Genomic DNA, 57,671 nt, shown 5'->3' on the forward strand with positions numbered 1-57,671 from the left:
TTCAATCATCTTCTTCACATATATTTTCTGGTCAAATTCCTCCACCGCGTAACTTTGCCCCTTGTCTGCAATCTTTCTCATTTCATTTCTATGTTCAACCGCAAACGCAATCTGATCCGCCAGCTCCACAGCGTTCCCCGGTTCATACAGTAATCCTGTAACCTTATCTTTTATAATCTCCGGTGAAGCGCCGGCATTGGCCGCAATCGTCAGATTCCCTGAAATCATACTTTCTATAGTCGTCCTTCCCAAGCCCTCCGCACGGGAACAAACCACACAGATATCGCTCTGTTTTCTAATCTCTCGCAATTTTGTATGATCTTCAAGCTCTCCAACAAACTCAACATTATTCAGGCAATGTTCTTCCACATATCTATGCAAAGAGGATGCATAATCTTTATTTCCATTCCAATATCCGTCCCTGCCTACAATTCTCAAATAAAAATCTCCCGGTCTGTTTTCGTTTAATATTTCTATTGCTTTTATAATATCCTTCTGCCCCTTTTGTGGATTAATGATGCCAACAATCAGCAGATTCGTACATTGATTCTCTAATATTGTTTTTTTCTCATAATAGTTTTCAGCATCTACGCTGTCAGGGACTAGTGCAAATGAAGCATCCGGTACAAAATCTTGATAGACCCTTTTTACATAATCAGAGATTACAATCACTTCTGATGCGCTCCTGATCATATTTTTTATTCTACTAGGATGATAGAACTCCATTCCTAATCCATCCCAAATGTTTTCCCTGATATGGCAAATATAGGGAACTTGGGCTTTGTATGCCGCTTCCATTCCTATGGCAGTCGGCAGACTGTTATTATGTAGAATATCGATTCTTTTTCTTTTCAGATAAAAAGCAATACAATACTTAGAATATATATTTATTATCTTTTTTATCAACGTTTTCAAAGCTGAATCCGCCTTGACTGACGACTTGAACGGCAGAAGCTTATATTCTGCATCAACCGATTTTAAAGCGTCCTCCATACTTCCGTGACGGTTCATGAGCACAAAACATTCATGGCCATTTTTTTGTAACATCTTCAATAGCTCAAATAAGGATCTGTTTGCGCCGCCTGCCTTATTTACTGTTGACAAAACAAAACAAATCTTCATTTATTATTTTTTCCGGACAATGCAGGATATATTTTCAATAACCAATAAGCCATATAATTCGTTTTTCTCATCATACTAACAAAAATTCCCATCTTCTGGCATCTGGCAGCCCCTTTATAAATGTCTGGAAACTCCCTTCTTATTTTTTGATCATATCTTTTAATGGTTCTTCGATTATGGTCTGACAATGGCAGTAACAGATATGTCTGGATTGCTATTACATGGAATCTCGCCACACGTCTTAATATATACCTATAATTTTCGCTGTTTCTCTGTGTTTCACAAAACTCATAGGTTTTTCTGCAGATACGAAGCATCTCATCTTTGTGCCTGATTCTTGATTCAACGCTCATGCTTTGCCCATCTCTGCCGACCCTGTAACAATACACTGGCAAATCTATAAACAATGCTTTCTTTGCTGCTGAGAACGGAACAATCGCGTATAATTGATCTGTATAGAGACTATGGGATGGAAGAATAAGATTGGTTCTTCTAAGCAATTCTGTTTTAAACGTAATACACCACATTCCAACTGGCTTTCGAGGTACAAAATCTTTCATCAGACACTCATATCCATTATGCATATGATGACGCTTTATCAGCCTCAAATTCTTTTCATCACATCCATAAGCATAATGAGTAAATACAACATCTGCATCAGATGTTCTCAGCGCCTTAATCAAATATTTCAAATGATTGGCGTCAAACCAGTCGTCACCGTCAAGAAGCTTAAAGTATTTTCCCGTTGCATGGGCCATACTATAATTGACGGTTGTACCATAACCACCGTTTTCTTTGTGAACCACATGAAAAGTTTCCGGATATTGTTCTTCATACTTTTTTGCTATTTCAGCCGTTTGATCGGTTCCGCCGTCATCCACAATAAATACTTCCAGCAAATCCATAATCTCAGGAATAATCATCGATTCAATATTTTGCTGGATATATTTTTCAACATTGTATGCAGCTACCGAAACTGTTAAAATTTTATTGCTCATCAGTATCACCACCCAAATAATTTAGGAAAAGTTCTCTGTACTTTTCTTTGACAATTCTAATATCCATGACTTCTTCGGCCGTTTTCCTGGCATTTTCTCTATACTTTCTAACCAATTCTTTATCCTGATAAAGCCTGAATATTTTTTCCGCTAAATCTGAAGCGTCATTATTTTCAACATATACTCCTACGTCATATGTACAAATCAGCCTCTTCAAATCTCCATCATCCCCCCCAATCCCTACTAACGCCTCGCCGCATGCCATAAAACTAAATGCCTTACTTGGGTATGCAATCATTGAATTTTCCGCATTTTGAGCTACGATTGCCACATCGCCGCATGCCATAGAAAAGACATATTTTTCCACTGACTGAAAAGGAAACAAGCGTACATTTTTATTCGGATATCTTGCAACATACTTTTCCACAAGCTGCCTTTTTACTCCCTGCCCGACGAAAACAAATAAAATATCCTCTATCTTTTCCAATTTTCTGGCGGCCTTCAATACAATCTCTATATTATGTCCAATCCCCATTGTACCTGAGTACAAAACAACAAATTTCTCGGTCAATCCATTTTCTATACAAAATATATTTTCTTCTTTTTTCAATGGTTTAAGCAACCGGGTATCAACCCCAAACGGCATTGCTTTTATTCTGATCGGACATTGTACGCTTTGCTCAATCAACTCCGCTTCTGCCGGTCCGTTTGCAAGCATTAAATCGTACTTTTTGTAATTTAGATGATTCCAACGCCTCCATAATTTACATACAATATGTGAAAGATAATGGTCGATGCTGCATTCAATCGCCTGTGGATAGATATCCCAATGTGTAAAGATAACGGGCGCTTGAAAATCCTTTTTTAATCTTAATCCAATCCATATATTAATCGGCGGATTTGACGATACAAAAATCAAATCGTATTTTCTGCCTTTTTTATTCTTTCTTCTCCATCTCTGCATGAAAAGAAAGAAATTCATCCAACTGATAAACCGAGTCTTTAGGGATTCTGCATGATAATCCGGAGCTTTCCATATATCATTTTTTACTTTATTAGCCGTTATGATATCAATCTGCGCAATTCCTTCCAAAGCCTGTTCCATGACATCATAAAATTGCTTCTGGATTTCCTGGGATACAATAAGTATTTTTTTCATCTTAATCCAAACTCTCTTTCAAAATCTTTACTGTATGGGATAATCCTGTCTCTGCACAAAAGGCGCTTTTCCATCCTAACCTAAGCAATTTTGTGCTGTCTAATGATGAAGCTTCCATTGGATTAAATCCCTTCTTTTCTCTCATACCAGCCTCTCCCTGTACTAACTTAACGCCGCCGGCCTCAGACAGAAGCTCTGCCATCTGTCTGATACTTATGATGGAGTTCGGATCAGATATATTGTAAGCGCAAAGGTTCTCTCCTCTTAACAGTACTTTTAATATAGCCGAAGCACAATCCAGGCAGTAGCAGTAACTCCGAAGCTGAGAACCCTTACTTTTCAAAACAATATCTTTTCCCTGTGCCGCTGCAAAAGCAAATGAAGACGATACCCTGTTATCCTCCTGTGATGCGGTAGGTCCGTAAATGTGGCCGGGACGTACAATCACAGCCTCCATTCCATATTCAACGGCATAACTTACACATAAGGTTTCCGTTGCTTTTTTACTGAGTGAATAGGAATTCCTGGGATTCAAAATATCAATATATCCATAATCATTCTCCTGATAAGGGAATTTTTCATTCTTTGTTCCGTAAACTTCACTGCTGGAGAGATACAATACTCTCTTTGTTCCCCACTCTTTCGTTTGATTAAGCAGACAATACATCCCAGAAAAATTACTTAACATTGTTTCAACAGGTTCCTTCATAATCATATTCGGACAGGCATTCCCTGCCCCATGGATGATATAATCAACAGGCGATTTAAGCTTTATATCCTTTAATGCATCATAGTGGATATGTTCAAAATAATCTTTATCGCAGTATGGTTTAAAACGTCGGTCCAGCTTTTCAATATTTCTCCCTGCAGCCAAAATTTTAATTGGCTCATCATGTGTTTCGTTATAACGTATCAATATATCCACAACCGCTGAACAGATCAGCCCGTAAGCCCCTGTAATCATTACCGCTGTTCCGGAAAGCTCGTTTAACTCCTCCAGATACATGAATTCTCTGTCTATGTCCTGTATCCACTGTTCACTGTTATAAATACTCATGTCTTAATCCTTTAACCACTCTGAACGTTTCGCCGCTAACAATGCTTTAAAAATGTCAATATCCTCGACTGTCGTAAGCTTAATATTCTTCTCTGAACCGGCAGAAAAGTATACCTGTTGTCCCATCTCAATCATTAGCGTACAGGATGCCACCGAATTGGTAATCCCTGCTTTCAAAGCCTTTCTGTGAAGTTCGCATATCTGACCGAGATAAAATCCCTGGGGAGTCTGTGTTCTCTTAAGCCTGTCCCGCGGATAACTTTTATCCGCCATAACCCCATTTTCCGTCTGCATCATCGCTTCCGCACATGGAATCACCGTAATTGCATTACCGTACTGTATGGTTTTACTAATACAATCGGAAATAATCTCCGCCGACACCAACGGTCTGATTGCGTCATGAATCAATACAATATCATTCTCTTTAAACTGCTTCTCCAATTCATATACTCCGTTGCGGATAGATGCCTGTCCATTCTCACCGCCTGAAAACACATACTTTAATTTCGTTATATTAAACTGTTTTGCATAGGCCCAAAGCACTTGTTCCCATCCATCTATACAAACCACCGCAATCGAACCAATCTCCGGATGCTTTTCAAATGCTTCCAGCGTATATATGATAACCGGCTTTTCATTTACCGTAAGAAACTGCTTCGGTATATCCTGATGCATCCGATTGCCTGAACCTCCTGCTATTAAGAGTGCAATATTCGCCATTTACTGATTCACTCCATTCTTAATCAATTCATACCGAACCTCACTGTTTCTCTCATGTACAGGAGGCAAAGTCATATAATTTCCGTACCTTTTGGTCAAATATTTATCCGGCTCTGTCGGTCCATCAAAATACAGCCCTTCAAACAACATTTTCTTTGGCTTGGAAAACCAATTCTTATCATATGTAATCGCAGAGCATAAGGATACGTCCTCCCCAAAGTAATCGCAAATCGAATCACTCTTTCGTTTATACGACAATCCTTCTTCTAATCTTCGGATATCTCTTTCACGATTTTTCTTTCTGAAAAACAACAGCACCATTCCTGCGGCTGCTTTGCTTATGATTCCGTGATTCTGCGGTACTCCGCTCACAAGAATTTTATATAAATGCGAATGCCAAACCTTAAAGACAAGACCTGCTTTTGTCCTGGGGCAATCATAATAAGGGTATACATCTATATACGGATTCGTTTTCTCTAAAATTTTATTGCCCTTCTTTACATATAATTCTGCACTTCTATCTACAACATGCATACCAATACTTCCAAAAGAGCAATCGGTTTCTCTGCTTCTGACAAAATATCGTTTTCCAAATTCTGTCTGATACCTGGAAAGTTTTTTTGCATCTTCTATAGGCATTAACACATCTATATCATGATCCCACGGAATAAATCCCTGATGTCTGACCGAGCCAAGACAGGAACCATAGGCCAGATAATAACGCAACTGATGTCTGTGACATACTTCGTCTAATTTTATCAATATCTCTAATTGCAGTTTTTGAACTTCTGTCATTGATTTCTCCTATTTCCTATACAGGCCGTCTCTGTGAGCAACCCAAATCGTCTTCATTCCAAGCTGTCTCGCCGCCTGAAAATCTTTTGCAGGGTTATCTCCTACATAGACGAGCTGCTCATAGGGTATACGCCATCGATTCTGCATAATCCGAAAGGATATATCATTCGGTTTTCTAAACTGTAATCCTCCAAGCTCATCTGTAACAATGATATCATCCATCAAATCCTCAAGCCCTAATGCGGCAATCTTATTCCTCTGTCCTTCGGGGCGTCCATCTGTAATCATGCCTGTATTAATCCCGAAGTTTTTTAATTCCGTGATAAGCTCACACACTCCCTGATAAAGCTCTAGCTTTGGCTTATGGGCTCTATATATTTCCAAACATTGCGCCTTCAAATCTTCTCTGCCAATCTGCTTCAGGAATTCATCAATCGCATATAACCCCTTCTCAAAATAAGACCAGAGCTTTTTCTGTGCATCCTTTATTTCCAAAAAATCTGCCACAGCCTGAAAGCCGCTCCTCACATATTGTTTTTCAGGGTATAACGTATCGTCAAGGTCGAAGATCACTCCCTTAATTTTCCACCTGTCTATCCCTAAAGAGCTTACCGTCATACTTAAACCTGCACTCCCTTGCCGAATGAGCTTTGTCCCCCAAGCGCTTCCTTCATCGATACATACGCTCTGCTCGTAACGGCTATAGATTGCCCCGTCGGCTAACTCCATATCACAGCAAGCCTTTTCATGACTCAAAAGTTTTAATATTGTCTCTGCACTTCTTGCGCCTGCTTTCATACTCAAAGGAACACCGCCGCCAAATCTCGGATTAATCTCAATGTAATAGTTGCGGTCTGATTTCTCGTCACGAATCATCTGAACGGTCAGTGGTCCACAGGGCTTAAACGCCTCAGTCAATACTTTTGCTTCTCTGATGATTGTCCTGTCCATACAAATCTGCGTTTTCAGAACCTCCCCTGCCCTTACGGCTAATCGTCTTCTCGGAACAACACTGAGCATTCGTCCCTCAAAATCACAGAATATGTCTATTGTATATTCCTCTCCAGATACAAACGGCTGCACAATATAATTTTCAATCTGCTGCGCATAAACTGAAAGCTCTGTCACGTTTTCAACCTTAAAGGCATTGATACTGCTGCTTCCGTCCCTGGGCTTTATAAAAGCCGGAAAACCGCCCTTATATGCTTTCCAATCATCTACTGGCGCTGGTGAGTGCAGCCCACAGGCGTCAAAAAGTTTTGATGTTTTTCTTTTATCCCGACAGATACGAATCTTCTCTAAAGGACTCACCATAATTTTTGTCCCTGACGCTTCGATTTTCTCTTTATTTTCTGCAAGCACGAGAAGATCTGTATCAATCGTGGGAATCACTAAGTCTATTCTGTCTTTCCGACATATTTCTATAAGCTCTAAAATATAATGATCTTCCCGCATTCCGCAAATAATCCTTGAAAAATCGCAGTATGCCAGAGCCGGCGCCGTATTGCTGACATCTGCCCCATAAATTTTTAAATCTTTACCCAGACATAACGCTGCCTGACGGAAGGCCTGGAGAAGTTCAACACGCCGGCCTACTCCGGTAAATAAAATATGTAATTCTTTCATCTTTTACTCCTTTGCAGTTTCCTTTGAACTTCCTTGAAATATTTCCATTGTCGCTGATGCCTGGGGACTGATTCCTTCTTTTTTCAAAACGATTCCTACAGTCTCAAAAATAATCCTCCAATCCCTCAAAAACGTAATTCTATCCACATAATCTACATCCCATTCAAATTTTTCTTCCCAGGAAATGGCGTTTCTGCCATGGACTTGTGCAAGTCCTGTAAACCCTGGCAGAACTTCATGCCTACGCGCCTGACGCCGTGTATACCGTGAAAGATACTCTGGAAGAAGCGGTCTTGGCCCTACAACGGACATATCTCCTCTGAGAATATTAACCAGCTCAGGTAGTTCATCCAGAGACGAGGCACGAAGCCTTCTGCCAAAAGGAGTCAGCCTAATCTCATCTGGCAAAAGCTTCCCGAATTCATCACGCTCGTCTGTCATGGTACGGAATTTATAATTATTGAATATTTTCCCGTTTTTTCCTGGTCTTTTCTGTTTAAAAATCACGGGAGAACCCAGTTTTATGCGAACCATCAAAGCGGTTGCAAGAATAACCGGCGACAATAAAGTAAGCGCGCTTGCAGATAAAATAATATCCATGGGCCGCTTTATATATCTCTCATATAATCCGTAAGGAATATGCTTATTTTCCAGACACTTCCTATTATCTTTCCTTCGCTTCATCAATACCTCGACTTTTTCTCATGCAAATCTCATATAAAAATTCATATGTTTACTCAAAACATCTATGAATAATATCAATAATCCTCTCCTGCTCTTTTGCAGTCATCTTGTTATCACTGGGTAGACATAAACCCCGCCGGAAAATATCTGCGCTAACATCTGCTTTCTTACCTCTATCAGAGCCGCCAACGGTTATGAAACCATGATTCCGATAGATTGGCTGCATATGCATGGGCTTCCAGATGGGCCTACCCTCCCCCTGAAAATGCTCGATTGCCTCCAGAATCTCCGCAGGTGTGGATTTGCCAGCTTCTGTCTTCCACAATACCTCCCGTTCTCCCCGAACCTGAGTCGCCATGGCATCTTCGTCGATTAGCAATGCTGTCATCCAGTAATTAGGCTCGCTCTTTTCTTTATCAAATGGATTTATGCTTACCGGAAGATCAGAAAGCCCCTTTTTATACTGCTCATAAATTTTCTTTTTCTGCATAATATGTTCCTTAAGATAGGGTACCTGCCCCCTGACGACTCCGGCAATCACATTGCTCATACGGTAGTTATAGCCAATTTCCTCATGCTGATACCAGGGTGCGTCTTCCCTGCTTTGCGTAGACCACTTACGGCATTGTTTTGCGTCTGCCAGATTGTCGGTCAAAAACATTCCTCCTGAACTTCCGGTGATAATTTTATTTCCATTGAAGCTGACCGCGCTGAAATCACCAAAGCTGCCAGTCTGAATTCCCTGATAAGAAGCGCCCAGGCTTTCCGCCGCATCCTCTACCATCAGCGCCCCGTGTTTTTTGCAGATTTTTGCCAACTCCATCATCTTTCCGGGAACGCCGTACAGATGGACAAATACTACTAATTTTACATCCGGATAGAGACAGAACGCTTTTTCTAATGCCTCAGGATTCATATTCCAGGTATCGTACTCAGAGTCAATGAAAACCGGTTCGCCGCCTTCGTAGACGACAGGATTAACAGTAGCGTCAAAGGTCATATCCGAACAGAAAACACGTTTTCCTAATAATGCGCCGCCGCATCCCATACCGAAAGGCGTATGTATTCCTGTAGAGCTTTGATACAAATGCTCTGCCGCCAGCTTCACGGCAAGGTGGAGAGACGCTGTTCCTGAACTTAATGCAACCCCGTATTTTACGCCAACCTTCTCTGCCACAATTTCTTCAATCTCATTAATATTGTCACCTACCGTACTCATCCAGTTTGTGTTGAATGCTTCCTGCATGTATTTCAATTCATCGCCATGCATGGTTGGGGATGAAAGCCATATTTTTTCCTTAAAAGGCTCTATTCCGGTAAACCTTGGATCACTCTTAAAATCATGCATCTTACGTTACTTTATTCCCCTTTTCTTTCCTGCCACGGTTTCATACAATAATACGGTTTTTCTTGTCATTGCTTCTACCGTGAAATTTTCTTTTGCATATTGGTATGCTTCTTCTACGTTTTCATAAACTTTGTCTATTCCGTCCTCTGCAATTCGGTTCAATATATTTTTCAGGTCTATCGTATCGTCATGCCGAATCGGTATACAGAATCTTTGATCGTCAAATCCAGCAGTCCGTGTTCTTACTACAGGCTTTCTCAAAAGAAATGCCTCCGCAACCGATAAACCAAATCCCTCTTTTGTACTCGGAAGTATTAACAGATCTGCAGTGCCTAGAATCTCTCTTGTCTTACTCCATCCCACAAACCGGAACTCATCTTCCAGACCATAATTCTTAATTGCAGTTTTCATTTTCTTATAATAACTTCCTTCTCTGGTTCCGCTGCATAGGAATAAAAGCTTCTCTTTCGTTTTATCTGACAGCTCTGCTGCCGTCTTAACTACAAGCATATGGTTCTTGACTTCTTCTATTCTGGAATGTAGTGCCAATATGATCTTATCTTCCGGTATCTCCCATTTTCTTCGGAGTCTTTCTTTTTCTTCCTGCGACAGTTCGCCAAGCTCATCGCAATCTACGCCGTTATATATTGTCACAACTTTTTCCTTCTGAATTCCTAACTTCTCTATCATAAATCTACTGACTTCGGATGAAACGCCGATAGCCATGTCTCCCGTATCAGTCATGAGCCTATGAATAAAGTCCGATGGTATATCAGCCAAATGTAAGGTATATACAACCGGTATTTTGTGAAAGAAACGATAAAATTTCATATATAAACCTGCCATTCTATGATGGCAATGAACAATATCTATTTTCTTTTTCTTTATTATTTTTCGTATCATACGAATACTTTTTATAATTGTAATTGGTGAGAGAGAAAGTCTGTTAATCTTTACAAATTCTACCCCCCCCTGCGTTACTGCCGATATTCAAATCATTCGTAGCAGACACTACCACTACGTTGTGCCCTTGCCTAGCCAATTCTAAGGAAAGCATCCTTATATGATTCCCCACGCCAGACCTGGCAATAATTTTTGAAAATAACATGATATTCATTCTTTGTCCACCATCTCAATCCCCAGATAGACCACTGATTTACTCCCCATAAACTCCATCTCCACCTCTGCAATCCTCTTATGCAGATTTATTTTTCTGATCTGCCCCTTAAAATTCTTAAGGGGGCCAGACAAAATCTTAATCTGCTCTCCTTCTTCCACAGCAATCTGTGAAATCTCCACTTCTGAAATACCGCTATCCAATGTCTTGTTCTTAAGCTTCTTAATCATCTGCACATCTGTTTCTGACAGCGGTGTAAAATATTCCCCCCACCTTCCCAGTATCTTGGTCAATGCGGGAATCCCTTTCAATTCTTCATATAATGACTGAGGATGGTCTGTGATCATGAACACATATCCAGGAAATAATTTCTCCCTTACCTCATGCCATACTCCCTGATATTTTTTTCTGAGCCTGCGCATGGGAATAAAACAGCTTTCCACAATTTCCTTAGAAACCATCTTTTCAATCAGCAAAACCGTTCGATTTTCCTGTCCTGAAACTACTTGCATTACATACCACATACTTTTTCACGCCTCTATTCTGTCTGCTGTTTCACAGGTATAAATGATTTTGCTCAAAGCGGCTTCCTGTGCATAGCTTCGCCATCTATACCTGCATATATATCCATGCAGCCACAGCCATTTTCTATATGTCTGTCATTCATAAGCTCAAGTGCCAATGCTTCAAGAGCTACTCCTGATATCCCGTTAAACTCACTATCATATTTTTCCGGTTTAGTACCACGACCTTCATGAATATGCCAAAATAAACTCAAATAGGGTCTCCTTCCATCCGGATTCCAAACAATACATTTTCACACCGATTGAACAATGGTACCTCCGCCGTTACATACCTGTGTCTTAGCCGCTGTCTTATAATTCTTCCCACATAAGGCTTCAACGCCCCATTTGCGCTTTGAACACATCCTTTACCATCCACCTGTACGGTTGACAGTCCCATATCATGGCCAAGGTTTTTGCCGCATACATTTTCAAGAAAATAAAGGTCTGCTTCCTCAACGGGTACAAGACCATCCAATTGATTACCCACCAACTGTGGAAACTTCCTCGACTTCTTAAGTTCCTCTGCCAATTCCATAGAGAATTCTGTATAGATAAAAATGTACCCTGGAAACATATCCTTTCTGCTAAGCAGATAACTTCCCTGTGTGCGGAATAGCTGCTGCTTTTTCAGAATCCGGCAGCTTTGCCAGAGTGTATGGTCAATCCTTCTATCCAGAAGGCTGGCTGCCTCCTGTTCCTTGCCTTTGATTGTCCGCATGACATACCACCTTGGAGGTATACGGACTTCCATGCAATCTTCAATATATTTCTGATTCATACAATCCTCTCCGTTATCTCTAAGCCAGCAGAGATATAACAAAAACTTAATCCATTCTCGTGAATTTCATAATCCCCCGACTTTGTCACAAACTGCACTCTCGCCAATCTCTTGTGACGGTCAATCCTGCTGATTCGACTTTCCATGCCTTTTAGCGGCCCTTCTATAATCTTAGTTTCACCTCTACGGATGACTCCTCTGGACATTTCCAGATGATGTTTTACGCCGCACAACCTTTTTAGGAGCTGTTCTTCCTTTCTGCTCATTCGGATGAAAAGGTTCTCCTGCGGTGTAATAGCATTGCATTTTCCCAACTCCTTTAACAAGATTTCCTCATTATTACTTTCCAGAAATACGCTGCCTGGAAACAAGAGCTGACGTTCCAGATGCCATATGCCCTCATATTTCCTCATTCTGTCATAGGTTAGAACAAAAATGTCCTGTAATGCCTCTGGGGATAAATTTTTTCTGCATATTGTCAATATTTTTTGTTCTTCCTGCGTTTTACAGGTTATTAAGTACCAGATTCTAAATCCCTCTTTCGTTGAGTAAACTACTCTGCGAAAATTTTTAAAGGATATCTTTGGATAATGAAATGATTATTTAAGATAAATACAGAATTTTTGATAATAGATTTGAATAAATAGATTTTTCACTTAATTTCTTTCGTGATTTTGCACCAAATTTTTACAAAAATAAATTAAGTGTTGATTTATTAATTTTAGATGGTTATAATAATTATGCTGTTAAAGCAAAAAATCGCAGAGTAGTTTACTCTGCGATTTCTTTATCTTTCATATAAAATTTTTTCTCACAAGCTGACCTCATAAGCCGCATATTCCTTCTCAAAATGATACCCCAGCTTCTCCGCCAACGCCACCGACTGCCGATTCTGCGCGTCCCAACTGGGATACCATCCCCGCTTAAGGCACTCAAGAATCAACCTCGCCCCGCAAATACCGGCAAGTCCTCTCCTGCGGAAATCCTCCCTGGTATCAATCTGCACCTCTATCCCTCCTCTGTAACCAGAGTAAGAAGAAGCGCCGGAAACCATTTCGCCATCCTTTAGAATTACCGCACCAAGACCATACTTTTGATATTCATCAAAAGTGTCATACTGAGACACCCAATCCCTACACCATTTTATTTCTTTACATTTCCGGAATAAACTCTCGTCCATCAGCTCTAAAGTATATTCATCCGGCAGTTCTTCCACCACATCTTTAAGCGCCTTTTGGTCAAAGATATCCGGCTCCTTCTTAATCGCATAGCGAATTACTTTCTTCGCACGTTCTCCATAACATACCTTTATCAATTCCGCCCATTTATCATTCTGCGGAACCATAATCAAAAACTTACGCCCGCCTCTTCCTGGCCCATATAATACCAGCTCTTTATTAGGCTTTCCTGCAAAAAAACAGAAATCTCCCAACAGAGCCATGGCAGAAGCCGGCTTTTCCGGTGCGTCTGCATAGATTGTCCCCATTATGCCCTGCAGGCAGGACCAGATCATAGTTTCCTGCCATTCGCCAAACAATGGAGCTGATTTTTCGGTCTGTAATAATCTGTAAATCATTTTTACCTCACGATGATCATCCCTGCATCCTATTCTTTCAGCAGCATCAAATAGTTATCCTCTGTTTTACCGTCATTTTTCTAAAACATTATACCCGCTTTTCGGAACAATATCAATCGTAAAGAAATAATTTACTCTATCCCCATTGTTTCTAAAAGTTCAGCAGCCAAATATTGTACTAATATTTCCTCCACACCATTTTGTCTATAACTTTCGTATAACTCTGAATTAACTTCACAACCTTTGTGCTCACATTTTCATCCATATAATCCGGCGCCGGTGCTCCGCAATCCCCGTTAAGATTCATTCCTACCGCAGTTTCCACCGCTTGCAAAAGGGATTTCCCCTCAATCCCCGCCAGAACAAAGCAGGCTTTATCCAGGGCTTCTGGTCGTTCTGTGCTGGTGCGGATGCACACTGCCGGAAAACTTTTCCCGATACTTGTAAAAAAGCTGCTTTCTTCTGGTAATGTTCCTGAATCGGAAACCACCGCAAATGCATTCATCTGAAGTTGGTTATAATCGTGGAACCCTAAAGGCTCATGCCTTACCACCCGCCTGTCCAGAGTAAATCCTGTCTCCTCCAGACGTTTCCTGCTTCTTGGATGGCAGGAATACAGAATTGGCATGTTATAATTCTCTGCCATCTGATTGACTGCTGTAAACAGAGAGGTAAAATTCTTCTGCGTGTCGATATTCTCCTCTCGGTGGGCGGATAGCAGGATGTATTTCTTCGGTTCCAAGTTCAGACGATTCAGAATATCCGAACCCTCAATATTAGGCAAATTCTGGCGAAGCACCTCCGCCATAGGAGAACCTGTCACATATACCCTCTCTTTTGGCAGACCACATTCATGCAGGTATTTTCTCGCGTGTTCCGAGTAAGCCAGATTCACATCTGATATGATGTCCACAATGCGGCGGTTTGTCTCCTCCGGCAGACACTCATCCTTACACCGGTTTCCCGCCTCCATGTGGAAAATCGGGATGTGCAGGCGTTTTGCGGATATGGCGGACAGGCAGCTATTGGTGTCGCCCAAAATCAAAAGAGCGTCCGGACGAATGGTTTTCATTAGCTTATATGAGCAGTTAATGATATTACCAACAGTAGCGCCCAAATCTTCTCCCGCCGCGTCCATGTAGACGTCGGGGGCATCCAGCTTCAAATCATGGAAAAACACGCCGTTTAGGTTATAGTCATAATTCTGTCCGGTGTGGGCTAAGATACAGTCAAAATATCTCCTGCATTTCTGGATGACTGCGCTTAAGCGAATGATTTCCGGACGTGTTCCTACGATGATGAGAAGTTTTAATCTGCCGTTTTCCTGAAAATGTATTTCTGTGTAATCTGTTTTCATCTTCATTTTCTCCTCTTAAACCATTTCCACCAGCTCGGTAAAGGTATCCGGATGGCTGGCATCGAAGGGCTCGTTTGCCCACATCAGGGTTACAAGGTTCTCTGTCTTAGACAGATTTATGAGATTGTGGGTATATCCCGGAAGCATATGGACCGCCTCAAGCTTCTCCCCCGATACCTCAAACCTCCTGACTGGGTGGGGCTTCCCTTTCTCGTCTGTTCCTATTTTTCGTTCTTCTATTAATCCATGTCCGGAAACAACGATAAAAAACTCCCATTTACTGTGATGCCAGTGCTGCCCTTTTGTGACCCCCGGCTTATTGATATTTACAGAAAACTGGCCGCTGTCAGCCGTCTTTAACAACTCGGTGAAGCTGCCCCTGTCGTCGCAGTTCATTTTTAACGGAAATTTTGTCTTGCTTTCCGGTAAATAGGATAGATATGTGGAATACAGCTTCTTTGGGAAGGAATTGGAGGGAATAGGAGGCATAAGGAGAGACTGGGGCTGCTGCCGGAAGGTGTTCAGAAGCTCTGCGATTTCACCCAAAGCCGCTTTGTGAGTGACCGGCGCATAACAGTACCTCCTTCGGTCCGCTTCATCGGACTTTATTATCATATCCGCCGGTTCTCCTGTGTCATATTCACAGAGATGCTCGTTCCCCTCCAATGCGTCCAGCAGTTCTGTAATCAGATCGTCAATATATAATAATTCCAGTTGGGTGGAAGGGTCGTTCACCTGAATCGGCAAATCGTTTGCAATGTTGTGACAGAAGGTTGCCACCACAGAATTGTAATTGGGGCGGCACCATTTTCCAAAGAGATTGGGAAAACGGTAGACGAGAACCTTTGCCCCTGTCTCCTGAGCGTATTTAAAAAATAATTGTTCCCCTGCCAGCTTGGATTTCCCATAGTCTGAATCCCCATAGCGTCCGGTTAAGGATGCCTGAATGGAGGACGCCAGCATGACGGGACTGGTGTTATGGTGCTTCTTTAAGGTGTTAAGTAAAGTAGAAGCAAACCCAAAGTTTCCTGCCATAAATTCTTCGTTGTTTTTGGGACGGTTTACGCCTGCCAGGTTGAATACAAAGTCGGCGCTTTTACAGTAATCATCAAGCAGCGCCGGCTCTGTGGCAACGTCATATTCGTAGATATTTTCGACGATAAGCTTCGGCCTTGTACGGTCCTTCTTCTGTTGGATATTTCTTAAGGCTTCGGCCAGATTCTTTCCCACAAAGCCTCTGGCGCCGGTAATCAGTATGTTCATAATGCTCTTGCCTCCCATTTGGCGATTTCGTCGCGGATATATTGAAGGCTCAATAATTTCTCCTTGACCTGGTCGATATCTAACAGCTCTGTGTTGCTTGAATTGAACTCCCTCAATTTACTGCGCTCCTTATCGCCGTCTTTGAAATATTTGTCATAATTTAAATCCCGCTTATCGCAGGGAACCCGATAAAAATTCCCCATATCCACGGCATGGGCGCATTCCTCGTTTGTCAGCAGGGTTTCATACATCTTCTCGCCGTGGCGGATTCCGATAACCTTAATCTCATTTTCTGCATGGAAAAGCTGTCTCACCGCCTGAGCCAGTATTTCGATGGTACATGCGGGCGCTTTCTGAACCATGATGTCGCCGGAGGCGGCGTTTTGAAAAGCAAATACCACCAGCTCCACCGCCTCTGAAAGACTCATGATGAAACGGGTCATGGCCGGCTCGGTTACGGTTATGGCCTTTCCTTCTTTGATCTGGCTGATGAATAAGGGGATGACAGAGCCTCTTGAACACATGACGTTTCCGTAACGGGTACAGCAGATCTCTGTCTTTTCCGGAGAAACGGTTCGAGATTTTGCGACGATAACTTTTTCCATCATGGCCTTGGAGGTGCCCATGGCATTGACCGGATAGGCGGCTTTGTCTGTGGAAAGGCAGATGACCTTTCGGACGCCCTCCTCGATGGCGGCTGTCAGGACGTTTTCTGTGCCAAGTACATTGGTCTTTACAGCTTCTACCGGAAAGAATTCGCAGGAGGGGACTTGCTTTAAAGCCGCCGCATGGAAGATGTAGTCAACGCCGTGGATTGCGTTTTTGACGCTTCTAAGGTCGCGGACGTCGCCTATGTAGAATTTTAATTTGTCGCTGTATTGGGGATAATTTTGCTGATAAAAATGCCGCATATTGTCCTGCTTTAATTCGTCGCGGGAGAATATGCGGATTTCTTTGATGTCGGTTGTTAAGAAGCGGTCCAGGACTGCGTTGCCGAAAGAGCCTGTGCCGCCGGTGATTAATAATGTTTTGTTGTGAAACATAATACTATTCCTCTCATGTTATTCAGGTTCGTTCATATTTAAAAATCTCTCAAGACAGTAGATTTGCCATTTCTGATTACCGGTAAACCGATTCATATCCATATTCTTCTTAAATTCCGGTCTTACAGGTCCCTCCCACGTCTTAAAATACTCGTCAACCGGCCTTGGCATGGGTATTTTATCCGGAACCGGAATCTCCGGATATTTTTTTGTCATCAACTGACGGATTAAATATTTGGGTTCTCCATGGCGTACTCTGTAAAGATCCAACTCATCTGCCATTTTCAATCTGGCATATGGATCATAATATGGCATGCCTGCTACTTGAAAAGCATTCAGATAAGAACTTGACGATTCTATGGAGAATACCTCATCCATAAATTTCAAGAAGTCAATCCTGTCTCCATCCATCCGATATCTCTCAAACAAATACTGCATAGACACCGGCTCTGCAAGTACATCCTCCGGATGAGTAAAAATGTACCGGTCCATAAATTCGTCAAACGACCAATCCTTTGCAAGAAGTCCGTCCATACCGCCAAAAACCAAGTCGCTGCTCTCTCCAACAAACATCATTTCCACACCGTCTGCCTTTGCCTGCAATGCAGCCTGCAAAATCTGGGGTTCTATGGAATGTACCGGAGCCGCCTTTGCTGTCATCACCGGCTCAAGATGGGTAAGAACCGTATCCCAAGTGATATCTACATAATGGAGATTCAGTCCGTAATATCTCGCATAATATTCTGCCCTTTCCAATTCTTCCTTCTGGAATTTCCCTTTAAGGAAACGAAAAGTATAAGCGTCTGAACCTGTAAGATACGATGCGACAATGGCAGAATCCATACCTCCACTAAGAAGAATCCCTTTTTTCTTATCTGCAAATTTATTTATTTGTTTTCTGATTTCCCTGTCAATATCGTCTGCGGTATGTACAAGAACCCTCTGTTCATCCGGAATTGGGACGATGTTATTATGCCCCCCCCAAACAAATATCTTCGTAAAAATCAACGTCTTTACACTCTATAAAACGAAACGCCATATATGAACTCATACAAAATTTTTTATCAACAGCCATTACTTATTCCTCCCTATTCATTCTACTGTCCATCCTCGGACTGCTTTCAACGTCTCTGTAATTTTTGTTGAGGATACGCCTTTTGTATATGGAAAATAAATAATCTTAATCCCATGGTCAGTGAATTCTTCTTCATACTTCTTCCACTTTTCTGTACCATACCAGTCGTCCCCCACAAAGAGCATAGAAGCCCCCAGTTCCCTGCATACTTTTAGCTTATCCATATCATACTGAGGTACTGCTGCATCCACATATTTACAGCTTCTTACAATTTCAATCCGATCCTCAAAGGGAATCATCGGACGTTTTCCCTTGTATGTGACAAGCTCATCGACGGTAACTCCGACAACCAGTTTGTCACACATCCCTTTTGCATTTTTCAGAAGATTCAAATGACCAATATGAAAAAGATCATATACTCCGGTTGTATAACCAATTATCATTTCCTCTCCCCCTTATATTCACTATATGGTAACTGTGTACTTACAAATACCTGATGATGATCCTGTCTCTTATCCAAAGGAGGCAATGTCAGATAATCGCCAAATTGTCTGGATAAATATCCATCCCAATCCCCCGGACAGGCTATGGAAGTATTTTCAAACTGCTTTTCCTCTGTATTCCTGAAAAACGCAAAGGGAAAACACAGGTTGTCTGATATCTGATTATGCCATGTATACCCGGTAAGTTCAGATTGATACAACGGATATTTTCTCAGCAGCTTCATCCACTTTTGAGAATAGTAATTAAAAGGAATTCCAAACCGGAAAATCCACATGATCATCCACATTAATTTTCTTTTTACATTCTCCATCTCATGAAACGGATACCGCCTTACATAATTTAGGACTCCCAAACGATAAATTTTTTTGCAAAATTTCTTCTTTTTCTCTTTTTCTATTGGAATTCCGGCAATGGGCATAACATCAACATAAATCCCCTTATATGCATCCGGATAATCCACCTCTGCTTCCTCAATAAACGTAGTATCCCTGTCATGTATTTTCCAAAAAATATAACGATAATGCCGAACTTTATCGCCATTATAGATTCCCAGATGCAGGGGTAAATTCTTTTCCATGCAATCCCAAAATCTATCCCATTCTTCAATGGGAATTGCTATATCCATATCGTCGTCCCACGGAATGAACCCCTTATGTCTGACCGCACCGATACAGGTGCCGCCAATAGCATAATAAGGAATATGATTTTCGTCGCAAATGTTTTTTATCTGCTCAAATATCGTCAATATTCTTGATTGAATCTCATTCATTTTTCTAATCCTCCAAACGATTACCGGTTCCTTATTATCTTTTTTACCGTATCCACAAATAACATTGGATCAGCCCCTTTAAGTATTACTTGATTGATTCCTCGTATAGGCGCAAAGATATAACCCGTAATAAAATTTGTTGCGAATTGTGTAATTAATGATGCGATTGCAGCGCCGTTTACGCCAAAGGGTGGAATCAACAAAGTATTCAGCAGCACATTCGCCAACGCGCCAAACAAATTAATCTTCCATAAATGCTTCTGCTTTCCCTCTGCCAAAATCCAGATATTTCTGGCGGAACCCAGATATGAAAAAGTGGTATACCATACGACGATCTGCAATGCTGATATTGACTGTATAAATTGCCTGCCGTAAAGTATACTGACTATAAGAGGTGCAAATAATGTCATAACCACACTCTGTATTAGGGACAAATATATAATTACAGAAAACAGTCTCGCCAGATTTTTCTTATAGAGTTCCTCTGATTTTTTCCTACTTTCAAAGATGGTAGGCCGCATTGAATCAATAATTGCACCAAAGACAAACTGTGTCATTCCCGCGCAGGCTACGGCCGCCGAATAATACCCTGTGGCCTGATTCCCCATCATGGATTTCAACATAATACGGTCTGTCTGTGCAAAAACTGTAATCAGCAAATCTGACAGAATATAATACTTACCTATGCTTATCAGTTTTTTTGCCCGCCTTTTAAGATACCGCAGCTTTTGATTCCCCAATCTGTGATATACGATTAGAAGCCCTGCTGCAATCACAAGATAATCCAACGTATTTGCAACTGCAAACCAAAAGATACTTTTTCGATTAATCAATAAAATGATTTTGTACAGAGAAACCACTGTATAGGCAATCAGCGCTATAATCGAGCTATACTTTGCCAAAAGCTTTGCCTGAAACCAATAATTAATCATCTCAAAGCTTTGAAAAATCAGCGTAAAGCTATATAAAGTACATACGATTATGGTATCCCTCTCTCCTGCGTTTACACAACTGACGAAGGTGATTATGCCTATAATGCATACAATCGCAGAAATAAAACTTAAAGTAATCGAAGTGCCTAAAATTTCCCCCTCATACTCCTCAGAAGCCACAAATTCCTGTACAAGAACCCCATGGATTCCCAACCGCATGACCGGTATCACAAAGGTGACGATTGAATTTGCATAATTCAGCAGTCCAAAATTTGAAGGTCCCAGGTATCTTGCCATAATCATGGAAATAATCAAACCAAGTACAGCCTGTACAACCCTGCACATGATGATCCACGAAGCATTTTTGATTACCCTATTGTTCATCCTGTTTCCCTGCCAAGTAAACTGTCATATAAATCCACATATTCCTTAAATTTTGTATAGCGGTCAAATTGCCTTGCCCGTTTTATACATGCTTCTTCGCTAAACACACCATTTTCACATATATGTACAATTCTATCCACAAGCTCGTTATAGTCATCTGTTTCGACACAGTAACCGCTTCCAGTATCTAACATTTCAGCGCTTCCTCCCGTATGGAAGGTGATAACCGGCGTTCCGCAGGCAAGCGCCTCTATATTAACCGTCGGAAAATTATCCTCTCTTGTAGGATTTACAAAAACATTGGCGGCAGAATAAAGCCTAGCCAGTTCTTCCTGGTCTGCCGTCCTCGGTATCTTGACGATACGGTCTGGAATCTTATACGCAAGATTTTCATCTGCACCAACCAGCACAATCTTATAATCTAATCCCAGACGTTTTTCCAACTCTATAAAAACATCAAGCCCTTTTCTTTTCTCCCAATTAAATGAAACTCCTAAAACCAAATACTTACTCATGTTCCACCTCATACAGCCATTTCCTCGATTGCCGTCTTTAAAGCCTGAATATCGTCGCAGGCAACGACTACTCCGCAGGTGTCATCTATGCACTCTGGCGAGCCTCCTGTACGAAACGTGACCACCGGCGTTCCGCAGGCCAAAGCCTCTAAATTCACCATTCCAAGTGCTTCTTCTCTTGTCGGGTTCACAAAAATATTCGCAGCAGTATATATCTGAGCCAATTCCCGCTTATCCCTGGTTCGCTCTATTGTAAGAATATTCTCAGGGAGTGTTTTCCCCGTCTGGGCATCTATGCCAACCAATACGATTTTATATCTATTGTCTAACATTTTGCTCAGCTCGATAAATACATCCAGTCCTTTTCTTTTTTCCCAATTAAATGAAACTCCTAATAAGACTTTTACCCCCCCTATGCCGTAAGCGCTTCTAAAATCACTGGGCGTAGGTTTAAATACATCCAAGTCTATTCCATTGTAGATGACCTGAACCGGATATTCTTTGAGAAAAGACTCTTTTACCAAACCCGCAAGCCATTCTGACGGAGTAACAATCGTCAGATTCTCAACGCCGGTAAATGCTGCCTTTTTCATTTTCCAAAGAACATCTGATTTATCTACCCTCACCGAAGGATACTCTTCCTTTGGATATGGGCAGTCGTGACATCCTGTTTTCCAACGTTTGCATCCACTCATCTGGAAATACGGACAACGCCCTGTGAATGCCCAACAGTCATGGAGCGTCCAAACCACCTTAATGCGGTTCTTTTTTATGTAATCAAACAGCAGGCCGACATGAATATAGTTATTATGAAGATTATGAAGGTGGATAATATCCGGTTTGATCTTATCAACTTTTTTCAAAAAGGCTTTCGTTGAAAAATAGGCTTGGAATCCACGCATTCCCGTATATCGTGAATATAATTCATTCAATCTTCTTACATTATAGCTTTCGATCACGATATCCCTCTCCAACGCAATCCCGTTGTTCCTATCAGGCGCATAGGCTTGCCAGCAAGTATACCCACTCTGCTCGGCTGCTTTTGAAATGCCCCGCATAATATTTCCCGTACTGCCAAAATTACCGAGATTAATTGACAGAATTGTTTTCACAAGGAACACCCCCAATATGAATAAATTTATTTTCAGCCTCCACAGGAGCATAAGCTCGATCCACACCATAAAAAATCAAAATGTATGGGAAAATAGATGTAAATAGGTTTTCTCCTATATACAACATCACAAACATCACAAATATAGATAATTTCATAAACACTTTATTGCTTAGTCTGCCTCCGAACTTGTAAGTCCCCAAGGTAAACGGAATGCCAAAAAAGCAACCATGCGCAGCAAATTGGTATAGGAGTGTGTTTGTATTCTGATGCGTCCACCCATATATTGCACTTGACCGATAAGATCTTTGTATAAATTCATCTTCCATTATTTCCATACCGATTCCTGCAAAAGGATGATCTCTGATTATTTCCAGATTAATCAGAACTGACGCCAGACGAACCATTGTTGATCCATCTTTCATATTAAACAGTTTGCCAAACACAGACGTTCCCAAATTTGTATTGAAGACGATAAAGTATGCAGCTATGGAACCTATTATCAGAGCAATGAATACAACTATATTTTTTGTTACAGACCGACTATTATCCCTGCCAAACAGAGCATATGTTGCAATCATCCATCCAAACGCCAGAAATCCGGTAGTAGAAAATGTAAGGAACAGTGCAATTATATAAATGGCTATTCTCTTCTTGTTCTTTGCATTGTCAAGCATTAACTCCAACAAAATAGCCAGGTTCAAGTACATCTGAAATACTCCGGGTTCCCAAAAAATCCCACTGGTTCTAATATTCCATGTAGTTAAGGATCTTTCGTCTAACCCGGCAAACCCAATAGAATAATACCGTATTCCTGCTGTGTTGATAATTGATGGCAAGGCTCTGACAATAGCCGGTGAAATATAGGCAATCAGTGTAAGGAAAATTGCAGATACCGAGAAAAATGTCATACACTTTAGAAAAGCCTGTGTATAATCCTCAAGAGGATATGATATACATATAAACATGCTGGTTGTCATACACAAAACTTTAATCAAAATCCGGTTAAAATACTCGTGGTGATAAATTGATACTGCCAAAAAAGCTAGAATCATCACAAAATATAGAATCATGATTTTTTTATGCTCCGTATATTTTTTCCCGACCATAGAAAAAAATATACTTATAGCACAATAGCCGAGCATGAGGTATCTCGGTATGGCAACCATCAGTTCATTGGAATTGGTTCCAAATAGGTATGTGTCGTTTGAGAAAAACAATAAAACGAAAACTAATGCTATTATTTTAAATTCCTTTTTATCTATATTTATTGACATTATTTATCACCCATTAAGACTCTCTTGATTTGCTTTGCATTCCATTCTGGTGTATTATGTGTAAATGTTCTCCTTACATAATCCAGAGATAACCTCTTTCCATGATTATTTTTCATGAACTCGATTAATTTTTTTGCGTTTTCCTCAAACGGATCGCGCTCGTCTATAACAATATACAAACCATATCTTTCAAGATAATGAATCGATGCGTCATTCTCCTGATTTTTTATGTGGATAATAGGCTTTCCTGTCATGAAATAAGTTAATAGCTTGGATGGAAGCATATCAGAATATTTATTTCCAATGTTTAAAAGAAACTGAGCCTCTTCTATTTTTTCTTCAAGATCTTCCTTTGGTATATATCCAAACGACTTAATTCTCTTGTTGTTCGCTGCTCTTTCTTCGATTTCCTTAACGCTGTTCCCTTTCGCATAGAAATGAAGCTGTGCGTCAATCGATTCTGACACAACATCATATAATTCAAGAAAATACTTAGGCGAACGGTAAACATCATTGAGAAGCCCTGAGTATAGTATGAGCAAAGCTGATGAATCATGTTCCTGCCCTGACTTTACATCCCTTGATTCTATCAGTGGGAAATCTAAATAGGAAAACTTGTCCGCATATTTCTTGTATTTTTCTTCATCATATTTTCTCTTGTTGCACTCCATGTGAAAAATATGATCCGCTATTTCAAACACCTTTTCTTCCGCTATTTTCGACAAAAAGAAAAGATGTTTACCTATACCGTTATTTGCATCGACCTCATTAGCGATTGGGTCAAGCGCATAAATGTACAGCTTGGCCTTCGGATGTTTCTTTTTTATATAACATGCGGCATATACTGTCTCAAATGGCTTATGTGGAACAAAAAGGCAATCATAATCCTGAGCATCAAAAATTTCACATAATTCCTTCCTGCACGCTTTCTCAACATCCGGATTGTTTGACGGCCAGCATTTTATCCGGCGCAGCATATACAATGGATGACACTTCCAATTTTTCTCCGGTGTCTTTTCAACAATACCATCACACGCAATATCTATTTGAATATTCGGATATTTTTTCAGCCATTTGATTATCCTGGTTTCGCAAATAGGATTAGGAACAGTTGAATTGATTCCAAATCCGCTAACAAATAAAACTCTCATATTAATCACTCATGCATCTTCCTGACGTATATTTCTTCGAGCCGCTTTGCGGACTGCTTAATATCATACCCCGCATTTTTAACTTCTTTGAACAAATCTTTTCGTTCATACCTATCATTATAGCTGAGGATTTTTTCAGCCCATTTTTCCTGTGTTCCAGATAAAGGCAAATACTCCAAAAGCCCTGTGATTTTTGCCTCTTGTGTTATTGCGTCTGAGCATAGTGTTTTAAGTCCGGCTGCCTGAGCCTCAACCAAAACAATCGGCAGTCCTTCAAAGAGCGAGGACAAAACAAAACAATCCATTGCTTGGTAAAGCTCGTTTGTGCTCGAAGTTGTCCCATAAAATATCACGGATTTTTCAATTCCGAGGTTTTTGGTCTTTTCTTTTATCTTATTTTCAAGGGGACCGTCCCCGATAAGCAATAAAACGGCGTTTGGATTTTTCTTTAACACCTCGTTAAAAATATCAAGCAGAAATTCGTGGTTTTTCTGTATTGAAAAACGCCCTATATTACCTATGACAAATTTGTTATCAACTTTCAATTCGGAGCGTATCCTGTTTCTGACTTCTTCGTTATATGTGAATTTCTTTACGTCAATTCCGTTATTTATAACCTCAAATTTGTATTTCGGAGGGTACATCCATTCTCCGGCGGCTTTTGAGCAGGCTAAACGTATAACTTTTTTGCTGTTCAGCAAACACCTGCAAACCTTATGAAGAAAACGTTTCAGTTTCATTAACACACCCGAATTTACATCGGTTCCCGTACAGTGGGAGTGGATTATAATCTTTTTGCAGAACGGTTTTACAGCTAAGTAATATGTAAATGCAATAAATGCATCTTGAGCATGAATGTGGATGACATCATAATCATTGTTTTTTGCAATTTTCTTTGCATAACGCATGATTCCGAAAGTGTTTATAATTTTCCCGAAAATCTTTGGGGAAGTATACTTCGTGTATTTGTAATATTCCCCATGATTGCTGTTTATAGATTTTATGTACTCATCATTCCTTGAATAATCTCCAAGAAAATCAATTACTAATTCGGGGGAGGAAAAGTTATGATACCAATTCCAAACCATTACTTCAGTTCCCCCTCTTCCCAAATTACTTATAGGTAATTCAAGAACTTTAACCTTTTCCATTTTTCCTCCTGCTAAACCGATTTGTTCAAAATGTTTCTCCCATTTAAAAATTCCCTCCAGCAACGATCTTCCATTTCACCTGAGATAAATTCTGTCCCAAACTCAATATAGCTTTTGTCGTCCTCTGTCCTTTTCTTCAAATATTCCTCGAAACTCGAAATTACTTTTGCGGGTACTCCGGCTACCACGCTGTTGCCGGGAACATCCTTTGTGATTAAACTGCATGCTCCAATTATTACATTCGAGCCAATCCTCACATTGTAATTGATACTCGTACCCGCCCCGATAAAAACGTTGTCTCCAATCTCAATGCAGCCTGTTTTTTCATGATACTTACCCCCCTAGGTAAAGAGGACTCTCTGTTGTTTAACATTACATGAGTAATATCATGTGTATTGAAGTGAACATTAGATGCAATCTGTACGTTATTCCCCAGGCTGATTAACCTTGCATAAAGGGGAACAATCCTGTCCATAATCAGACAATTTTCTCCCATAGAATGGAATATTTTTTTATCTTTATAATATTGAGTTCTCTTTACAGCAGATAAAATTGTAAATAGCCTGAACGTGTGCCACATTCTCTCTCCATGCATACATCCTATCTCCTATACTCTCTCACCAGCGCAAACGCCTCTGCCGCTTCGGCTCCCATAGTGGTTCCTCTAAGCCTTGCCAGAGCCTCTACCGCCTCAATCGAACGGGGATCCGGATATTTTCCCACTTGTGACACGAAACATTCCATAGCCGCCATTTTCTTTTTGAGGTATTCGCTGATATCTACAAATGTATTGGGAATAAAACAGTTTGAAGAATGAGGGATATTCCATTCTGTTTCAGACAGCGTCTCATAAGAGTACACGTATCGAACAATATTTTCATGCTTCGGCCTCACCGAAACCATGACGGCTTCCGAAACAATCTGGTGATCCTTCTGCATATCGCCAAAGTGGGGAATATAGACAATCTCAGGTAAAATGCGCCGCACCAGATTATTAATCTTTCCATTAAGCTCGTACCTGGGGACAGTTTCCATCTGGACAGTCGGAAACTTAAGGAAAAATGTTTCTTTAATTCCCAACAATTGATGTGCTTTCATAATCTCAGGATAGATCATATGGGGCCATCCATTCTCTACTGCAATCCTGTTGTCGTAAACCGGCGGCTGTGCACTCGTAACAATACATACGTACACTTCATCTCCGTTTGCAGTATATCTCGCTATCGTCCCCCCTAAGCCCAACACTTCATCATCCGGATGAGGGGCAAATACTAATATCTTCATCTTCCGTCTTCCAATCCTTTTTCCAAACTTTCAAAATGTACCTTAATTCCCAATTCGCCTCTGTTCCTCGTCTCATCAAGATTCGTTCCGTCAAACGGCACCCTGGTATCGCTTGCCCTGAATTCGCTTCCACGGAAAACCGCTTTTATAATGGCTGATACCATCCTGATATCCGTGGCAAAACTGATATGCTCAATATACCAGATATCATTTTCAAACTGCTCGCGCCAAGTCCATGTCTTGCTGTCGCTTTTTACAATTCTCTCCAATGTAAGACCCGGCTTGACAGCCTGTCGCATGGCATGTCTTGGGCTGTAATACTGCATATACTCCGCCAGAAGGGGGCGAGGGCCTACAATGCTCATATCACCTTTCAGAACATTGAGCAGCCCCGGAAGCTCATCAATCGATGTCTTACGGAGGAAATGGCCGAATTTCGTAAGGCGCTTTTCCTCCGGCAGAAGATAACCGTCGTCCCCTCTTTCATTGGTCATACTCCTGAATTTATACATAGGAAAGATTTTCCCATCCTTTCCCGGACGCTTTGTACAATAAAGTACCGGTCTTCCATGGAACACCAGCTCCAGAATTCCCACAAGTAACAACACGGGCGATAACACAATCAATGCAGTTGCGCTTAAGAGTATATCCAACACTCTCTTTACAACAACAGAATAAAAAGATTTTTTTATCTTAGGCAAATCACTTCTCATAACTTCAAGTTCCTGCTTTCAGCATGTATTTTTTAAAAAATATCTGAGTCCGCCATGGTAATGTAGGATTTTTTTATATTGAGATCCTGATTCCAGACTGTCATCGCAAAAGGATGCTCTCCATAGACGAAGCCGCTTTCCACAAGGACATCCTCATAGTTCTCAGATGTAAGCCATAGCTTGACTACCTCGCAAGACCACTGGTACGCCAGATGAATACTGTATAAAAGCAACTGTTTCATGACATTTGGGGAATCCGCAATGATATCCACCACCTGAAGCTGCTTCACTTCATTTTCCACATAGATATCCACCACAATATATCCATGCTTTCCCTTTTCATCCACAAATTCAAATCCCCTATATTCATATTCCGGCTTCAAAAAAAAGCGCCAGTTTAGAAATGCACTTTTTCTGATTTTGATAAATTCATGCTCTTTTGACAGCTCTTTGCTAATCCCCTCATATTCGTCCGAAAAGGAAAAAAACTCTTTGATCTTGTCTGACGCTTCTGTCCTGACGGCCTGCGCCGTCCAAAAGCTCACATCTCCCACATAGCGGTGGTCCAGATATTTTACTGTAATCCCATAGGAGTTGTGATTGGGAAAACCGTAAATAATACTGATATCCCTGTTCTGTCTTGCACACTCTGTAAATAACTGCAAAGAGGCGCCAGGAAAATGTACGTCTGCCATCGTCGTCCCGCTGACTGCAGCCACCACCTCCTTGCCGTCTAAGACGGCGTAAGAAGGAGTCAGGGCGTTATATGCAACCAATGTATCCTCCTGCCACAGAGTCGTCGCCCTCTTTTGTAAGCAAGGGTTATCCTCCATCTGCCATTTCAGCATCCTGACAGATAACCTCCTGCCTCCGAATGCCTGCGAAAATAATGCCTGAACCTGCCCTAAGCTTTCTTGCTGATATTTTCCTACCTCATACTGGGGTAATCTCATATATTTTTTTAATTTCATATCTTCCTCATTCAAAGCGGAATATTTCCGTGTTTCCTATGCCTGCTCATCTCATTCTTATCCTTCAATGCAAAAAAGGATTCGCTAATCTTCTTCCTTGTTTCCTCCGGCAGAATGACCTCGTCTATGAAGCCCTTTGAAGCCGCAATGTATGGCGTCATAAAATGTTCTGTATATTCCTCCACCATCCTTTTCTCCTCTGCCTCTTTATCATCCGCCAACCCAATTCTTTTCTTGTGGAGAATCCCCACCGCGCCCTCAGCTCCCATAACCGCAATCTGCGCAATGGGCCATGCGAACACGACATCCGCGCCCATTCCTTTGCTGTTCATGGCTATATACGCTCCCCCAAAAGCTTTGCGCAGGATAAGCGTAATCTTTGGCACAGTCGCCTCCGCATAGGCATACAGAAGTTTTGCGCCTCTGCGGATGATACCGTTATGCTCCTGCTGGCTTCCCGGAAAGAAGCCCGGCACATCTACGAGCGTCAAAAGAGGAATGTTAAAGCAATCGCAAAACCTGATAAATCTTGCCCCCTTCTCCGACGAATCGATATCCAGAGAACCACCCATAATCTGAGGGTTATTCGCAACAATCCCAATCACACTTCCATCAAGCCTGGCAAATCCGACAATCAGATTCTGCGCAAAGGCTGCGTGAACCTCAAAAAAGCTGTCCTTGTCTATAAACGTATCCAAAACCCTTTTTACAGTGTAGACGATTCTCTGATTATCCGGTACAATATCTTCTAATTTATAACTGTTCTCAACCCCTCTGAAGGAAGGGTCAAAAGGCGGCTGCTCGCTGCAATTCTGGGGAAGATATGATAATAATTTCTTTACTCCCTCAAGGCAGCTCTTATCATCCGGATATGTAAAATGAAGGACACCGCTTTTTGTACTGTGAATACCTGCCCCTCCTAATTCGTCAGCCGTAATATTCTCGCCGATTGCAACCTTCACGACCTGGGGTCCGGTGATGAACATTTTTCCGGACTGCTCCGCCATAAACGTAAAATCTGTAATCGCCGGAGAATAGCAGGCGCCGCCCGCACAGGGACCGAGTATCACGGAAATCTGCGGAATAAGGCCAGAGGCTTGCGTGTTCCGATAGAACATACCGCTGTATCCGTCAAGAGAACAGATCCCTTCTTCAATACGCGCGCCGCCGGAATCATTGATACTGATGTAGGGCGCCCTCATTTTGATGGCCATATCCATAATCTGGCAGATTTTCTTTGAATGGTATTCCCCAAGAGTACCACCCATAACGGTAAAGTCCTCCACAGAAGCGTATACAATCCTTCCATTTACCATGCCATATCCAATGATTACGCCGTCTCCGGGTATCTTTTTTTTCAGACATGCCAAACTCATCACTGCGGGATTCTACTAATGTACCTATTTCCACGAAGGAATTCGCGTCAAAAAGGATTTCAATTCTCTCTCTTGCAGTCAACTTACCGGCTGCATGCTGCTTGTTAGCCCTTTCCCTGCCGCCCCCGTCAATGGCTTTCTGGCGTCTGGCTTTCAACTCCTCTGAATATTTTTTATTCCACATACTTAAAACATCCTATTCTTCAACAATTTCAATCAGTCCGGCCGACAGAGAATACAAAAATGCTACCCGTTTCCCGCCAAACGCCATAGCCGGAGACAGAGGCTTAGAAATCCTGAACCGTTTCTTCTTGAGCCGTTCTATGTCGCTTACAATATCTGTACTTTTATAACAGATATGATATGGCGTCGGTCCAACCTTCTCTAAATATATATCCACCGGCGACCCTTCACACACCGGCGCTACCAGCTCTACCCTGTATCCGTTCATCCCGCCAAACGCAATATAAATATTGCGCTCTGCATCCTGTACTGTTTCTTCAAACACGAATCCAATTTCTTCCATGGGCTTCTTTGCTTTATCAATATCTTTTACGGCATAGCCGATATGGTCAATCTTCATATTCATACTCCTGACTTCATTGTACGGAATAATCCTGTCTCATCCGGAAGGGAAGCGATATCCGCCTCGTACGTCTTGCTGTCGCCGATTTCGCTGATTCTCCCGCTTACAACAGACATTCCAAGCCTGTCGTAAAGGTCAAGTACCGGCGTGTTTTTTGCCGTCTTAACATAGGATGCCCTGACCCTTCGGATGCTTTTTCCCATTAACATCTCTTTTACTCTGAACAGAATCTCATCCTCTGCTTTTCTTCCCATTACGCGGCAGCTCATAAGAAACGTATCAATCTCGGCCGTATCTTCTTCATATTTTAAGATTAATACGGCCGCCAGGCCGTTATCGCCATATTTATCTGCCATGTGAACCGTAATAATATCCGAATTGGCGCCTGTCCCAAGCCTATGTACTTCTTCCTCGCTGTATCTCTTGGTTGTTACATTAAACTGGTTGGTTTTATTGATTAGCTGCGTCACCCTTTTTTCTTCCTCGGCTTTCATGATGTGGACATCCATCGTCATTTCCAATTTCCTCAGAAAATCTTCTACGGATATGGACGCTCCCATCTCTGCCTTTCTTTTTGCCTCTATACGGTACATTTGGGTTTTCTGACCGTCCTCCTTAGTGACCTCCAATGTAAGAAAATAATCTTCATACGCCTTTGCGACCACATCAGGAAGCAGAGATGTATCTTTTGGGAAATCCAACACAGCTACCTCCGGACATTCCTCCTTCATCCGTTCCCGTTCTGCCGGATTATCATCCAAAAATACAAAGGAATCCAGACCAATGTTAAGGTCTTTTGCAAGCTTAATGATATTCCTGCTCTTTTCCTCCCAGTTAATTGCCTCCGCAACAAAATCCTCATGCTGTAAGAGCATGTCAGGATGCAAAAAAACAGGTTCAACGTCTTCCCGGTTATTCTTGGACAGGATGGCGAGCATCACACCCTGCTCTTTCATCTTCTTGAGAAGTCTCTGTGTATCTTTATATCTTGCCCCTTCTTTATTGTCGGACAACTGGACGCCCTCCACGCCATCCTCCCCGATTACCCCTCCCCAAAGAGTATTGTCAAGGTCAACCGCGATACATTTCTTTTTTCTTCCTCTCGTGACAGTTACATATCGAAGGATCAATTCCTGTATGGCCGCAAGACCTTTTATAGAGTATGGCATGGAACCCATATACCACATCTTAGGCGAATAAAAATGACTCCGTCCGATATCCGTTACGTCATCCTTTACCGGCAGTATGTATATACTTCTGCCCTCCTGGTGTAATTTCTCTATCACCTTAATAAGCTGATTTTCAAAATACTGCCCCCGCCTTATTTCAGCGCCATAGATGCATCCTGTATCTGCGATATCAATCGAAGATATAAACACCGGCGTGCCGGAAAGTCTTTCTGTTATAGCGCGAAATGCGCCGCACCATTCGTCTATCATCCGGCGCCCTTTTTCCTCATGATTCCATATATTGGTATATGCATTGGCATGAAGTAAGACAACAACTGCTTCGGGCTTAAATGTATAGAGTCCTGATTCAGGAAAAATCATCTCCTGCTGCCAGGTATCATATCCCGCACAGAGATAAACCTCCAAATGCTTTTCTAACATTTTGGCAAGCAGTTCAACCGTTACATTTGATAAAAGAGCTAATCTCATTTTTTACTCCAATCTGTCATGATGCCTGTATATATGAATATAAATCCTTCAGGCTCTTTATCTTTGCCGCGTCGTCCAGAGGAATATCAACTTCATATTTTTCCTCGATTTCCATGATGAGCTTAAGATGCATGAGAGAATCCCATTTATAAAACTCGTTTAAAGACGTAGTCTCATCGATTTCTGACGGGTCTACTTCAAATACTTCTGCTGCAAAGTTTAAAAAATCCTGCATCGTCGTTCCCTCCTTATATTGCAATTTCCTACACCTTCCTGACCGCATGTCCTCCGTCTGCAGTTATAATCTGCCCGTTAATAAAACGCGCCTCGTCAGAGAGCAAAAAACAGATCAGGTTACTGGCATCCCTTACCTCTCCCATTCCAAGAGGATAGCTCTTTAGAAGCTTCCTAAGCCCCTCCTCTGAAAGCTTATCCATCCAGCCGGCAGCCATCTGTGTCTTAATGGGCGCAAAACACACCTCGTTGATTCGTATGCCCCTCTCCATAAGCTCTGCTGCAGCCGGAGCAAGATACCCTTCAATCGCGCCCTTGGCCGCGGCATATGCCGTATGCCCCATGGCGCCTTCATGGGCCGACTGGGAAGTAATCAGAACAATACTCGTTCCCTCTGCATGGTTCGCCTTTTTACTGAGCGCGCCAATCAACACCATCGGCACTAATGCGTGAAGCCGCCAAAGATTCTCCATATCGCTGATTTTAGTAAGGTGAAGCGGCGCCATCTTGTCGAACCCTGCACAGTGGACAAAGCCGCCCACAGGCCCTTGTTCCGCAGCTATATTCTTCATCAGTCCTGGTAAGAGCTCTGCCTCCATCAAGTCACATTCATAGAGGGACAGCTTTTTTGGATATTTTCTTTTTGTTTCTTTTATGTTTTCGCCAATCACTCGGTCTAGTCCTATCACCGACGAACCAGAATCCAAAAGTTTTTCTGCCACTCCTTTTCCTATACCGCCGGATATGCCGGTAATCAATACATTTTCCATATACTTATTCCTTTACGCACTTGCTGTAAAGATCTCCCACGGTCTGACACTCAAGAAATTCATCCACTGAAACCTTTACCCCGTATTCATCCTCCATCATAACAATCAACGAAAATCCGACGAGTGAGCTAAATTCTTCAATATCTTCCCGAAAAACCGTTTCCATACTGATATCCTCCGGCTCAACCTCAAATACCTCTGCTGCTAATTCAAGAAATTTCTTCATTTTGCTTTTCTCCCTTATTCTTCTTTCCTTCATATTGAAAAAATTCATAGTACGCCTCTGAATCCAAGGTTATGACGCCTGCGCTGGCTGAAAGCCCTCCGCCGAAACCGGAAATCAAAATCTTCTGCTCTGTGCGCTCATCCAACTGATTGGCTCCTTCTCTGGCAATTGTCACCGGTACGGTTGCCGACGCTGAATTACCTACCGCATCGCCTGACTGCCAGGTGTTCTCCCAGGCAAATTTAAGCTTCCTGGCAAGCTTCTTAATCATGTACATATTTGCCTGATGGGGCACAAAAAACTTAATACTCTGCGCGCTCTCCTCAATTTCTGCCAAAAACCTCTCAAGCCATTTGGAAACATCCATTGCTACGAATTTGAAAATCGCGAAGCCATCCATATAAATATCTATATTCCTGCGCCTTCCTCCATCCTCAAAATCATGATACTCAAAATCCTCAACCTTGGTGGGAGAAGCTGAACCTCCCCCTGGAATCATTAGGGCCTCCCTGCCTTTACCGTCCGTATAAAATGTAAATTTCCACTCCGTATCGTCAGCAGCCGGAGAAATGAGCGTAGCTGTTCCCGCGTCTGCCATGACGGGTACGGTTGACTTATCATACTTGGACATGTATGCGCTTTGAATATCGCCGTCCAGAAGAAGCACCTTCTTTCCGGAAGCATTCACGAACGTGGAGGCAATATATAATCCGTAAGCATATCCAGAACATGCAAGACTGATATCAAACGCCGGTATTTCTTTGGACAAGCCAAGCCTCTCCTGCACCAGAGAGGCGTTAAATGGCATGAGCCTGTCTGGCGTAAACGTTACAAATACGACGCCGCCAATCTCCTCTGATTTTGTCCCTGTCCCTTCCATCAGTTTTTTTGCGCATGCAATACACAAATCCGCTGAAGACGTGCCAGGATTGGCAAGATAACGTGTTCGTATTCCAGTGGATTCCATAATCAGTTTTGCTTCTTCTTTGTACAACTGGCGCAGACTTGTTTCATTATCAATTTTTCTCTCCGGTACACAGGCTGTCACACCGTCAATGTGTACGCCCTTTATATGAAATATTTGCATCAAAAACCTCCCAAACTTTCTATACCAACGCATTTCGGACGAAACGTAATCGTTTTGTTCATTTTCTTTAAAACATCCCCATATCCAACCTCATAAAGCTGTTCTACCCCTGCCTCTTTCATAGCCATGACAGTATCGTACCATCGCACCTGGCCGGTAATCTGCCCAAGCAGGTTTGCTTTTATCTCCTCTACATCCCTCGTGGGCTTTCCCGTCACATTGGAAATAACAAAACAGGTGGGCCGGCAAAAAGCTACTTCTGAGATAATCGGCTTCATCACCACTTCTGCCTCCTCCATTTGCGGACTGTGAAAAGCAGCGCTGACCTTAAGTTTTTTGATTTTAATATCTCCGCGTCCGCCAAGGGTTTCTTCAATGGCTTTTATTCCATCCGTTTCTCCTGATATTACAATCTGTGTTTTAGAATTAAGATTTGCCATGACCACTTGAGGCATCATATATTCCTTAAGCTCCTTCTCTGTAAGTCCCATGACTGCTGCCATCATTCCTTTTCCGTTCATCCGGCTCATGGCTGTTCCTCTCTGTGACACCAGTTTAAGCCCCTCCTCAAACGAAAATATTCCTGCCGCCAGCAATGCGTCATACTCACCGAGACTGTGCCCCGCAGTATAGTGAAACTCTAACCCCTCTGCTTTTACCTTTTCTAAATACATTGCTGAGCAGGTGTAAATAGCCGGCTGAGCATACCTGGTATCTGACAGCTTCTCCTGCGGTCCCTCGAACATAATCTCTTTTAAATCATAACCAAGGATATCGTTTGCCTTCTCCAACAGACGACGCGCTTCCGGTAATTTATCATATAATTCCTTTCCCATACCAACCACCTGGGAACCCTGTCCCGGAAATAATAATCCATTCATCCCTTTCCCTCCCCCTGAGATTGTACTCGTCCTAAAATCGTATTACCTTCGCCGGAACACCCATGACTGAAAGATGATCCTTTACATTACGGATAACCACCGACCCTGCGCCAACCCTTGAATGATTCCCTACTTTCTTTCCGGGAACCACTGTGCTGTTGCTGCCAAGATATGCACCATCCCCCAGGGTAACATGTCCTGAAACCACCGTACCCGACATAATTGACACATAATCGGCAACCTCGCAATCATGCCCCATGGTCACAGACAGATTCATAATGACCTGATCGCCTATGGCAGTATTGACACTGATATTGTTATTGGCGCATACAATGCATCCTTTTCCAATCTTTGAAGAAGCAGAAATATTGGCCGTTGGATGGATTAATGTCTCCCAACTGTCAAACTCAGGAAACATCTTTACTATCTGTCTTCTGATATCACTGTCCTGCATCGCGACGACCGCACAGGCATGATGATTCTTATTAAGCTCAATCAGCGAGCTTACAGGGCCAAGACATTCATAGCCATTCAACTGCTTTCCTATCTTATCTGTGTCGTCATCCAAAAAGCCCAGAATTATGTACGTTGGCGCTTTCTTATTGATATCCTCAATCAGCCATGCCACTTCTTTTCCAAAATCTCCGGCGCCAATCACTACGATTTCCTTCATATCATCACCTTTATCATTCTTCACTCTCTAATCAAAACAAGACCTGATCAACTCAATAATCCTGTCCTGTTCTTCTCTGGTCATCTTATTGTCACTGGTCAGGCACAACCCCCGATGGAAAATATCCCTTCCTACATCCAGAGGTTTTCCGTCTTCTTCCCTGGTGACAAATCCGTTCATTCTGTAAATGGGCTGCATATGCATAGGTTTCCAAATTGGCCTTCCCTCTGCATTGTACCTGCCAAGAACCTCTAATATCTCTGCCGGACAGCTTTTTTTTGCTTCGCTTGTATACAGCACCTCACAGTCGCTTCGGACTTGCTTACACATTGCGTCTTCATGAATCAGCAGACAAGACAGCCAGTAATTGGGCCGACTGTTTTCTTCATCATATGGGTTCATCGTAACAGGAAGTCCTTTTAAGCCTTCCTTGTACCTTTCATAAATCTCTTTCTTTCTGGCAATATGTTCTTCCAGATATGGAAACTGTCCTCTCACGATGCCTGCCACAACATTGCTCATACGGTAGTTGTACCCTAATTCCTCATGCTGGTACCATGGCGCATTTTCCCGCGATTGTGTTGACCATTTTCGTACTTTATCCGCAGCAGCCTTATCATCCGTCAGAAGCATACCTCCAGTAGAACCTGTGATAATTTTGTTGCCATTATAGGATATGGCGCTGTATGATCCGAAGGCGCCCGTCTGTACTCCTTTATAGGAAGCCCCCAAAGATTCCGCCGCATCTTCAATCACAATAGCCCCGTACCTTTCGCATATCTCCAAAATTTCATCCATTTTCGCGGGTACGCCATATAGATGGGCAATCACCACAACCTTTACATCAGGATACGTCAAAAAAGCCTTCTCCAATGCAGTAGGGTCCATATTCCATGTATCGTATTCCGTATCTATAAAGATTGGAATACCGCCCTCATATACGATTGGGTTTACGGTGGCGTCAAAAGTCATATCTGTACAGAAAACTTTGTCCCCTGGCCTTACGCCTGCCAGCTTCACAGCCATATGAAGCGCCGCTGTGCCGCAGGATAGTGCAACAGCATAATTACATCCCACCTTCTCACAAGCTATTTTCTCCAATTCATTAATATTTGTTCCTACCGTAGACATCCAGTTTGTCTCGTATGCTTCCTTCACATACTCGATTTCCTGACCGTGCATCGTCGGAGAAGAAAGCCATATCTTTGCTTCAAACGGTTTAAAATCATTGCTATTTCTAAACATCTTCTTCCTCCAGCTTAATCCCCAGATAAATCTTTCTCTTTTCTCCCATAAACTCCTGCTCTACACAGACATATCTCTTTCTAAGCCTCTGCCTGACAATACGGTTCATATACACTCCTACTGCTCCATTGGCTTTTATAATTGTCCCTTTATCATCTACCTCTACCAAAGACCTCTGTACCACGTGATTTTCATTCTGTACATTTTTGAGAAAGGTCTCCTCGTCTTCTGATACACTGAAGAAGGTGTCCTCCTGGTCGCTTAACAGCTTTGTAAGCTTCGGCACCCTCTTTAGCTCAAAAAAAAGTTTCTCAGGATTCTCTGTCACCACAAAAATATATGCCGGAAACAATGGACGCAAAAATATTTCATATCCTTTTTCCATCTTTCTGACACATTCTCTATTCATACAAAAGCACTCGTCATAATGCTCCTTTGGAATCATCTTTTCAATTAACTCAACCAGTTTTTCTTCGCCTCCGGTCTGAGTCTGAATCACATACCACATTTCTTCACCTCTTTTTTAAGAGTTTTACAGTATTTGCCCAGTAAGGCGTGTCTTTTGGGTATGCTTCGCCATATCCACAGCTCAAAAGCTCTGGACTCTCGCCTTTTCTATACCCAAAGGGCTTACCTTTTGGGGTAAAACTGCCCATTAGGACAAACCTTAATGGTTTCCCCCCAGTATATACCTTTATTACAGACTCCCACCAAATCATGGCACTAACCACAACCCAATTTTCTGAACCTGTTTTTATTGCTTCTTTCCTAGTTTTTCTCTACTATCTCAAGCCCTGCCAGAATACTTCCAGACACAGAACCCTCCGGCGGTTTCAACCTTGCCAGCCGCTTATGCCTGTCAATCCGGCAGATTCTTTCCTCCATTCCCTGCAAGGGACCTTCCGTAATCAGGGTGACCCCATCCCGTATAACGCCCTTCGACATACCAAGATGGCGCGCTTCTTTGCACAAAGAGGTTAAGAATAATTCCTCCTTCTTCTGGACATGGAGAATCGCATTTTTCTCTTGGAGGAGATTCGCCACTCCTTTATATTGCTGCCATTCTTCTGTCAGCGCTTCTTCGTTATCACTTTCCAGAAATATATAACCTGGAAACATCAACTGTTTTTCCACACGCCATTTTCCCTGGAACTTACGCATTCTGTCATAAGTGAAAATAAATGCGTCTTTTAACGCTGCCTTAGACATGTTTTGTTTGAAGGAGTTTAGAATCCTCCATTCATTTTGTTTTGGACAATAAAGTAGATACCAGATTTCAATCACTTCCTTCGCAGAGTAGAATACTCTGCGAAAATTTTGGGGTAAAATTTATAGATAATTAAATGAGTTTCAAAGATAAATACAGATTTTTCCTGATAATAAATTCAAATACATAGACTTTTTTGTTTGATTTTCTTTTGTGATTTGCAACAAATTTTTACAAAAGTAAATTAAGTGTTGATTTATTAGTTTTAGGTGGTTATAATAATTATGCTGTTAAAGCAAAAAATCGCAGAGTATTCTACTCTACGATTTTTTTAATCTTCGCTTTTCTGAAATTTTTAAAAATCCTGTCTACCTCTCCTCGCACCACTGAATATATTCATCGGCCCGTTTAATAAACCCGCTAAACTCCGGTACAGTAAAATCTAATTCTGAATGTCTAACCGGATATATAATCCCCTTATTAATCAACTGAGCTCTGGTCGGTGAAATCGTTTTCACTCTTTTATCCAGCTTCTTTGCAATATTAGAAATCGTGCATGGCAACTCATCACATTTCACCATTGCAAATATGAATTTTTTATCTCCATCTGAGCATCTCTCATATCTCACCTTAAAAAAGCCTGTGTCCAATGTATCAAAAAATACAGGAATATGCTCCTTGATATCATCAATATCTATGAAATCCCCATCTGTGCTGTGAAAAACAATCTTGCATAATTGCTGTATAAAAAACGGATAGCCATTTGTGACATTGACAATTTTGTCGATTGCACTGTCCGAATAGAACACGCCAAATTTTTTTGCCGGTTCTTCAATCGCTTTTTTAGCTTGTTCTCTCGTTAAGGACCCGATTTCTTTATATAAAAACAATCTCTCAGAATACGACTTTTCGTCCGAAAGCATTTTGTAGATTTTAGGCAGACCCGCGCCTATAATCATTATTGGATAGCCTAACTGATTCGTACGGTGTAAAGCAGCTATCAAAGAGCCTAACTCTTCAGACTTCATATACTGTATCTCATCTATAAAAAAGCAGATTGGAATTTCCGTTTTATATGCCGTCTCTCCTATTGTGACAAACACTTCTGTTAAACTTTGTGTCAAATTAGTAGAGCTGTACAATTCCTTTTCTTGCAAAGATAAAGAAAATGTATTATCATTCGGGTCAAAAGATATGACTAAAGCTTTTATGGCATCCAAGGGTTTTTGTATCAGATTCCTAAACCTCTCTTTAGCGCTCACTTTTCGCAGAAACGCCTGCGAACAGGCTGCAATCTGGGAAATGAAGTCGTTTCGTTCCTCCACTACAATATGCCTGCAAAAAATATCTTTATCTTCTGCTATTTTCTGTAATCGGTTAATCAGTACCGTTTTACCAGCGCCCCTCAGTCCGCTAAAAATAATGGATTGGGTTGGAATATTCATTGTAAGGGCAAGAAACATCTGTGTTATATTCTCTATATCTTCGTCACGTCCGGCAAGATACATCGGCATCAAGCCCGCGCCAGGTCTGTATGGATTCACCTTAAACATAGCTTTCCACCTCCAGCCTCATTATTGCATATATCTACATAACTGTCAATAAATATACGTCGAAATACGCATACTAACTCAATAGACTTTGCTAGACTTTTAAGTCATTCACAGCAAAAGGCGTTACCACCCTTTCCAGTAACGCCTCTTTACCTATCTCACTCTCACCGATCCCACTTATCCGCCAAATTCTGAATCTGCGTCTCAAACTTCGCCAACTCCTTATTGGCCAGCCCTTCGTTCTTATACACCACCTCAAGCAGCCTCTTTGCCGCTGCAACCACACGCTGGAACGCCTGTGCAGCACGGGTTCTCGCCGGCTTCTCCACCGCCTTTTTCGGAGCCTTCACCCCTTCTGTCAGAATCTCATTGTTCATCAAGTCAATGGTCCCGCCTGAATAGGGCGCAAACGCCGGATACCCTAGCCTCTCCTCCACCAGACTGGCAAAATTCTCCGTCACCTGATCCTCGCCGTGAACCACAATTACTCTCTCCGGCCTTTTCTCGAACCCATCAAGCCAATCTAAAAGACCGTTCATATCCGCATGGCCGCTGATGCCCTTAAGAGTTTCAATCTTCGCGTTCACCGTAATATTTTCCCCAAACAGCTTCACACTCTCAGCGCCCTCAATCAGCTTACGTCCCAGAGTCCCAACAGCCTGATAACCCACGAAACAGATGGTACACTCAGAACGCCACAGATTGTGCTTCAGATGGTGCCGAATCCGTCCTGCTTCACACATACCGGATGCAGACAGGATTACCTTAGGTTTCTCATCAAAATTAATCATACGAGACTCGTCGCTGGTAATGGTAGTCTTAAGTCCTGGAAATAAAAGAGGGTTAATCCCCTTTTCTACTAAAGCCATGGCCTCCTCGTCAAAACAGGACTTCACATTTTTGTTAAATACATTGGTCGCCCCAATCGCCAGCGGACTGTCCACATAGACCTCAAATCCAGGGAATTCCGGTAAAAGCTCCCTCTCCTTAATATCCCTGATAAAATATAGAATCTCCTGAGTGCGCCCTACCGCAAAGGAGGGAATGACCACATTTCCTCCCTTGGCAAAAGTCTCCCTTAAAATCCTGGTAAATTCACCGATATAATCCGGAAGCACATCCCCGTGAGTCCGGTCGCCGTAGGTGGACTCAATCACAATGTAGTCCGCCTCCTTCACCTTCTTTGGCTCTTTAATAATCGGCTGATTAGCATTTCCCACGTCGCCGGAGAAAACGATCTTCTTCGTGACTTTCTCCTCCGTAACCCAGACCTCAATGCTGGCCGAGCCTAAGAGATGCCCCATGTCATGAAACTGTACGTCAATCCCATCGCATAGGGTAATCCGCTGCTCATAATCGCAGGGCGCCAAAAGCTTGATGGCAGCGTCGGCATCCTCCATGGTATACAACGGCTCAAAAAGAGCCTCCCCGCTTCTCCTGCCTTTTCGATTCCTCCACTCAGCCTCAAATTCCTGAATGTGGGCGCTGTCACGGAGCATGATGTTACAAAGGTCCGATGTGGCAAATGTTGTAACAATCTCTCCCGCAAATCCCTGTCTGCACAGAAGGGGAATCTTGCCGGAGTGATCGATATGCGCATGTGTCAAAAGAACATAGTCAATCTCACTGGCAGGAACTGGCAGCTCCTGATTCTCATACAGGTCGGGTCCCTGCTCCAACCCACAGTCAATCAAAATATTCTTTCCGCATGCATTCAGGTAATGGCAGCTGCCGGTTACCTCGTGGGCCGCCCCAATAAACTCAAGTTTCATACCTCCAACCCCTTTTTCTTTTCATTATATCATTATTCGGGGTCTCTTTCTATGAATACTTTGCATCTTTTATGAATACTTTACCATCTCCCGTTTCAATCTCTGCATAATCTTCTTTTCAAGCCTTGATATGTAGGACTGGGAAATTCCAAGAATATCTGCCACCTCCTTCTGGGTTCGTTCCTCCCCGTCCGGCATCCCCAGACCAAACCGCATTTTGATAATCGTCCTTTCTCTCCCTGATAGACGGCTGATTGCCTTAATCAGCAGCTTCCTCTCAACTTCATTTTCCAAATCCTTATAAATCGTATCCTCCTCCGTCCCCAGAATGTCCGACAGAAGCAGCTCATTGCCGTCCCAATCCACATTTAACGGCTCGTCGATGGATACCTCCATCTTAGTCTTATTATTTCTGCGCAGATACATGAGAATCTCATTTTCAATACAGCGGGACGCATAGGTGGCAAGCTTAATATTCTTTTCTGGGTTAAATGTATTAATGGCCTTGATTAGTCCAATCGTTCCGATGGAAATCAAATCCTCCACCCCCACCCCTGTATTGTCAAATTTTTTCGCAATGTAAACCACAAGCCTTAAATTGTGCTCAATCAGTATTTTCCTGGCCGACTCGTCGTCCTCTGAACCTAAGTCGTTGATTGCCGCCGTCTCCTCGCTGGTATTCAGCGGGGCGGGCAGAATATCTGAGCCACCGATATAGTGGACGTCCTTCTTATCCGGAAAAAATAATGTCCGAAAATCCGGAACTACCTTCAGTTTAAATTGATGCGGTACTGCAACTCTTATTACCATAGTCTATCCCTCCTATTAAGACATCAGGATTCAAAATCATCTCATAACGGTCAGCCGTCAAATCTCCCTCACAGATGGCTGCCAGCGGTTTCTCAATCCATTCCTTTTCTTTTCTGCATACATACATCCCATCCAGCGTTACTAATGGCATTACACCTTCCGCTTTTCCGATAGAGTGATATGAAATATAACGTATTCCTGCTATGTCATTTTCTCCCCATAGTTTCTTGATTACATTTTTGTCAATAATGCTGACTGGCTTTCCCGTAATATCGTCCTTCAGACAGTTACCCGTATCAATCAATGCCTGTACGATAACCCTTTTTGCGCCCACTTGCAGCACCACCTGACACCTATACCTGCTCTGCCTTCCTAAGTACACCACCAAACTCCAGATACCAGATACGATATAGTAGCTGGCGACTGCCAGTGCCAAAAAGAGGCTTCCTAAGCGCACATACTGTTTGAGGAACCCGAAGACCCCGCCTAAAAGGAAGCCGCTGATATAGAGCAGAATCCACGCCCTAAAAAGCTCTTTAAATCCCTGGGTCTTAAGCCCTGTCTTGACCATTACTATATTTGCCAGTCCATGGAGTAGTATGAGTTTCACAGACGCATATGGAACAGGCAGGGCAACGGCAAGGCAGGTCAGAAGCGCCCCGAAAAGTGCCCCAAGACAAACTCTCCAGTATGCCTCGTTGTTTCCGAGCATCTTGCGCACCACCGCAAGCAGGATAAAGTCCATTGCAAAATTTTCCAGAAAAAACACGTCTATGTACAACTCATAATGCACACTCCACCTTCTTTCTTTGGATACGATCAGTGACACGAAATCGATTTATTACTTAAGCAAGATTAATTATACGAGCCACGGCAAAAAGATTTTGTCAGATGGTGGGACGAATCCCAATTTTCGTTCGACAGACCGAGTCCACCACAAGATGTAGTTTGATAGAAAATGAATTTGTGGGAATTCCTCGATTTGAGGCACAAGACTTTGTATCTTTTTTTGACATAAAAGAAAGAATTATAAGAGAATAAACTGCAAATTGCTGGAAATAATTGGAGATTTCTGTTATCTAATGGCAGATTTTGTCAAATACTCCCGAAAAGACAGACTTCCAAAAAAGTGACTCTATATCATTTATCTATAAAACCACAAAAAGACCCGAACACACTTCCATGTGTCCGAATCTTTTATGGAACTCTATTCATCTGCCAAAAAGGACAACACCCTTACTTCTTAAAGAAATCCGGTATCTTAATTGACTGCTCCTTCACCTTACTGGAGGGAGTCCTTGGTGTATCCAAAGAAGGCGCTGTTCCGCCTACAGGACGCCTGGGCATTGCTGAAGCACCGCTGTTCTTCATGCCCCCCATTCCAAAGTCCAGCCTTGGTGCAGCCGGTCCGCCCTGCTGCATAGACCTGTCATATCCGCCCTGCTGCATACCGCCCATACCGCCGGCCGGATGACCCATACCGCCGCCGTTCCTTGGCGTCTCAAGCCTTGATTTCAGCTTGGATGCGCTTCCTCCTACATTGTGGAGTCCGGTTGCGATTACGGTAATGGTAGCCTCATCTGTCCTGGCATCGTCATACATAGCACCGAAGATAATGTTCGCATCCTCACCTGCAAGTTCCTGCACATACTCAGCCGCGTCAGACGCGTCCATAAGTGTAATATCTCCGGATACATTAATAATAACGTGGGATGCACCTGCGATGGTCGTCTCAAGCAACGGACTTGATACAGCCTGCTTAACAGCCTCAAGGGCTTTGTCGTCGCCGCGGCCCTGTCCGATCCCGATATGTGCAATACCCTTGTCCGTCATTACTGTCTGAACATCCGCAAAGTCAAGGTTAATGAGAGCCGGTACATTAATCAGGTCGGTAATACCCTGGATACCTTGCTGCAATACCTCATCCGCCTTCTTAAGCGCCTCAGGCATGGTGGTACGCCTGTCCACCACCTCAAGTAGCTTATCGTTGGGAATTACAATCAGAGTGTCCACACTCTCTTTAAGCTTCTCGATTCCTGACAGCGCATTGTTCATACGCGTCTTGGACTCAAAACGGAAGGGCTTCGTCACTACGCCGACTGTCAGCGCCCCAAGCTCCTTGGCAATCCGCGCAACCACAGGCGTCGCGCCGGTTCCCGTACCGCCGCCCATACCGCAGGTTACGAACACCATGTCCGCCCCCTTAAGAGCAGAGGACACTTCCTCCGCGCTCTCCTCTGCAGCCTTCTCGCCAATCTCAGGCCTTGCACCTGCTCCAAGCCCCTTTGTAATCTTCTCACCAATCTGCATAAGCGTCGGCGCCTTACATAACTGGAGCGCCTGCTTATCTGTATTAATAGCAATAAACTCAACACCGGCAATCTGCTCATCGATCATTCGGTTCACAGCATTATTGCCGCCGCCGCCGACTCCAACAACAATTATCTTCGCCGCAGCTTCTGATTCATTCGTTTTAATTTCTAGCAAGGGTTTCTCCTCCTTTGTTATCCTTATTATATATTATACATCCCACACATAAAGCAAATGAAATGTGTTCTTTGCCATATATACTATATAATATAGACTTTTGTGCAAAATATCAATAGAATTCCTCTATTTTTCTCAATTTTATTCTCGCTTTTCTTTGAAAGACCCACATAATCCTGTGATTCTTCCATTCCCGTCTCAATCCGGCTCTAAAAAAATCATTCGGTAATTCCTGCAGCCTGTGCCTCCTGGGTTTGATTCGAGAGCTCCTGGGAGTCCTCTAAAGAATCCTCTAGCTCTCCCTCCACTTCAGCAGGAATATCCTGAGGAAGCGCACCCTCCTCGAAGGTAATAGTTCCCTGAACCTCAGAGTAATTTTCCAGATGAAGCGTCCCCTCCTTATCCCCAATCTTTTCAAGGATTGGCGCAATCTGCGCAATCTGCACAGCCGACACATTCTTTCCAAGACGAATCCGGATTCTCCCTACATAGAGGCAGATTACGTCCTCCTCGCACACAATCCGGTCCGGCTTAAGGTCATGTTTTGTAATCTCTCTGGAGGTCTCAAGAATCTGCTCAAAGATTTTGGTGTTCTTACTCCTAAGATGCTCATACAGCTTCACCTCTCCAAGTCCAATCCCTTCAATATAGGGAACCCCCTCAATCAGCGCAGACGATTCCAGCACCACCAGCCCCTCCTTATCGAAATAATCATAAAGCTCTCCATTCTGTATGTATCCCACAATGGGCTTTTCCTTTACCTCAATCTTAACGCTCCACGGGGCTTTCAGGCGCACCTTCATCTGCTCCAGACAAGGCAGCGTCTTCCCTTTTCCCAAAGCATATTTCCCCAAAATATACAATGCATTAACCGAAAAATCGTCATTCTGAACCGTTTCGATGATTTCCTTCTCAGTCACATAATCGTTTCCCTTAACCTCAATCTTCTGGACATAGAACAAAAGAAAGATGATTGCCGCAATAATCGCCAAACCAAGAAATAGAACGATAAACGCATATATCCTATGTGACTTTTTCTTCCTTCTTCTCCTGTTACCCATTTCTTATACTCCCCTATTTTACCCAGGATGATACGCTTAACACAAGCCCCATCTCCACCAGCAAAAACATGACCGAAGTTCCGCCATAGCTGATAAAGGGCAGCGTAATCCCCGTATTCGGTATGGTATTCGTAACCACCGCAATATTCAGGATTACCTGAATCATCATATGTCCCATAGCTCCCGTGGCGATTAGCGCACCGAACAAATCGGCTGCATGAGTCGCAATCACAAAAAATCTCCAGATTAAAATCAGAAACAGAATCAACACAAACCCTGCGCCAAACAAGCCCAGTTCCTCGCAGATAATAGAAAAAATCATGTCGTTCTGCGCCTCCGGAACAAAACCAAGCTTCTGGATACTCTCCCCAAGACCACGCCCAAACAAGCCGCCTGACCCGATGGCATACAACCCCTGCAGCGTCTGATAGCCCTTCTCATAGGCTTCCGGATTCCGCCAGATTGCAAGACGCTCTAAGCGATAACTCTCAAGCGCCAGGAACACGGCCATGAACCCCACGCCCAGAAGCCCCATGAAAATAAACTGTCCGTACTTAGGGCTTGCCACGAAAATCAATATAACGCCAATCCCCAGAATAATGATGGCTGTACTTAAATTGCTGGCCCCCACAAGGCCCACCACCGGAAGAATCATTAGCATAATCTTCAGCATGGTACGCATTTTCCCAATATCCTTCACATTCCTCGTCACCATCTGGGCAAGGAATAGAATCAACGCAACCTTGGCGAACTCCGACGGCTGAAAGGATAACGGTCCCAAAGACAGCCATCTTTTGGAACCGTTAATCTCATCACCTATGAACAAGACTGCCACTGATAAAAGGATCGCCGTCAGATATCCAAGAACGGCGAAATGCCGCCATACATGATAATCCATATTAGCAACCACGAACATTCCGGCGATTCCAAGCAATGTCGCAAAAACCTGCTTCTTTAAATAGTAAAACGAGTCATGGAACTTTACGTCCCCATTGTAGGCACTGGTACTGTAGAGGATTACAAGTCCCGTAATCACAAGCAGAAATAACGCGGTAAGAAGCGTATAATCAAACTCTCTGTTTTTAGACGGTGTCAATATATGCCACTCCTTATAAGGAATTTACAATCTCTTTGAACTTCTCTCCACGTACCTCAAAGTTCGGGAACATCCCCCAACTGGCGCATGCAGGCGACAGAAGGACTGCATCTCCCGCTTTTGCCGCTTGCGCTGCACCAAGCACAGCCTCCTCAAAGGTATCGGCAAACTGATAATCTTTGAAGCCGCAGGCAAGCGCGTCCCTGGCAATCTTCTCCTTCGTCTCTCCCACCAAAATCAATTTCTTTACTTTCCCGTCAAAACTGTTAATCCAATCTGTATACACAGAATCCTTGTCATATCCGCCGCCAATCAATACGGTAGGGCGGTTCATAGCCTGAATTCCCTTGATGGCAGCATCCGGATTCGTTCCCTTAGAATCGTTATAGAAGACAACTCCGTTCTTCTCCGTCACATACTCAATCCGATGCTCTACTCCCTTGAAAGCCAGCACGCTATTTCTGACTATCTCCTCAGGCACACCGTACACTAAAGCCATTGCCGCAGCCGCCATGACATTTTCATAGTTGTGGGTTCCCAGAAGCTTCAGCTCATCCACCCCACAGATACAACTCTTTCTGTCATTATGGTAAATAATATTGCCGTCCTCAAGATAGATACCCTTTTCTAGTTTACGCCGGCTGCTGAAATATAGAACCTGAGCCCGTATATTTTCACCAAATTCCCGTGTAAGAGGGTCCTCATAGTTCAGAATACAGTAATCCTCCTCCGTCTGGTTCCTGGCTATATTCTTCTTGGCATTTACATATGCCTCCATAGTGTGATGGCGGTTTAAGTGATCCGGAGTAAAATTTAAGATAGCGCTGACCCTGGGACGAAAATCTATGATAGTCTCCAACTGAAAGCTGCTCATCTCCGCAACCGTAACGGAAGCCTCATCCATCAAAGAAACAGCAGTTGTATAAGGATTGCCGATATTGCCCACCACAAAGGTCTTTCTATAATTCCCCATAATCTCGCCAAGTAAAGCTGTAGTGGTTGTCTTCCCATTGGTTCCCGTAATGGCAAGCACATCCCCCTTTCCTGCTTCATAAGCAAGCTCTACCTCTCCTGTAATCAGTATTCCCTGCTCCCTCATCCGATTCACAATGGGAAGGTCAGTCGGAACTCCCGGACTTAGGATTACAATATCCAGAGCACCGTATAATTCCTCAGGAAAAGCGCCGAGCACAATCTGCGCCTGGCTTCCTTCCCCCAGTTTACTGTGAAGCTCAGCCTCACTAAGCTTCTCGTTGCCGTCATAGAGCACTACCTCCGCCCCACAAGTCTCCAAAAGCTTTGCCGCTCCAATACCGCTGATTCCTGAGCCGAATACCAGAACCTTCTTCTTCGTTACTTCCATATTCCATGTCTCCTCCTACATAGCCATCAGCGCAATCAAACAGAGAAGGGCCGTAATAATGGAAAATACCGCTACCACTCTCGTCTCCGACCATCCGCACAGCTCGAAATGATGATGTATGGGCGCCATCTTAAAAATCCGCTTGCCGCCTGTTTTCTTAAAATATGTCACCTGTATCATAACCGACAACACTTCCACCAGATAAATAAGCCCCACAATAATAATGAAAATCGGCATCTGCAGCATGTAAGCTGTGGATGCGACAAATCCTCCCAGGGCAAGGGAGCCAGTGTCTCCCATAAATACGCTGGCAGGATATACATTAAATAAGAGGAAGCCAAGCAAAGCGCCCACCACAGCACAGGTAACCGGCTCGATGCCGCTTTTGGTCCCGATTGCCACCACCGTAAAAAATGTAGCCACCAACACGGTGACGCTGGAGGCCAGACCGTCCAGACCGTCTGTGAAATTTACGCCGTTCACAGTCCCGATTACTGCAAAAAACATAAGCGGAATCGCGAGCCAACCAATGTTCCAGTATCTTCCGCCAGAAAAAGGAATCAACATGGCCAGGGATACATCCGTAAACTTAATCATATAAAATGCGAATATTGCTGTCACCACAATCTGCAGAGCCATCTTCTGTTTTGGGAACAAGCCGTCCGAACGCTTCATCACCACTTTCAGATAATCGTCCAGAAATCCGATGATTCCAAAGCCAAGAGTCACAAATAGAATCGGAATGATCTTGGGATAATCCTTGATGTAAATGACCGACGTGACCACCACGCTTAAAAGAATGATGACGCCTCCCATGGTCGGCGTACCGGCTTTCTTGAGGTGAGACTTCACCCCCTCCTCCCTCTCCGTCTGGCCCATCTTTAATTTTCTGAGCACAGGGATGATTAACGGCCCCATCACCACACTCAGCGCAAATGCAATCAGCACTGGAATCAATACACTATAATCCATATATCCACCTCTTTATCTCTTTCGTTAATTATAAATTTTAACTACCCTAGTATACTTCATTTCCTACTCTTTTTCAATGCCAAGATAAGGCAATATGCTCTCAAATATATTCCGTATTACCGGCGCCGCAATAGTTCCCCCGTAATAGATTCCCTGAGGATTATAAATGACGCACATCCCAAGCACCTGGGGATTGTCTGCCGGCGCAAAGCCGATAAAAGAAGAAATGTATTTGTTAGCGCTTCTGGGCAGGGTCTGTGAGGTCGCTGTCTTTCCGCCAATGGAATAACCCTCAATATACGCGTTCTTACCTGATCCCTCAGACACGACGCTCTCAAGCAGCATCCTCATGGTTGCCGAGGTTTCCGCAGAAACAATCCCTTTCTCCTCTTCATACTTGAATTCCTCCACCTCTTTCCCCTGCCCGTCAAGAATACGCACGCCGAAATGAGGCGTCACCCTTCTTCCTCCGTTGATCAGAGCGCTGAAGGTGGTTGCCATCTGCATGGGCGTCACTTGAAAAGACTGTCCAAAACTCATGGTCGCCAGCTCTACCATTCCTACATTTTCCTTCTTATGCATAATGGTGCCCGCCTCTCCCGGAAGGTCTACACCGGTCAAGTCCATCAGTCCGAACTGCTTAAAATACTTGTAGAAATTGTCGGTCCCAAGCCGAAGCCCAATATCGATGAACACAGGATTACAGGAATTCTGGATGCCCTGGACAAAATTCTCTCCCCCATGGCCGCCCACTTTATGACAGCGGATTTTTCGATCCTCCACCACCCGATAGCCCGGACAGCTAAAAGTATCCTCAAGCCTGACTGCCCCTGCCTCCAGACAGGCGGACGCTGTGATTGCCTTGAAGGTAGAGCCTGGCTCATAGGTATCGTTAATGCAGCCGTTCCTCCACATCTGGTTCAACGCATTCTGGCGCTCCTCGTCCGACATGGAGGCGCTGTCTGCACCGCTATTCAGGGTAAATGGGTCGTTGAGATTGAACTCTGGCACATTTACCATGGCAAGAATCTCCCCGTTCTGAGGGTTCATCAGCAGGATTCCCACTTTGTCCGCCTGTTTTTCCTCCATGACCTTCTCAGCCATCTGCTGGGCGTACATCTGAATATTATAGTCTATGCTAATCTGCAGCGTATTGCCGGCCACAGGCTCCACCCGATCCTCTGCGACACCGTTTAACTCCACTCCCCTGGCGTCTGTGGTGGTTAGAATCGTCCCATTCTTTCCTTTCAGATATTCTTCGTACTTCACCTCAAGCCCAATGATTCCCTGGTTATCTCCTCCTGTGAAGCCAAGAACCTTGGAGGCAAGCTCATTGTAAGGATAGTAGCGTTTGAAATCCTCGTCTACCTTCACGCCGTCTAATTCCATATTACGGATGTTGTCCCCTGTCTCCTTATCCACATTCGTCTTAATCCTCTCCATGGAGGACACCTTCTCCACACGCTTACGGACAACTGCCTCGTCCATCTCAAGAGCCTCCGCCAAGGTTTTGATTACCTTCTCCGGCTCACGGATCTGGCTGTGAATCACGGATATGGTGCAGACCGTCTTGTTGGTGGCAAGCACTTCTCCGCGGGCGTCCAGAATCTCTCCGCGGGCAGCTTTAATCTCCCGTTCCCTCTCATGGAGATCCTCTGCCTTCTTCTGATAATATTTTGCATCAAATACCATCAGGTAGATAAGCCTCCCCACCAACGCCAGGATGATTATGGCGGCAACGACGAATACAACCAATATCTTCCTCTTGTTATATGTTTTATTCTTCATAATGTAAAAACCTCGCAAAAGCTGTTTGTATAATTTATTACTGCTTTTGCAAGGTTATGAATCCTATGTCCGAATATCCTTAGTTTCCTGCTTCTAACACAGCATCAGCCGCCGCCTTCTCAATCCCCAGATAAGGGAATACCTCTCTCATAATATCAGCCGCAAGCTGAATTGCATAGGCGCATACCTCCTGTTTCGCTACATTCGGCTCATCCACAATCACATAAACCATCACCTGAGGATTCTCCTGAGGCGCGTAACCGATAAACGACAATAGATAATTATTTGCCGAACGGGGCAGCTTTTCCGCTGTACCCGTCTTTCCACCCAGGTCATATCCTTCGACTGCCGCCGATTTTCCGGTTCCCTCCTCCACAACGCCAAGCATATAATCCTTAAGAAGCTCGCTGGTCTCCTTGGAAACGGTCCTTCTAAGCACCACAGGATTCTTATTCTCCACCAAGTCTCCGTTCTCATCCCAAATCTGCCTTACCACACGGGGCTTATAGTAATTTCCCCCGTTAATCAGTGAGCAGAAGGACGCCGCAAGCTGTGTCATGGTTGTATTAAAATTCTGGCCAAAGGCATTGGTTGCCAGACTGGCTGAATCCATATTCTCCACATCATAGAGTATTCCTGTAGACTCCCTTGGCAAATCAATTCCCGTAGACTCCCCGAAGCCGAACAACTCCTGGTATCTGCTGAATTCCTCTTTGCCCAGGCTCTGCCCAATCTGCATCAGCGCCACATTGCAGGAATTCTCAAGGGACTGCTTTAACGTCTGGGCCCCATGGCCGTTTCGGTTGTTACAGTGGATATCATGGTCTCCTACATGCATCACCCCTCCGCAGGAATAGTTCTCCTCTCCTGTCAGAATTCCCGTCTCCAGTCCCGCCGCTATGGTAAAGGGCTTAAAGGTGGAGCCTGGCTCATAGGGCTCGCTGACGCAGAAATTATTCCAAAGCTCATTGTATTTTTCTACCTTCTCCTCCTCAGACATGGCCTCTATAGTTTCCGCCCCATAATATTTCGACAAGTCTCTTGGCTGGTTCAAATCGAAGTTGGGATAAGACGCCTCTGCAAGAATCTCCCCATTCTGGGGATTCATAATGAGAACCGCCGTATTCTTGCTGCCCTCTCCTGGCCTAGCCTCATTCTTGTGAGCCTCATTAAACGCAAGGATATGCTTCTCCACAATGTTCTGCACCTGCAAATCAATGGTAGAAACCACCGTATTCCCTGTGGTCGGCTCCTTCACCGTCCGCTCAAAGGTAGAATCCTCATCCAGATACCCGTATTCTTTTCCGTCCGTCCCGTTGAGGATGGAATTGTAGGACGCCTCAATCCCACAGCTTCCCACATTTCCATTCACCGTAAAGCCAATTACGTCGCTGGCTAAGGTATTGTAAGGATACTTCCTGATATAGTCGTCTTCCAGCCAGATTCCTTTGACATTAGGATAATTCTCCTCGTCTGCGTCAACTGCCGCAAACGCCTGGGCTGTCTCATAATCCACGCTTTTTCTAAGGATGCTGTATCTGCTGGTGGGCTTTTCTTCTATAATCTGGCGTACCGTTGCCTCCTCAATCCCAAAACAGTCCCGAAGCACCCCAATGGTGGGCTCGATATAATCCTTGTCGCTTAGCATATACTGGACGTCCAAAATCACGTTGTATACCCGCTCACTGGTGGCAATCTTCGTCCCGTTGCGGTCCACAATATCCCCCCGCTTAAAGGGAATCGTCCTGCTGTCATACTGCTGCCTGTCAAGCACGATTTTGGTATAGTCCGAACCGTTGGAGGCATTGATATAAGTAATCCTTCCCACTAAGATAACAAAAGCCAGTATAATCGTCACAAACAATAATACCAGCTTTTTCTGCATGAATTTTGTAAATTTTGTCCGCAATAAACTCTTTGTATTTTTCGCCATGTCACACCTCTATCTGCTGCGTTTACCTGACTGGGCAAGCACACCGTCATCTGGGATCTCCTCAAGCTGTCTGACATAATCCGTCGCCGGATTATCATATTCTACAATCTGCTCAGGAGACGCATAGACCATGCCTAGCTGATTCTGGGCCCGTTCTCTGATCTCGTCAAGATTCACGGAATCCATCACAGCATTATACTTGGCGTTATTCTCTTCTTTTAAGTTAGCCAGCTCTTTTTGCATGGCTGTGATGTTCTTTGATCGATCCGTAATACGTGACTGAAGCTTCACATAGTTCACACACACAATGACTGCTGTAACTGCCGCCACAGTAAGGAAAATCACATAGGCGGAATTCATATGAAGCGCCTGTTTCCTGTTCTTTAAAACCTGCTTACTTACCTTCTTCTTCGGTCTTTCAGGTGACTGCTCATGGTACGCCGGCTCCACCTCCACCGCCACATTTCCGTAAACATATGGCGCCTGGCTTCCCCGTCTTCTGTACTGCTGCCCTCGATTGGCACGATTCTTTACCGCCATGTAAGTCACCCCTTCCCGTCAAATGTCCTGCCCGATTTCCTTATGCCCGTTCAAAAATCCGAAGCTTCGCGCTCTTTGCGCGGCTGTTCTCCTTAAGCTCCTCCTCGTCCGGCAAAATCGGCTTTTTAGTAACAATACTCCCCTTTGAGACTTTCCCGCATACACATACAGGAAAATCCGATGGACAGGTGCACGGATGCTCATTCTTCTTAAATGCACTCTTTACGATCCTGTCCTCCAGTGAGTGGAATGTTATGATACATAACCTCCCTCCTGGCGTAAGCAATTCGATCATGTCGTCCAATGACTCACGCAAGACCTCCAATTCTCGATTCAGTTCAATACGAATTGCCTGAAACGTCCGCTTTGCCGGATGTCCCGACTTCTTCTGAAACTTCATCGGTATGGCTCTTCTTACAATCTCCGTCAGTTGGCCCGTCGTCTCGATTGGCGCTCTCCCGCGCTCGATTACGATATGTCTGGCGATATTCTTCGCAAACTTATCCTCCCCGTAATCTCGGATGACACGGTAAAGCTCTTTTTCTTCATAGTCATTGACAATGTCTCTGGCCGTCATCTTCTGCCTGGTATCCATCCGCATATCCAGCGGCGCGTCCTCTCGGTAGGAAAACCCCCGTTTTGCCGTATCCAACTGGTACGATGATACGCCCAGGTCAAGGATAATTCCATCAACCTTATCAATTCCTAATTCATGGAGTCTTGACTTCATGTCACAATAGTTACTCCTGACTATAGTGACCTTCTCCCCGAAGTCTTTGAGTCGAATACCTGCCGCCTCAATGGCAGCGGCATCCTGGTCTATTCCTATAATACTCCCCTTTGGTCCCAGACGCCTGCACACCTCAAGGCTATGACCGCCTCCTCCCAGTGTACCGTCTACATAAATACCGTCTGGTCTGATGGATAATCCATCGATTGTCTCCTGTAACAATACTGATTTGTGCTGGAATTCCATATCCTCTCCCTCTTATCAGATACTAAATCCGCTGGCTTCCATATCGGACGCAATATCCTCAATGTTTTCTTCCAATTCAGCATTCTTTGCATCCCATCTCGCCTTGTCCCAAATCTCGGCACGCTTCCCCATACCGATAAATACTACCTCTTTTTCCAGATGCGCAAATGTTCTCAGACCAGAAGGAATCAAGGTTCTTCCTTGCTTGTCCAATTCTCCCTCTATAGCACTCCCCTGAAAAAAGTGGGCAAGGTCACGGGCTTTCTTGTCAGTCGTAGTAGGTAGTTTGTTCAGCTTCTCTTCAAAAAGGTTCCATTCATTCTCCGGGTATACATACAGGCACTTCTCCATCCCTTTGGTTATGAAGAAATTCTCCCCTAGATCTTCACGAAACTTCGCAGGAATGATCAATCTGCCCTTAGTATCTATATTATGGCTATACTCCCCCCTTAACATGTATGAACACACCTTCTTCCAAGTGGCACCACTTTCTCACCACTTTGTTCCACTTTTTACCACTCTCTACCACTTGAAACCATTGTAAACCACTTTTTTGAGTATTTCAACCCTTTTTTGTTTTTTTGGGAATTTGCACAAAAATGAAAAATCAGTAATCGAACTGCTGTTTACGCCTAAAAAAAGGACGCTGTAACTCCTGTTTTACGGCGCAAAAAAAGGGACTGCAACAGTCCCTTACTATCCTTAAATACACTTTTGGATAGAATTCACCCTTTTTCTTTATCGGCCAACCTACTGTGCTGACCCGTTTACCTTCTCAAGCTCGGTTCCCATTCCCGTTAATGCAGAATAGTCAAGCTGGGCCTCCTGCTTTGGCTTCTTCGCCTCATAGGTTCCATACGCAGAATAGCCGATCCATCCAATCAGCACGACTCCCACAACCACTACAACACACTTGCGAAGGGTATTCTGAGCCTTCTCCTTCTTCATATTCTTCTTGCGGTTCGCTTTTTCCTGTTTATATCTGTCAACCTTCTCCTGACTCATGATCTCTGATTTCTCCTTCTCACTCTGATATCTGCACATAATATTACCTATCTCATGCAGTCTGCATCAGAATTCATTCTACCACAAATCAAAAAATTATACAACCACAATTACACCGCCATCCGCAGCATACATACTGCTGATGCCCGCCGTATCCAAAATCAGCGAATCCTTAAACTCCGCCTTCTCCATCAATATCTCCCGCACATACTCCGCACGCTCCCGACAATTACAGTGGGAAATAGCCAGTATCTTCTCCTTGGAGTTCTTCAAATCCTTCACAATCTCATCCGTCATCTTAGCCAGCGCCTTCTTTACTCCTCGCGCCTGCCCAAGCTGCAAAATGGTTCCCTCCGGCGTCGCACCCATAACCGGCTTGATATTAAGGGCCGTTGCCACGACTGCCTTGACGCCCTTAAGCCTGCCGTTCTTACGCAGAGTATCCAGCGTCTCCAATACAAAATAGGTGTGCTGTCCGCTGATGTAAGCCTCTACCGTCTCCACAACCTGGGCAAATTCCATGCCCTGTTCTTCACATTCCGCAATCTTCATGGCAATCAGCGTCTCACCGATGGATGCCGAGCGTGAATTAAATACATAGATATCCTTGTCTCCATATTCCTCATGATAGAGATTCTTTCCCAGAATAGCACTGTTATAAGAACCACTAAGCTCTGCAGACAACGTAACCGCATAGACATGGTCCGCCTCACAGCGGTACCCTTCCATATATCTCTCCGGTGACGGACAGGAGGACTTAGGAGATGTGGGAGATGCCGCCACCCGCTTTAAAAAATCCGCCTGGTCAAAGGTCTCGTCATCTATAATATGGTAATCGTCCACATCAATCTCCAGTGATGCCGTCTCAAAACATTCTGACCCTTTCATCTCCTTAGTCAGCTCTCCACAACTGTCTACTATAATCTTATAACTCATCTTCATCCTCCCGTCATGCTCTACTCATGCGGTTCATATATCGCTTGGCATGTCATTAAATTCTATAATATGTAGTTTTCAATACTACATCATTTATCATACCATATTTATACCGGAAAAGAAAGTATTTTATTCACTGATTTTAATTCTTCTGGACACCCCAAGGGCAACTCCCATTTCCACCATCAGAAACAGACTCGACGTCCCTCCATAACTGATAAAAGGCAGGGTAATTCCTGTCGTTGGAATCAGGTTTGTCACAACGGCAATGTTCAGCACAACCTGGAGAGCAACATGGGCAAAAATCCCTGTCACCACCAGCGAGCCGTACATATCCGGCGCATTCTGAGCCACAAACATCAGTCTGTACAGTAGAAGGCCAAACAAAAC

General features: G+C 43.4%; 62 protein-coding genes and 1 pseudogene (2 of these 63 cut by a window edge). All 63 read right to left on the bottom strand.

All coding sequences use genetic code 11. From position 1 onward, the window contains the following. Positions 1–1,122, bottom strand: partial view of a glycosyltransferase family 4 protein gene (locus tag GN277_RS15840; protein ID WP_280178612.1) — the 5' portion only. It extends 27 nt beyond the left edge of the window; the window shows 1,122 of its 1,149 coding nt (coding positions 1–1,122); its start codon is at positions 1,120–1,122; the stop codon falls past the left edge of the window. Beyond that, on the bottom strand, positions 1,119–2,120 hold the full coding sequence (locus GN277_RS15845; protein ID WP_159751857.1) for a glycosyltransferase family 2 protein: 1,002 nt from the start codon (positions 2,118–2,120) through the stop codon (positions 1,119–1,121). Before GN277_RS15845 ends, GN277_RS15840 begins: the two co-directional genes overlap by 4 nt. Continuing rightward, entirely contained in the window at positions 2,110–3,279 is a 1,170-nt protein-coding gene (locus GN277_RS15850; protein WP_159751858.1) for a glycosyltransferase family 4 protein, read from the bottom strand. The genes GN277_RS15845 and GN277_RS15850 overlap by 11 nt, the downstream gene beginning before the upstream one ends. Position 3,280: 1 nt before the next feature. Beyond that, positions 3,281–4,336 (bottom strand): NAD-dependent epimerase/dehydratase family protein, encoded by a 1,056-nt coding sequence (locus GN277_RS15855; RefSeq protein ID WP_159751859.1) that lies wholly within the window; start codon positions 4,334–4,336, stop codon positions 3,281–3,283. A 3-nt stretch (positions 4,337–4,339) separates the two neighbouring features. Continuing rightward, positions 4,340–5,056, bottom strand: a complete 717-nt coding sequence (locus tag GN277_RS15860; RefSeq protein WP_159751860.1) for an IspD/TarI family cytidylyltransferase — start codon at positions 5,054–5,056, stop codon at positions 4,340–4,342. Then, positions 5,057–5,851 carry a LicD family protein gene (locus GN277_RS15865; protein WP_159751861.1) on the bottom strand — a complete coding sequence of 265 codons (795 nt, stop codon included), beginning with the start codon at positions 5,849–5,851 and terminating at the stop codon, positions 5,057–5,059. It abuts the gene before it with no gap. Between the two features lie 9 nt (positions 5,852–5,860). Next, positions 5,861–7,477 (bottom strand): HAD-IA family hydrolase, encoded by a 1,617-nt coding sequence (locus tag GN277_RS15870; protein WP_159751862.1) that lies wholly within the window; start codon positions 7,475–7,477, stop codon positions 5,861–5,863. 3 nt (positions 7,478–7,480) lie between these two features. Continuing rightward, positions 7,481–8,161, bottom strand: coding sequence for a sugar transferase (locus GN277_RS15875; protein WP_159756828.1), 681 nt, complete (start codon positions 8,159–8,161; stop codon positions 7,481–7,483). Between the two features lie 49 nt (positions 8,162–8,210). Further along, complete coding sequence (locus GN277_RS15880; RefSeq protein ID WP_204162756.1) at positions 8,211–9,509, bottom strand: DegT/DnrJ/EryC1/StrS family aminotransferase; 1,299 nt, start codon at positions 9,507–9,509, stop codon at positions 8,211–8,213. 6 nt (positions 9,510–9,515) lie between these two features. Continuing rightward, positions 9,516–10,499, bottom strand: coding sequence for a glycosyltransferase family 4 protein (locus GN277_RS15885; protein ID WP_280178653.1), 984 nt, complete (start codon positions 10,497–10,499; stop codon positions 9,516–9,518). A gap of 123 nt (positions 10,500–10,622) precedes the next feature. Then, positions 10,623–11,150: an antiterminator LoaP gene (gene loaP, locus GN277_RS15890; RefSeq protein WP_159751864.1), complete on the bottom strand. Its 528-nt coding sequence runs from the start codon at positions 11,148–11,150 to the stop codon at positions 10,623–10,625. A 53-nt stretch (positions 11,151–11,203) separates the two neighbouring features. Further along, positions 11,204–11,404 (bottom strand): hypothetical protein, encoded by a 201-nt coding sequence (locus GN277_RS15895; RefSeq protein WP_159751865.1) that lies wholly within the window; start codon positions 11,402–11,404, stop codon positions 11,204–11,206. Beyond that, on the bottom strand, positions 11,401–11,970 hold the full coding sequence (locus GN277_RS15900; protein WP_159751866.1) for a transcription termination/antitermination NusG family protein: 570 nt from the start codon (positions 11,968–11,970) through the stop codon (positions 11,401–11,403). The genes GN277_RS15895 and GN277_RS15900 overlap by 4 nt, the downstream gene beginning before the upstream one ends. Continuing rightward, a complete protein-coding gene (locus tag GN277_RS15905; protein WP_159751867.1) occupies positions 11,967–12,383 on the bottom strand; it encodes a hypothetical protein in 417 nt (138 codons plus the stop codon). Before GN277_RS15905 ends, GN277_RS15900 begins: the two co-directional genes overlap by 4 nt. A gap of 398 nt (positions 12,384–12,781) precedes the next feature. Continuing rightward, the gene (locus GN277_RS15910) at positions 12,782–13,546 is read right to left on the bottom strand and encodes a GNAT family N-acetyltransferase (RefSeq protein WP_159751868.1); all 765 of its coding nucleotides are present in this window, start codon (positions 13,544–13,546) and stop codon (positions 12,782–12,784) included. A gap of 178 nt (positions 13,547–13,724) precedes the next feature. Continuing rightward, positions 13,725–14,909, bottom strand: a complete 1,185-nt coding sequence (locus GN277_RS15915; RefSeq protein ID WP_159751869.1) for a UDP-N-acetyl glucosamine 2-epimerase — start codon at positions 14,907–14,909, stop codon at positions 13,725–13,727. 9 nt (positions 14,910–14,918) lie between these two features. Beyond that, positions 14,919–16,166 carry a polysaccharide biosynthesis C-terminal domain-containing protein gene (locus GN277_RS15920; RefSeq protein ID WP_159751870.1) on the bottom strand — a complete coding sequence of 416 codons (1,248 nt, stop codon included), beginning with the start codon at positions 16,164–16,166 and terminating at the stop codon, positions 14,919–14,921. Continuing rightward, positions 16,163–17,209 carry a polysaccharide biosynthesis protein gene (locus tag GN277_RS15925; protein WP_159751871.1) on the bottom strand — a complete coding sequence of 349 codons (1,047 nt, stop codon included), beginning with the start codon at positions 17,207–17,209 and terminating at the stop codon, positions 16,163–16,165. Before GN277_RS15925 ends, GN277_RS15920 begins: the two co-directional genes overlap by 4 nt. A gap of 18 nt (positions 17,210–17,227) precedes the next feature. Next, positions 17,228–18,217 (bottom strand): asparagine synthase-related protein, encoded by a 990-nt coding sequence (locus tag GN277_RS15930; protein WP_244324742.1) that lies wholly within the window; start codon positions 18,215–18,217, stop codon positions 17,228–17,230. An 84-nt stretch (positions 18,218–18,301) separates the two neighbouring features. Then, the gene (locus GN277_RS15935) at positions 18,302–18,727 is read right to left on the bottom strand and encodes an adenylyltransferase/cytidyltransferase family protein (RefSeq protein ID WP_159751872.1); all 426 of its coding nucleotides are present in this window, start codon (positions 18,725–18,727) and stop codon (positions 18,302–18,304) included. Further along, entirely contained in the window at positions 18,724–19,557 is an 834-nt protein-coding gene (locus GN277_RS15940; RefSeq protein ID WP_159751873.1) for a LicD family protein, read from the bottom strand. Before GN277_RS15940 ends, GN277_RS15935 begins: the two co-directional genes overlap by 4 nt. A 20-nt stretch (positions 19,558–19,577) precedes the next feature. Continuing rightward, a complete protein-coding gene (locus GN277_RS15945; RefSeq protein ID WP_159751874.1) occupies positions 19,578–20,873 on the bottom strand; it encodes a flippase in 1,296 nt (431 codons plus the stop codon). Then, positions 20,870–21,388, bottom strand: a complete 519-nt coding sequence (locus GN277_RS15950) for a glycosyltransferase (protein ID WP_159751875.1) — start codon at positions 21,386–21,388, stop codon at positions 20,870–20,872. Before GN277_RS15950 ends, GN277_RS15945 begins: the two co-directional genes overlap by 4 nt. Before the next feature lie 8 nt (positions 21,389–21,396). Next, the gene (locus tag GN277_RS15955) at positions 21,397–22,500 is read right to left on the bottom strand and encodes a glycosyltransferase (RefSeq protein WP_159751876.1); all 1,104 of its coding nucleotides are present in this window, start codon (positions 22,498–22,500) and stop codon (positions 21,397–21,399) included. After that, on the bottom strand, positions 22,478–23,776 hold the full coding sequence (locus tag GN277_RS15960; protein WP_159751877.1) for an O-antigen ligase family protein: 1,299 nt from the start codon (positions 23,774–23,776) through the stop codon (positions 22,478–22,480). Before GN277_RS15960 ends, GN277_RS15955 begins: the two co-directional genes overlap by 23 nt. Continuing rightward, positions 23,776–24,936, bottom strand: a complete 1,161-nt coding sequence (locus GN277_RS15965) for a glycosyltransferase family protein (RefSeq protein WP_159751878.1) — start codon at positions 24,934–24,936, stop codon at positions 23,776–23,778. Before GN277_RS15965 ends, GN277_RS15960 begins: the two co-directional genes overlap by 1 nt. Beyond that, entirely contained in the window at positions 24,933–26,078 is a 1,146-nt protein-coding gene (locus tag GN277_RS15970) for a glycosyltransferase (RefSeq protein WP_159751879.1), read from the bottom strand. The genes GN277_RS15965 and GN277_RS15970 overlap by 4 nt, the downstream gene beginning before the upstream one ends. Before the next feature lie 11 nt (positions 26,079–26,089). Then, entirely contained in the window at positions 26,090–26,389 is a 300-nt protein-coding gene (locus tag GN277_RS32165; protein ID WP_159756834.1) for an LbetaH domain-containing protein, read from the bottom strand. Continuing rightward, positions 26,332–26,673 (bottom strand): LbetaH domain-containing protein, encoded by a 342-nt coding sequence (locus GN277_RS15980; protein ID WP_159751880.1) that lies wholly within the window; start codon positions 26,671–26,673, stop codon positions 26,332–26,334. The genes GN277_RS32165 and GN277_RS15980 overlap by 58 nt, the downstream gene beginning before the upstream one ends. A gap of 5 nt (positions 26,674–26,678) precedes the next feature. Continuing rightward, positions 26,679–27,362, bottom strand: a complete 684-nt coding sequence (locus tag GN277_RS15985) for a PIG-L deacetylase family protein (RefSeq protein ID WP_159751881.1) — start codon at positions 27,360–27,362, stop codon at positions 26,679–26,681. Then, positions 27,359–28,075: a sugar transferase gene (locus tag GN277_RS15990; RefSeq protein WP_159751882.1), complete on the bottom strand. Its 717-nt coding sequence runs from the start codon at positions 28,073–28,075 to the stop codon at positions 27,359–27,361. The genes GN277_RS15985 and GN277_RS15990 overlap by 4 nt, the downstream gene beginning before the upstream one ends. Before the next feature lie 32 nt (positions 28,076–28,107). Further along, positions 28,108–29,046 carry a hypothetical protein gene (locus tag GN277_RS15995; RefSeq protein WP_159751883.1) on the bottom strand — a complete coding sequence of 313 codons (939 nt, stop codon included), beginning with the start codon at positions 29,044–29,046 and terminating at the stop codon, positions 28,108–28,110. Positions 29,047–29,057: 11 nt separating this feature from the next. After that, complete coding sequence (locus tag GN277_RS16000; protein ID WP_330587296.1) at positions 29,058–30,422, bottom strand: acyl-CoA carboxylase subunit beta; 1,365 nt, start codon at positions 30,420–30,422, stop codon at positions 29,058–29,060. Between the two features lie 40 nt (positions 30,423–30,462). Next, positions 30,463–30,606: pseudogene (locus GN277_RS31765) on the bottom strand (hypothetical protein); the annotation flags it as partial. 12 nt (positions 30,607–30,618) lie between these two features. Further along, a complete protein-coding gene (locus GN277_RS16005) occupies positions 30,619–31,005 on the bottom strand; it encodes a VOC family protein (protein WP_159751884.1) in 387 nt (128 codons plus the stop codon). A gap of 2 nt (positions 31,006–31,007) precedes the next feature. After that, the gene (locus GN277_RS16010) at positions 31,008–32,666 is read right to left on the bottom strand and encodes an HAD-IIIC family phosphatase (protein WP_159751885.1); all 1,659 of its coding nucleotides are present in this window, start codon (positions 32,664–32,666) and stop codon (positions 31,008–31,010) included. A 16-nt stretch (positions 32,667–32,682) separates the two neighbouring features. Beyond that, positions 32,683–32,901: an acyl carrier protein gene (locus tag GN277_RS16015; RefSeq protein WP_159751886.1), complete on the bottom strand. Its 219-nt coding sequence runs from the start codon at positions 32,899–32,901 to the stop codon at positions 32,683–32,685. 28 nt (positions 32,902–32,929) lie between these two features. Next, positions 32,930–33,670: an SDR family NAD(P)-dependent oxidoreductase gene (locus GN277_RS16020; RefSeq protein ID WP_159751887.1), complete on the bottom strand. Its 741-nt coding sequence runs from the start codon at positions 33,668–33,670 to the stop codon at positions 32,930–32,932. A gap of 4 nt (positions 33,671–33,674) precedes the next feature. Then, on the bottom strand, positions 33,675–33,896 hold the full coding sequence (locus GN277_RS16025; RefSeq protein WP_159751888.1) for an acyl carrier protein: 222 nt from the start codon (positions 33,894–33,896) through the stop codon (positions 33,675–33,677). Beyond that, positions 33,880–34,983, bottom strand: a complete 1,104-nt coding sequence (locus GN277_RS16030) for a ketoacyl-ACP synthase III (protein ID WP_159751889.1) — start codon at positions 34,981–34,983, stop codon at positions 33,880–33,882. The genes GN277_RS16025 and GN277_RS16030 overlap by 17 nt, the downstream gene beginning before the upstream one ends. Further along, a complete protein-coding gene (gene fabD / locus GN277_RS16035; RefSeq protein ID WP_159751890.1) occupies positions 34,983–35,864 on the bottom strand; it encodes an ACP S-malonyltransferase in 882 nt (293 codons plus the stop codon). Before fabD ends, GN277_RS16030 begins: the two co-directional genes overlap by 1 nt. 31 nt (positions 35,865–35,895) lie before the next feature. Next, positions 35,896–36,537 (bottom strand): acetyltransferase, encoded by a 642-nt coding sequence (locus tag GN277_RS16040; RefSeq protein WP_159751891.1) that lies wholly within the window; start codon positions 36,535–36,537, stop codon positions 35,896–35,898. Positions 36,538–36,564: 27 nt separating this feature from the next. Continuing rightward, positions 36,565–37,782 carry a DegT/DnrJ/EryC1/StrS family aminotransferase gene (locus GN277_RS16045; RefSeq protein ID WP_159751892.1) on the bottom strand — a complete coding sequence of 406 codons (1,218 nt, stop codon included), beginning with the start codon at positions 37,780–37,782 and terminating at the stop codon, positions 36,565–36,567. Beyond that, positions 37,775–38,290: a transcription termination/antitermination NusG family protein gene (locus tag GN277_RS16050; protein ID WP_159751893.1), complete on the bottom strand. Its 516-nt coding sequence runs from the start codon at positions 38,288–38,290 to the stop codon at positions 37,775–37,777. Before GN277_RS16050 ends, GN277_RS16045 begins: the two co-directional genes overlap by 8 nt. Positions 38,291–38,294: 4 nt before the next feature. Beyond that, positions 38,295–38,501 carry a hypothetical protein gene (locus GN277_RS16055; RefSeq protein ID WP_159751894.1) on the bottom strand — a complete coding sequence of 69 codons (207 nt, stop codon included), beginning with the start codon at positions 38,499–38,501 and terminating at the stop codon, positions 38,295–38,297. A gap of 49 nt (positions 38,502–38,550) precedes the next feature. After that, positions 38,551–39,066 carry a transcription termination/antitermination NusG family protein gene (locus GN277_RS16060; RefSeq protein WP_159751895.1) on the bottom strand — a complete coding sequence of 172 codons (516 nt, stop codon included), beginning with the start codon at positions 39,064–39,066 and terminating at the stop codon, positions 38,551–38,553. A 291-nt stretch (positions 39,067–39,357) separates the two neighbouring features. Next, complete coding sequence (locus GN277_RS16065) at positions 39,358–40,542, bottom strand: ATP-binding protein (protein WP_159751896.1); 1,185 nt, start codon at positions 40,540–40,542, stop codon at positions 39,358–39,360. 164 nt (positions 40,543–40,706) lie between these two features. Next, the gene (locus GN277_RS16070; protein ID WP_159751897.1) at positions 40,707–42,314 is read right to left on the bottom strand and encodes an MBL fold metallo-hydrolase RNA specificity domain-containing protein; all 1,608 of its coding nucleotides are present in this window, start codon (positions 42,312–42,314) and stop codon (positions 40,707–40,709) included. A gap of 69 nt (positions 42,315–42,383) precedes the next feature. Then, a complete protein-coding gene (gene sigE, locus GN277_RS16075) occupies positions 42,384–43,124 on the bottom strand; it encodes an RNA polymerase sporulation sigma factor SigE (protein WP_159751898.1) in 741 nt (246 codons plus the stop codon). Further along, the gene (locus GN277_RS16080; protein WP_159751899.1) at positions 43,090–43,917 is read right to left on the bottom strand and encodes a sigma-E processing peptidase SpoIIGA; all 828 of its coding nucleotides are present in this window, start codon (positions 43,915–43,917) and stop codon (positions 43,090–43,092) included. Before GN277_RS16080 ends, sigE begins: the two co-directional genes overlap by 35 nt. 443 nt (positions 43,918–44,360) lie before the next feature. Beyond that, positions 44,361–45,611 (bottom strand): cell division protein FtsZ, encoded by a 1,251-nt coding sequence (ftsZ, locus tag GN277_RS16085; RefSeq protein WP_159751900.1) that lies wholly within the window; start codon positions 45,609–45,611, stop codon positions 44,361–44,363. 218 nt (positions 45,612–45,829) lie between these two features. Beyond that, positions 45,830–46,672: a cell division protein FtsQ/DivIB gene (locus tag GN277_RS16090; protein ID WP_159751901.1), complete on the bottom strand. Its 843-nt coding sequence runs from the start codon at positions 46,670–46,672 to the stop codon at positions 45,830–45,832. A 13-nt stretch (positions 46,673–46,685) separates the two neighbouring features. After that, entirely contained in the window at positions 46,686–47,768 is a 1,083-nt protein-coding gene (locus tag GN277_RS16095) for an FtsW/RodA/SpoVE family cell cycle protein (RefSeq protein WP_159751902.1), read from the bottom strand. Positions 47,769–47,781: 13 nt separating this feature from the next. Next, positions 47,782–49,131 carry a UDP-N-acetylmuramoyl-L-alanine--D-glutamate ligase gene (murD, locus tag GN277_RS16100; protein WP_159751903.1) on the bottom strand — a complete coding sequence of 450 codons (1,350 nt, stop codon included), beginning with the start codon at positions 49,129–49,131 and terminating at the stop codon, positions 47,782–47,784. A 15-nt stretch (positions 49,132–49,146) separates the two neighbouring features. Beyond that, positions 49,147–50,103 (bottom strand): phospho-N-acetylmuramoyl-pentapeptide-transferase, encoded by a 957-nt coding sequence (gene mraY / locus GN277_RS16105; protein ID WP_159751904.1) that lies wholly within the window; start codon positions 50,101–50,103, stop codon positions 49,147–49,149. A gap of 63 nt (positions 50,104–50,166) precedes the next feature. After that, on the bottom strand, positions 50,167–51,891 hold the full coding sequence (locus tag GN277_RS16110) for a peptidoglycan D,D-transpeptidase FtsI family protein (protein WP_159751905.1): 1,725 nt from the start codon (positions 51,889–51,891) through the stop codon (positions 50,167–50,169). Positions 51,892–51,970: 79 nt separating this feature from the next. Beyond that, a complete protein-coding gene (locus GN277_RS16115) occupies positions 51,971–53,824 on the bottom strand; it encodes a peptidoglycan D,D-transpeptidase FtsI family protein (protein WP_159751906.1) in 1,854 nt (617 codons plus the stop codon). A gap of 9 nt (positions 53,825–53,833) precedes the next feature. Further along, on the bottom strand, positions 53,834–54,364 hold the full coding sequence (locus GN277_RS16120) for a hypothetical protein (RefSeq protein WP_159751907.1): 531 nt from the start codon (positions 54,362–54,364) through the stop codon (positions 53,834–53,836). A gap of 40 nt (positions 54,365–54,404) precedes the next feature. After that, on the bottom strand, positions 54,405–55,340 hold the full coding sequence (gene rsmH / locus GN277_RS16125) for a 16S rRNA (cytosine(1402)-N(4))-methyltransferase RsmH (RefSeq protein WP_159751908.1): 936 nt from the start codon (positions 55,338–55,340) through the stop codon (positions 54,405–54,407). A gap of 15 nt (positions 55,341–55,355) precedes the next feature. Continuing rightward, positions 55,356–55,796, bottom strand: a complete 441-nt coding sequence (mraZ, locus tag GN277_RS16130) for a division/cell wall cluster transcriptional repressor MraZ (RefSeq protein WP_159751909.1) — start codon at positions 55,794–55,796, stop codon at positions 55,356–55,358. A gap of 294 nt (positions 55,797–56,090) precedes the next feature. After that, complete coding sequence (locus GN277_RS16135; RefSeq protein WP_159756837.1) at positions 56,091–56,345, bottom strand: hypothetical protein; 255 nt, start codon at positions 56,343–56,345, stop codon at positions 56,091–56,093. A 96-nt stretch (positions 56,346–56,441) separates the two neighbouring features. Next, complete coding sequence (locus GN277_RS16140; protein WP_159751910.1) at positions 56,442–57,281, bottom strand: DegV family protein; 840 nt, start codon at positions 57,279–57,281, stop codon at positions 56,442–56,444. Positions 57,282–57,410: 129 nt separating this feature from the next. Beyond that, positions 57,411–57,671, bottom strand: the 3' end of a protein-coding gene (locus GN277_RS16145) for an FtsW/RodA/SpoVE family cell cycle protein (protein WP_159751911.1). 930 nt of this gene lie beyond the right edge of the window; only the last 261 of its 1,191 coding nucleotides appear in the window; its start codon lies beyond the right edge, outside the window — the gene reads right to left on this strand; its stop codon occupies positions 57,411–57,413.

This window comes from Sporofaciens musculi, assembly GCF_009830285.1.
Taxonomy (GTDB): Bacteria; Bacillota; Clostridia; order Lachnospirales; family Lachnospiraceae; genus Sporofaciens; species Sporofaciens musculi.

Coding starts and splice junctions, on each gene's coding strand:
- GN277_RS15845 (WP_159751857.1), bottom strand. CDS start 2,120: ATGAGCAATAAAATTTTAACAGTTTCGGTAGCTGCATACAATGTTGAA.
- GN277_RS15850 (WP_159751858.1), bottom strand. CDS start 3,279: ATGAAAAAAATACTTATTGTATCCCAGGAAATCCAGAAGCAATTTTAT.
- GN277_RS15855 (WP_159751859.1), bottom strand. CDS start 4,336: ATGAGTATTTATAACAGTGAACAGTGGATACAGGACATAGACAGAGAA.
- GN277_RS15860 (WP_159751860.1), bottom strand. CDS start 5,056: ATGGCGAATATTGCACTCTTAATAGCAGGAGGTTCAGGCAATCGGATG.
- GN277_RS15865 (WP_159751861.1), bottom strand. CDS start 5,851: ATGACAGAAGTTCAAAAACTGCAATTAGAGATATTGATAAAATTAGAC.
- GN277_RS15870 (WP_159751862.1), bottom strand. CDS start 7,477: ATGAAAGAATTACATATTTTATTTACCGGAGTAGGCCGGCGTGTTGAA.
- GN277_RS15875 (WP_159756828.1), bottom strand. CDS start 8,161: ATGAAGCGAAGGAAAGATAATAGGAAGTGTCTGGAAAATAAGCATATT.
- GN277_RS15880 (WP_204162756.1), bottom strand. CDS start 9,509: ATGCATGATTTTAAGAGTGATCCAAGGTTTACCGGAATAGAGCCTTTT.
- loaP (WP_159751864.1), bottom strand. CDS start 11,150: ATGTGGTATGTAATGCAAGTAGTTTCAGGACAGGAAAATCGAACGGTT.
- GN277_RS15900 (WP_159751866.1), bottom strand. CDS start 11,970: ATGAATCAGAAATATATTGAAGATTGCATGGAAGTCCGTATACCTCCA.
- GN277_RS15905 (WP_159751867.1), bottom strand. CDS start 12,383: ATGAGGAAATATGAGGGCATATGGCATCTGGAACGTCAGCTCTTGTTT.
- GN277_RS15910 (WP_159751868.1), bottom strand. CDS start 13,546: ATGATTTACAGATTATTACAGACCGAAAAATCAGCTCCATTGTTTGGC.
- GN277_RS15915 (WP_159751869.1), bottom strand. CDS start 14,909: ATGAAGATGAAAACAGATTACACAGAAATACATTTTCAGGAAAACGGC.
- GN277_RS15920 (WP_159751870.1), bottom strand. CDS start 16,166: ATGAACATACTGATTACCGGCGCCAGAGGCTTTGTGGGAAAGAATCTG.
- GN277_RS15925 (WP_159751871.1), bottom strand. CDS start 17,209: ATGTTTCACAACAAAACATTATTAATCACCGGCGGCACAGGCTCTTTC.
- GN277_RS15935 (WP_159751872.1), bottom strand. CDS start 18,727: ATGATAATTGGTTATACAACCGGAGTATATGATCTTTTTCATATTGGT.
- GN277_RS15940 (WP_159751873.1), bottom strand. CDS start 19,557: ATGAATGAGATTCAATCAAGAATATTGACGATATTTGAGCAGATAAAA.
- GN277_RS15945 (WP_159751874.1), bottom strand. CDS start 20,873: ATGAACAATAGGGTAATCAAAAATGCTTCGTGGATCATCATGTGCAGG.
- GN277_RS15950 (WP_159751875.1), bottom strand. CDS start 21,388: ATGAGTAAGTATTTGGTTTTAGGAGTTTCATTTAATTGGGAGAAAAGA.
- GN277_RS15960 (WP_159751877.1), bottom strand. CDS start 23,776: ATGTCAATAAATATAGATAAAAAGGAATTTAAAATAATAGCATTAGTT.
- GN277_RS15970 (WP_159751879.1), bottom strand. CDS start 26,078: ATGGAAAAGGTTAAAGTTCTTGAATTACCTATAAGTAATTTGGGAAGA.
- GN277_RS15980 (WP_159751880.1), bottom strand. CDS start 26,673: ATGCATGGAGAGAGAATGTGGCACACGTTCAGGCTATTTACAATTTTA.
- GN277_RS15985 (WP_159751881.1), bottom strand. CDS start 27,362: ATGAAGATATTAGTATTTGCCCCTCATCCGGATGATGAAGTGTTGGGC.
- GN277_RS15990 (WP_159751882.1), bottom strand. CDS start 28,075: ATGAGAAGTGATTTGCCTAAGATAAAAAAATCTTTTTATTCTGTTGTT.
- GN277_RS15995 (WP_159751883.1), bottom strand. CDS start 29,046: ATGAAATTAAAAAAATATATGAGATTACCCCAGTATGAGGTAGGAAAA.
- GN277_RS16000 (WP_330587296.1), bottom strand. CDS start 30,422: ATGAGTTTGGCATGTCTGAAAAAAAAGATACCCGGAGACGGCGTAATC.
- GN277_RS16005 (WP_159751884.1), bottom strand. CDS start 31,005: ATGAAGATTGACCATATCGGCTATGCCGTAAAAGATATTGATAAAGCA.
- GN277_RS16010 (WP_159751885.1), bottom strand. CDS start 32,666: ATGAGATTAGCTCTTTTATCAAATGTAACGGTTGAACTGCTTGCCAAA.
- GN277_RS16015 (WP_159751886.1), bottom strand. CDS start 32,901: ATGCAGGATTTTTTAAACTTTGCAGCAGAAGTATTTGAAGTAGACCCG.
- GN277_RS16020 (WP_159751887.1), bottom strand. CDS start 33,670: ATGGAAAATGTATTGATTACCGGCATATCCGGCGGTATAGGAAAAGGA.
- GN277_RS16025 (WP_159751888.1), bottom strand. CDS start 33,896: ATGAAGAAATTTCTTGAATTAGCAGCAGAGGTATTTGAGGTTGAGCCG.
- GN277_RS16030 (WP_159751889.1), bottom strand. CDS start 34,983: ATGCAAATATTTCATATAAAGGGCGTACACATTGACGGTGTGACAGCC.
- fabD (WP_159751890.1), bottom strand. CDS start 35,864: ATGAATGGATTATTATTTCCGGGACAGGGTTCCCAGGTGGTTGGTATG.
- GN277_RS16040 (WP_159751891.1), bottom strand. CDS start 36,537: ATGAAGGAAATCGTAGTGATTGGCGCCGGAGATTTTGGAAAAGAAGTG.
- GN277_RS16045 (WP_159751892.1), bottom strand. CDS start 37,782: ATGTTTAGAAATAGCAATGATTTTAAACCGTTTGAAGCAAAGATATGG.
- GN277_RS16050 (WP_159751893.1), bottom strand. CDS start 38,290: ATGTGGTATGTGATTCAGACTCAGACCGGAGGCGAAGAAAAACTGGTT.
- GN277_RS16055 (WP_159751894.1), bottom strand. CDS start 38,501: ATGATTTGGTGGGAGTCTGTAATAAAGGTATATACTGGGGGGAAACCA.
- GN277_RS16065 (WP_159751896.1), bottom strand. CDS start 40,542: ATGTTTAAGGTGAATCCATACAGACCTGGCGCGGGCTTGATGCCGATG.
- GN277_RS16070 (WP_159751897.1), bottom strand. CDS start 42,314: ATGAAACTTGAGTTTATTGGGGCGGCCCACGAGGTAACCGGCAGCTGC.
- sigE (WP_159751898.1), bottom strand. CDS start 43,124: ATGGTAATAAGAGTTGCAGTACCGCATCAATTTAAACTGAAGGTAGTT.
- GN277_RS16090 (WP_159751901.1), bottom strand. CDS start 46,672: ATGGGTAACAGGAGAAGAAGGAAGAAAAAGTCACATAGGATATATGCG.
- murD (WP_159751903.1), bottom strand. CDS start 49,131: ATGGAAGTAACGAAGAAGAAGGTTCTGGTATTCGGCTCAGGAATCAGC.
- mraY (WP_159751904.1), bottom strand. CDS start 50,103: ATGGATTATAGTGTATTGATTCCAGTGCTGATTGCATTTGCGCTGAGT.
- GN277_RS16110 (WP_159751905.1), bottom strand. CDS start 51,891: ATGAAGAATAAAACATATAACAAGAGGAAGATATTGGTTGTATTCGTC.
- GN277_RS16115 (WP_159751906.1), bottom strand. CDS start 53,824: ATGGCGAAAAATACAAAGAGTTTATTGCGGACAAAATTTACAAAATTC.
- GN277_RS16120 (WP_159751907.1), bottom strand. CDS start 54,364: ATGGCGGTAAAGAATCGTGCCAATCGAGGGCAGCAGTACAGAAGACGG.
- rsmH (WP_159751908.1), bottom strand. CDS start 55,340: ATGGAATTCCAGCACAAATCAGTATTGTTACAGGAGACAATCGATGGA.
- mraZ (WP_159751909.1), bottom strand. CDS start 55,796: ATGTTAAGGGGGGAGTATAGCCATAATATAGATACTAAGGGCAGATTG.
- GN277_RS16135 (WP_159756837.1), bottom strand. CDS start 56,345: ATGAGTCAGGAGAAGGTTGACAGATATAAACAGGAAAAAGCGAACCGC.
- GN277_RS16140 (WP_159751910.1), bottom strand. CDS start 57,281: ATGAGTTATAAGATTATAGTAGACAGTTGTGGAGAGCTGACTAAGGAG.